Here is a 51,352-nt window from a genome sequence, read left to right on the forward strand (position 1 = left end):
GCGATGTTGGGGTTGCGCAAGGTGCCGGCGATGGTGCGCCGCAGCAGGTCCATCGGCTCGCCCGTCATTTCCATGCCGCAGCCGATCTCGTGCACGAAGGGCACGACGCCGTCCACGTTCGCATACGCGGCCAGGCGCTTGGGCGTGAACCAGTCCGCCACCTTGCGCGCCGCGGTCGCGCCGCAGTTGCCCACCACGAACACGCCGATGCAATTGCGCGTGGCGACCCGGCCATCGGCCCGCACGATGCCCTGGAAGAAGGCCGGCTCGTCCAGGGCCGGCAGCACGGTGGCGGCGCTGCTCTCGGCCGCTTCGCCGTCCTCCCCGCCCGCGCCGAGGTTGTGGCCGTGCAGCCAGCTTCCCGCGGGCGTGTCCACGGTCGCCACGCCGATCACCGCACCGCCCAGGCGAACGGCCTCGCCCGCGGCCAGCCGGCGCGCCGCGAGCTTGTGGCCGGCAGGCACGTCCTGCTGCACGCGCATGCCCTCGTCGGCCAGCACCGTGCCGGCGGCCAGCGGGTGTACGGCCACCACCGCGTTGTCCTGTGCCTGCAGGCGGATCGTCGTTCGGGCGGATGTGTTCATGGCGAAATCGTGAAAGCGCTTACAAAAATGGATCAAAAAAAGCGGCTGTCTATCTGACGCCGTGATGGAAAGTATATGAAAGCGCTTACATCAACGCAAGTCGACCGTGCAGACCCTGCTGGGGCGCCGGGTATCATCGGCAACCAAGCCGTCCCGGGCGCGTCGCCCTTTCTTGCCCTTTGCTGCCGTGGCCCGACCCAGTTCCGCTGATGCTTCCCTCCGACCCGCGGCCAGCGCCCGCATGTCCGACGTGGCCCGCGAGGCCGGCGTGTCGCTGGCGACGGTGTCGCGGGCGATCAATGAGCCGGAAAAGCTGTCGGCCGAGACGCTGGCGCTGGTGCGCGCCGCCGTCGAACGGCTGGGCTACGTGCCGAACCTGAACGCGGGCAGCCTGGCATCGAGCCGTTCGCGCATCGTGGCCGCGATCGTGCCGACGGTGTCCAACGCGGTGTTCTCCGAGACGGTGGATGCGCTGACCCAGACCCTGGCGCGCGGCGGCTACCAGCTGCTGCTGGGCCAGACGGCCTACCGGGGCGGCGACGAGGAAGGGCTGGTGGAGGCTTTCCTGGGTCGGCGCGTGGACGGGCTGGTGCTCACGGGCACGGCGCAATCGCCGTCGCTGCGAGCCAAGCTCAAGCGCGCGGGCATTCCCGTGGTGCAGACCTGGGACCTGCACGACAAGCCCATCGACATGCTGGTGGGCTTCTCGAACTTCGAGGTGGGTCGCGCGGCGGCCGGGCACCTGATCGAGCGCGGGCATCGCAGGCTGGGCTTCATCGGTGCCCAGGAAGAGCGGTCGCGCCAGCGGCTGGAGGGCTTCCGGGCTGGCGCCGCCGCGCACGGTCTGGCCGATGTCGAGGTGGAGCTGATCCTGCCCCCGGCGCACATGGACGACGCGGGCCCGCGCTTCGCGCAGATGGCTGCGCGCTGTCCCGAGCTCAGCGCCGTCTTCTGCAACAACGACATGCTGGCCGCGGCGGTCGTCTTCGAGTGCCACCAGCGCGGCTGGCGCATCCCGGGCCGCATGGCCGTGCTCGGCCTGGGCGACCTGCCGATTGCGCGCGCAGCCTTCCCGCGCCTGAGCACGGTGGAGGTGCGGCGCGGCCAGATCGGCGCCCGTGCCGGGCAGATGCTGCTGAGCCGGCTGGGCGGTGAGCAAGCCGGCCCGGACATCGTGGACCTGGGCTTCGAGGTGATTGCACGGGCAAGCACCTGAAGCCCGCGCCTGGCTTCAGAGCCAGGACTTGATCTGCGCGCCCATAGCGCCGGCCGAGATGCCGTAGCGCTCGTGCAGCGTGGGCAGCGCGCCGGCATCCAGGAACTCGTCGGGCAGCGCCACCTGGCGGAAGGGCACCGACACGCCCGAGCGCATCAGCAGGGCGGCCACCGCCTCGCCCAGGCCGCCGACCACCGAGTGGTTCTCGGCCACCACCACCAGCCGCCCCGAGCGCCGGGCCTCGGCCAGGATGGTTTCCGTGTCCAGCGGCTTGATGGTGGGCACGTGCAGCACGGCCACGTCCACGCTGTCGGTCTTGAGCTGGTCCGCCACTTCCAGCGAGCGCATGGTCATGAAGCCGCTGGAGATCACCAGCACGTCACGGCCGCCGCGCAGCAGCTTGGCCTTGCCCAGCTCGAAGGTGTAGTCGTACTCGTCGAGCACCAGCGGCACGTTGCCGCGCAGCAGCCGCATGTACACCGGGCCCTGGTGGGCGGCGATCTGCGGCACGGCCTGCTCGATGTCCAGCGCGTCGCACGGGTCGACGATGGTCAGCCCCGGGATGCCGCGCATGAGCGCCAGGTCCTCGGTGGCCTGGTGGCTGGGGCCGTAGCCGGTGGTCAGGCCCGGCAGCGCGCAGCACATCTTGACGTTGAGGTTCTCCTCGGCGATGACCTGGTGCACGAAGTCGTAGGCGCGGCGCGTGCCGAACACGGCATAGGTGGTGGCGAAGGGCACGAAGCCCTCCTTGGCCATGCCGCCGGCCGCGGCCATGAGCAGCTGCTCGGCCATGCCCATCTGGAAGAAGCGCTCGGGACAGGCCTGCGCAAAGAGGTGCAGGTCGGTGTACTTGGCCAGGTCGGCGGTCAGGCCGACGATGTCCTGGCGCTGCTGCGCCAGCTCGACCAGCGCCTTGCCGAAAGGCGCGGCCTTGACGCGCTGCCCTTCGCTCGCGATGGAGGCGATCATCGCCGAGGTGGTCAGGCGCGGCTTCTTGAGTTCGGGGCTGGTGGTGGTGTTGCTCATGATGGGTTGCTCCTTCAGATCAAGCTTGCGACTGGTCCAGGATGGCGATGGCCTGCTGCCACTCGGGCGGGTCGACGCGGATGAAGTGGTTCTTGTCGCGCGTCTCCAGGAAGGGCACGCCCTTGCCCATGAGCGTGTTGAACAGGATCACGCGCGGCTTGTCCTCCTGGAGGTTGCGCGCGGCATCGAAGGCGGCGAGCACGGCGGGGAGGTCGTTGCCGTCCACGCGCTGCACGTGCCAGCCAAACGAGGCCCACTTGTCGGCCAGCGGCTCGAAGCCCATGACCTTGGTGGAGGGGCCGTCGGCCTGCTGGTTGTTGATGTCCACCAGGCAGATCAGGTTCGACAGCCCGTGGTGCGCGGCGCCCATGGCGGCCTCCCACGTGGAGCCCTCGTCGAGCTCGCCGTCGGACATGGAGTTGTAGACGAAGGCGGGGTTGCCCTTGAGGCGCAGGCCCAGCGCCATGCCCACGGCGATGGGCAGGCCCTGGCCCAGCGAGCCGCCCGACATCTCCATGCCCGGCGTGTAGGTGGCCATGCCGGACATGGGCAGCCGGCTGTCGTCGCTGCCGTAGGTCTCCAGCTCGTCCTCGGGAATGATCCCGGCCTCGATCAGCGCGGCGTAGAAGGCGATGGCGTAGTGGCCGTGCGAGAGCAGGAAGCGGTCGCGGCCTTCCCACTTCGGGTCTTCGGGGCGGTAGCTCATGGCGTGGCCGTAGGCGACGGCCAGCACGTCGGCCCAGCCGAGGGCTTGGCCGATGTAGCCCTGGCCCTGGACCTCGCCCATGCGCAGGGCGAAGCGGCGGATGCGGTAGGCGCGTTGTTGGAGCGTTGATACGTCAGACATGAATGTCTCCTTTGAAACGGGGAGTAGCGGATTCAGGCCGTGTGAGCGGTCCGAGAGGCGCCCAGGCGCTGGCGCACGTAGCGCAAGGAGGCCTGAAGCGTGGTTTCGATGTCCGCCAGGGGCACGCGATAACGGGCGCGCCCGGGCTTGGCATCGGGCCTGCGGTGCAGGCGCATGGGAATGTCAATCGACACGGGTATGTCCGTGCCCGCGACGGCGCGCAGCAGCGCGCCCAAGCCGACCTCGCCTTGACCCAGGGACGTGAAGAACCAGCCATCGGCGCTGCCGCGCACGTCCTTGAGGTGCATGTGGACGCAGCAAGGCAGGGCCTGCAGGGCATCCTGGGCAGCGTCAATTTCTGGGCGGTGAGACACCGTGTTGCCTACGTCGTAGTTCAGGCCCACGCGCGTCGAACCAATGCGCGAGAGCATCTGCGGTGCGTCCGCCGCGACGTTGAGCAGGTCATCGGCGCCGTCGCCCGCGTTCTCCAGGCCGATCCACATGCCGAGCGCCTCGGCGTGATGCGCCAACTGCTCGACGTTGGCGTAGAACTGCTTCGCCCGCCGGCGCTTGGCCGTGAAGGTATTGATCACCCGCGCACCCAGGTGGTGTGCGAAGTCCATCCGGCGCTTGAACGCCTCGACGGCATCGGGGCGGCTCAGGTCCATGTGGGCCGACATTGCATGGCAGCGAATGCCGTGGCGATGAAGTGCCGCCTCGTACTCGGCTGCCTTGTCTTCATCGAACGCGTGTTCGTCGAAGCGCTCGGTGTAGCCCGCGACATAGGTCGGCTCGACGTGCGTGACCCCAAGTCGAGCCAGGCTTTCGAGCATCCGCTCCAGCGGATAGCCGTCGTAAAGAGCTGCCGAGACTGAAAGGGTGCGGTGTTTCATGGCAATCCTGTGGATCAACCAACCCACCTGGCAGGTGGGTCAGGTTTACAGCAATGCTCAGCGCGGTTCCTGACCTCGAAAATCAGAGGAAGCCAATCGAGATCCAGGGGACCACGGCCACGATGACGACGCCGATGAATAGCGCCACCATGTAGCCGAGGATCGGCTTCATGCCCTTGTCCGGATGGATGCGGCTGATGGCACAGGCTGCGTAGTAGCCCACCCCGAAAGGCGGTGCGAAGAGACCGATACCCATCGCCAGGGTCACCACCATCGCGTAGTGCACCTCGTGGATGCCGACCTGGCGTGCAATGGGGAACAGCAGCGGACCCAGCAGCACGATGGCAGGGATGCCCTCCAGCACGGAGCCAAGGATGATGAAGGCCACCACCGAAAGGGCCATGAAGGTCGGCGCGCCGCCGGGTAGGGCCTTCATCGCGTCCGCAAGCTCGCTCGAGAAGCCGGACTGCGTGAGCGCCCAGGCCATGCCGGTGGCAGCGCCGATAATGAAGAGGATCGCTCCAGACAGCGACGCCGTATCGACGAGCATCGGGTAGATCCGCTTCCAGTCGAACTGCCGGTACACGAAAAGTCCGGCGATCACGGCGTAGACGATGCCGATGGTGGACACCTCGGTCGCCGTGGCCACGCCTTCGACCACTGCGGCCCGGATGACGACGGGAAGCGCCAGCGCGGGGATGGCGATCAGGAATGACTTGGCGATCTCGCTGCGGGAAGCACGACGCACCCCCGACAGGTCCTCGCCCCGATAGCGCCACCACACCAGTGCACCCAGCGTCACCGCCAGCACCACGCCCGGCAGCATCCCGCCCGTAAACAGTGCCGCGATCGAGACGCCGGTGGCCGAGCCGATCGTGATCAGCACCAGCGACGGCGGAATGGTCTCGGTCTGGGCGCCCGTGGCCGACAGCAGCGCCACCAGGTCGCCTTCCTTGGCGCCGCGCTTCTTCATCTCCGGGAAAAGTGCCGGTGCCACTGCCGCCATGTCGGCCGCCTTCGATCCCGAGATGCCCGAGACCAGGTACATCGCCCCGATCAGCACGTAGGACAGGCCGCCGCGGACGTGCCCCAGCAGGTTGGCCAGGAAGTTGACCATGGCGCGCGCGATGCCTGTCATCTCGATGAGCAGGCCCAGCAGCACGAACAGCGGCACGGCCAGCAGGATGAGGTGGCTCATGCCCTCGTCCATCCGTCCAACGATCACGATGCTGGGCGTATTGGTGGTCAGCGCGATATAGCCGAGCGTGGCCAGGCCGAACGAGAAAGCGATCGGCAGCCCGAGCAGGACCATGGCACCCACTCCGAACACGAAGAAGATGAGCAGGTTCCAGTTGCCGAGCTCCTTGAGAGCGGGCCCGGCCAGCGCCATGGCGCAAATGACGGCCGCCACCAGGACCACGGCCAGCATCGCGTCTCGCAAGCGACCGACCCGGAAGATCTGAATAAAGCCGATCAGCAGCATCAGTCCGAGGCCCACCGGCAGCGCGGCGGCGCGCCAGGAGTTCACGATGCCCATGGCCGGCGTGACGACCCACACCTCGTCCACCGCGAACTCGTAGGCGGGATGAACGACGAAGGTCAGGAACGCGATGGCCGCGGCGATCGCCACGAGGTCCAGGAAGGCGCGCCGCCGCGGTTCGAGCTTGCCCACGATGGCCGTCATCCGCATGTGCTGGCCACGGTGGAATGCGACGATCGATCCCAGCATGGCCAGCCAAAGGAACAGGACTGAAGCCAGCTCGTCCGACCAGATAAGAGGCCGGTGAAAGACGTACCGGCTGGTCACGCCCATGAGCAGCACGATGACTTCGGCCAAGACCAGCAGTGCAGCGGGGATCTCTACCAGCGTGCCGATGATCTTGTTGAGGCTCTCGAGCCAGCCGATCGGCTTGCGTCCGAGCGCGTCGTTAGCGGAACCGGCGATGCCGGACGTATCACTTGGAATGTCCATAGCGTTCTTCCCCTGGAGTCTTGCTGCCGGCCTCACGGCCCCTTTGCAGCGCACCAATCGTTTAACCCAACGAGCAATTGCATCCGCCCCGCGCACGCGCAGGGCTGGTTGGCTGCTTCGTCAACCAAGCTTGCCGGAGACCTTTTCCAGCAGCTCCCAGGCCGTCTCGCCGTACTTGGCTTTCCAGTCGGCATAGAAGGTGGTGCGGGCCAGCTGCTCGCGGAAGCTGTCCTGCGAGACGTTGAGGAAGTTGATTCCCTTGGCCTTGAGGTCCGCAACCAGCTTGGTGCTGAGGCCGGCGATATCAGCGCGCTGGTCGTCGGCAGACCTGTCGAGCTCCCGGGAAATGATCTGCTGAATGTCCACTGGCAGCCGCTCGAAGATGCGCTTGTTGGCAAGCACCCAGTACCCGTCCCAGACGTGCCCGGTAAGGCTGCAGCTCTTTTGGACCTCGTAGAGCCGCGCTGTTGCAAAGATCGCCAGCGGGTTCTCCTGGCCTTCCACGACCTTGGTCTGCAGCGCGGTGTAGACCTCGTTGAAGTTGATCGGCGACGGGGCGGCGTCAAGCGACTTGAACAAAGAGGTCAGCGCCGGCGCGGCCGGCACGCGGACCTTGAAGCCTTTCAGGTCCGCCGCCGACTTAATCTCGCGCGTCGAGGAGCTGATGTGGCGAAAGCCGTTGTCCCAGATCTTTGAGACGGTGAGGATGGGCCGCCTCGCAATCTCGGCGCGAATGTGTTTGCCCAGGTCGCCGTCCATCGCCTTCCAGACGTCGGCGTAGTTCTTGAACGCGAAGCCCACGCTTGTGATGCCCGAGACCGGCACGAAGGTCGCCAAAATTAGCGACGACAGGTTGAAGAACTCCACCGAGCCGTTGCGCACCTGCGCCAGAAGGTCCGTGTCGGAGCCCAGTTGGTTGGCGGGGAAGTGCCTGATGTTGACGCGGCCCGACGTTGCCTCGCGGATGCGGGCGAAGGCTTCCTTGGCGCGCACGTTCACCGGATGGGCGGGGTCCTGTCCGGTGGCGTACTTGAGGTCGAATTCGGCCGCGTCGGCCGGCCGTGTGACGATCGAAAAAAGCGGGAGCGTGGCGGCGCGAGCGAGAACGGCGCGACGCGACAGGGCAGGGCGCGGATTCGTCATGATCTGCTTGTCTCATCAGATGTTTGAATTGCTTCAGGCAGTGCCGTTGAAGCCCGGTGCGCGCCGATGCTTGGCTGTCATCGGCGGCGCCTTCTCCGCATGAATGGCGTAAGCCTGACGCCTGCCGTCTGCGCGGCTGTTGTAGGTGTGCGGGGGAGGCAGGGCATCCAGCCTGGATGCCCTGAGAAGCGCGCTGGAATCAGTGAATCAGCATGCCGCCGTTGACGTCCAGCGTGATGCCGGTGCAGTACGCGGAGAGCTCGCTGCCAAGGAAGACACAGGCGCCGGCGATGTCGTTGGGATGGCCAAGGCGGCCCAGCGGGATGGTCTCTGCAATCTCGGCCTTGCGTTCCTCGTCGAGCTTGCCCTTGAGGATGTCGGTGCCGATCAGGCCCGGGGTGATGCAGTTGACGCGGATGCCCGCGCCGGCCAGCTCGCGCGCCATGGCGCGCGCCAGGCCCAGCACGCCGGCCTTGGCCGCCGAGTAGTGCGGCCCACCGAGGATGCCGCCACCGCGCTGCGCCGACACCGAGGAAATGCAGATGATGGAGCCGCCACCCTGGCGCTCCATGGCAGGGATCACGGCCTGGGAGGCCAGCAGCGTGCCGCGCAGGCTCACGTCGAGCACGCGGTCGTAGTCCTCGCCCGTGATGTCTACGGTCTTGCGCGGCTGGGTGACGCCGGCGTTGTTGACCAGGATGTCGATGCGGCCGAACTTTTCCAGGGCCTGCGCCACGGCCTGGTCCACCTGGGCCTTGTCGGTGACGCTGGCCACGACGCCCAGGTGGCCTTCACCGAGTTGCGCCGCGGCCTCGGCCGGCTTGGCGGCTTCCAGGTCCATGATCACAACGCGAGCGCCATGCTCGGCCATCAGGCGGGCGGTGGCGAAGCCCAGGCCGTTGAGGCCGGCGCCGCCGGTGACCAGGGCAACCTTGTTTGCAAGCAGCATGCGTGTCTCCAGAGGAAATCGGGTTTGCGATGGCCGCAATTGTGAAAACCTGCCTTGTTGAAGAAAAACGATATGTTTTCAAACAGGGTTGATGTTCCTTCATCCTTGGGTTTGCCCTAATACAAAACCATGCAAGCCCCGATTCATCTCGAATTGCCTGGTTGCTTTCCAAGGCGGCAGTGCGGTGCAGAACTTCGCCTTCGCAGCTGGCGTGTTGCATATCGCCACTGGGTCGTCGGGCACCAGACCAGCCAAGCTGGAGGGCCTCGACCGGGCAGGTCTGTAGCAACAGTCGACACGACTTACGGAAATGGGCGCAACTGCCCCTGCAGTCACTTTTCGATGAACTGGGCATCCCTCTGGCCAGCGACGCCCATATCCAGTGCCATCGCATCAGGCACCAGAGAATTGCCTGGATGCACTGCTGTCCCAGTTCACGGTACCCGTGGTGCAGTGGCCTGACTGATTTGCCGCCGCGGCGCCGCTTGTTCACCGGCCGGCGTCGCTGACGACTCGGATCGCACGTACATGGTCTCGGATACGGACGTCCAGGGCCCAGGCGTAGCGCTGAAGTGCAGGTCCATCGGGCAGCCACTTGCACAAGAGCAAGCTTTGTCCAGACGTTGAGCCCGGTTCTTGCCGGTGCTGGAGTACTGCCGCGCCTCTATCCCGCTTGCCATGCGCAGCGGCGCGCCATGTTCACAAGGCGACACGTTATGCAATCTGCTAATAGCACCCTTGAAAACGTTTCACTTGCATAACATCAGGGAAAACCCTAACCTGTGTTTCCATTGAACTTCCGAAGCTTCAACAGAAGGTCCCATGACTCCTGTCACTGCCGCCACCAACAGCCGAATCGTCCTGCGGGGTACCGTGACTGCGGCTGAGATGTCATCCAGGCTTCTGGACAGCTTGCGCGCACTGTTCGCGCAAGCCTCTTACACGTCGGCCAACGAGACTGTCGACGTGCGTGCCCTGGCACATTCGCTCTCTCACGAGGGCTTGGGCCTGTCGGGCGAGTTGCTGGATCCTGTCGGCCGATCCTTCCCGTCGCGATACCTGCCGGCTCTGTAGGACCAACGAACTGCAGTGCGCTGTCTTCTTGCTCTTTGCTGATGCAGGACCACTGCGGCGCCGTAACGGGACAACGGCTCCTGTCATGTTGGACATGGGCATAGGAGAACTGCGCTTGATGACGAGCGTGCGCAGCATCGGCATTGCGGTGACGGACCTGCCACCGCCCGATTCGCTCAACTCCTGAGACTTTCCCGAGATCATCGACAGCGCGTCAGTGCAATGATGCCTTGATGTGCAAGCGCCAGGCAGCAACCGGCGCTTGAATGCGTACCACGCAAGCGCTGGTCCACCCATATGGGCCGTCAGCCCCAGCTTGCCTGCACCTGGCCCCTGGCCCCAGCATGCAATTCCATCTGCCGCACTTGCCTGGCCACTACGGCTACAACCTCGGCAAGCCCCTGCGCCAGCACTACCGCCGCTCGTGCGGTGGTTAGACTCCTCGCGTGAAAGCATCCCTTGCCTCCTCAGCATCGCGGTTGTTGGAGGCGTCACCGCTGCGGCATGCCCAGTTCCGACTCTTCTATCTCGGCTCCATAGGCACGGCACTCGGCTACACGATGCACACGACCATTGCCTCCTGGGTAATGGCAACGCTGACGCCATCCCAGCTGATGGTGGCCCTGGTGCAGACGGCCAGTACCGCACCCGCCCTCTTGTTCGGGTTGATTGCCGGCGCGCTGGCCGACATCGTGGACCGGCGCCGGCTCATCCTGTCGACGCAATGCCTGTTGCTGGCGTCCACCGCCGTCCTGGGTGCAGCAACGCTTGCCGGCTTCGTCGGTCCAGCCTTGTTGCTTGCTCTGACCTTTCTGGTCGGAGTCGGCCTGAGCTTGTACCTCCCAGCCCAGGCAGCGACTGTCAACGACCTCGTGTCGAGGGAGGATCTGCCGCGCGCCGTGGCCTTGGCCGCGGTGGCCTTCAACGTCGCACGCGCGATCGGGCCCGCGCTCGCCGGGGGTATCGCCGCCTGGCTCGGCTCGGGCAGCGCCCTGGTCACCAGCGCGCTGTTCTTCATCCTGATGATCATCGCGGTCTATCGAATGAAGAAGCGCGAGCGCGCGCTGCCGGGGGTGCCGGAGACCGTGTTGTCAGGCGTCTTGAGCGGCCTGCGCTTCGCGCGACACTCGCCGGCCATGCGCTCGCTGGTGGCTCGCAACGTCAGCTTCAGCCTGTGCGCCGCCGCGTTTTGGGCATTGCTTCCCGTGATCGCGCGCGACCAGCTGCAACTCGGCGCCGGCGGCTTCGGGTTGCTATCGGCCGGTTTTGGCGCGGGCGCCATTGCTGGGGCACTGGCCATACCAGGGCAGTTGCAGCGCAGATCGCTGAATGTGGTCGTGACAGCGGGAACGATGCTGTGGATAGGCGCCATCGCCTTGTTGGCGGTGATCGATATCGTTGCCGTCGCGATCCTGGCGGCTTTCGCATGCGGCACGGCATGGGTTTGCGTACTGGCTGGCCTATCGGCTGGAACCCAGAGCAGCGCGCCGGCCTGGGTTCGAGCTCGGGCTGTATCGGTGAATCTTGTCGCAAACCAGGCGAGTCTTGCGCTGGGCAGCGCACTGTGGGGCACGGTGGCCTCGGCAGCCGGCACTCAAGCTGCGCTCGTGAGCTCTGCCATCACCATGCTCATGCTGCTTGCCATCAGCCGCCGCGCACGGGTCGCGATGGGCGAGGAGGCTGACGTCACTCCGGGAGCGCAGTTACCGGAGCTGGCCATTGCCGTCGAGCCGGGGCCGAAGGACGGCCCGATTCTGATCCAGCTCGAATACCGGGTCGATGTCGAGCATCGCGACGAGTTCCTCCGCGCCATTCATGCCGTCGAGCCTGTACGCCGTCGCAATGGGGCCATCAGTTGGCGCGTCTATCGCAACTTGGGGGAAGACGGAGTATTTGTCGAACGATTCATCCTTGCGTCGTGGGCCGAGTACGTCAGGTTGCGTGCGAGGGCTACCATGGCGGACCGCAACCTGATGCATGACGTCGAGAATCTTGCAAGCGTTCCCGTGCGCATCTCGAGGTTGATAGGCATCGACCGCGAAAGCGATGCACCTCGCAACGGAACCCGCCCTGGGTAGCTTTCGCTACTGCTTGTTTCGTGCCAGCGGTTCAGCTCGGTCAGTACGATGTCCCTTTGTGCGCTCAACCGAATTCGACGCAGACCAGAGCCTGATGCTGACTCAGTTCTGACAATGTAGTTTATGTCAAATTAATTGCTTGATCAACATATACAGCGCTATTGTCTAAGGCAAATGTCACTGCCGCACTTGACTTGCCATTGAACGCCCCGGCGCGGTGCATGGTATCTGCGCCGTGCTTTGTTCACCGTCAGCAGCGCTCGAAGATCGCCGCGATGCCCTGGCCGCCGCCGATGCACATCGTCACCAGGGCGTAGCGGCCCTGCACGCGCTGCAGCTCGTACAGCGCCTTGGTTGTGATGATGGCGCCCGTGCCGCCCACCGGGTGGCCCAGCGAGATGCCCGAGCCGTTGGGGTTGCACTTGGCCGGATCGAGGTCCAGCTCCTTGCTCACCGCGCAGGCCTGCGCGGCGAAGGCCTCGTTGGCCTCGATCACGTCCAGGTCGGAGAGCTTCAGGCCCGCGCGTGCCAGCACGGCCATGGTGGCCGAGACCGGGCCGATGCCTACGTCACGCCGGCGCATGGCCGCGATCGCCAGTTCAATGCCCAGGTGGCGGCGACGTTGGGCGGCGTGTCCAGCATCACGTCGCAAACCGGCGTGCGCGTGGGCATACGTCACAAGTTCTGAGCTTTCATGCGCGGGCACGCAGCCCCACCATAACGACACAAGCGGCCCAGACTGTGGCGCGACGATCTGGATGAGAAGCGCGCGGCAATCAAGATGAGAAGAACTGTCGCGGCGCAGGGATGATGCCGGCGTAGATTGACGCGGGCAAGGACTACGCGGCGGGCTGTTTGTCGCGCGGCGTCACGGTGCCGACGTTCCTCACTGTCGCGCTGGATGCAGGGCGCCCGGGCCCTTGCTGTTTGCGCTCCAAGGCCATGCGCCGCCGGTAGCTCTCGACGTTGAGCTCGAAGATCGTGGAGTGGTGGACCAGGCGGTCCACCGCGGCGAGCGTCATGGCGGGATCGGGGAAGACCTTGCCCCATTCCCCGAAGGGCTGGTTGGCCGTGATCAGCAGCGAGCGGCGCTCGTAGCGGGCGCTGATGAGCTCGAACAGCACGGACGTCTCGGCCTGATCCTTGGCGACATAGGCCAGATCGTCCAGGATGACCAGATCGAAGCGGTCGAGCCGGTTGATCGCCGCCTCCAGAGCCAGCTCGCGGCGCGCCACCTGCAGCCGCTGGACCAGGTCCGAGGTGCGGGTGAACAGCACACGCCAGCCCTTCTCCAGCAGTCCCAAGCCGATGGCCGAGGACAGGTGCGACTTGCCGCCGCCCGGCGAAGCAGCTACATAGTGCCCGCGCACAGCAACCGGAGTTGCTGAAGATCTTCTACCCGTACCACCCGCGCGTAGGCGAGGAGGTGGTGGTGCTGGGTCGGTGCCGGCAAGGCGATCTTGACTACGTTGTCGTTCGGCAACCCGACGACACACTGGCACATCTTCCAGAGTGGATGACGAGGCCTGAGGCTGCACAGGTGGCCATCGCGGCGGTGGCCGTGCCGTCGTTGGCAGCGCTATTGGCGCTGCGACGGGAGTTGGACGCGGTTCTATCGTCGCCGACGCGTTCTACTCCCAACGGAGGCGTCGATGAAGCCCGACCCGCAGCACCGCCAGGCCGATCTGTTCGACGGCGAGCCGCAATCTCTGGCGATCCTGCCAACCCATCAGGAAGAACTGATCAACCTGTTGAGCCAACTGCTCTGGCAGGTCAGCAGCGCACACGCCGTAGCCCCTCAGGAGAACAGCGATGAGCAAGATCGGACCTGAGCATCTGGCGCGTCGTGCCTACGTGTACGTCCGGCAATCGACCGTCGACCAACTTCGGAGCAACCATGAGAGCCGACGGCGTCAGTACGCTCTGGCTGACCGAGCCCGTACCCTGGGGTGGAGCGAGGTCGTCGTCATCGACGATGACCTCGGCGTGTCGGCTGCGGGGGTGGCACGTCCTGGCTTCGAGCGACTGCTGGCTGCCATATGCAGCGGTGATGTCGGTGCTGTCCTGTGCATCGAAGCCTCGCGCCTGGCGCGCAACGGCCGCGACTGGCATACGCTGCTGGAGTTCTGCGCCCTGGTGGGCAGCATCCTCGTTGACGAAGACGGCGTCTACGACCCGCGTAGCATCAACGATCGCCTGCTGCTGGGCATGAAGGGAACCATGTCCGAGATGGAGCTGTCGCTGCTGCGACAGCGCTCTGTCGAAGCGCTCAAGCTCAAGGCCTCGCGCGGCGACCTCCACACCATCGTGGCCATAGGGTTCGTTCGCAGCGACGACAACCGCATCGAACTGGATCCAGATCAGCGTGTGCGCAGTGCAATCGCGGCGGTGTTCCAACAGTTCGCGCAGGCTGGCAGCGTCCGCCAGACTCTGCTGTGGTTCCGCCAGGAACGCATTGAGCTTCCAGCGGCGTCCTATGCCGGCGGCCGTCGCATCGTGCAGTGGAGGCTGCCTGGATACAACACGCTGCTGCATATCCTGACCAATCCCGTCTATGCCGGAGCCTACGCCTTCGGTCGTACCGAGAGCCGATCGCGCATCGTCCAGGGACGCAAGCAAGTAGTGCGCGGCAACCGCCGCTTGCGCGATGACTGGCAGGTATTGATCGTGGAACACCACGAAGGCTACATTGACTGGGCCACCTACGAGCACAACCTGCACGTGATCGCCGACAACACCAACATGCGCGGCAGCATGGTCCGCGGTTCGCTGCGTCGCGGCGAAGCGCTGCTCGCCGGCTTGCTACGCTGCGGGCACTGCGCCCGCAAGCTGCACATCGGCTACAGCGGCACCGATGGCAACACGGCGCGGTACCACTGCAAGGGCGCAGCCATCAACCACGGTTCCTTGCAGCGCTGCATTGCGTTCGGCTCCTTGCGCGTGGACCAAGTGATATCCGCGCAGGTCCTCTCGATGCTGCGGCCTCTTGGCATTCAGGCAGCGCTGCAGGCTATCGATGAGCGTGCCCGCGAGGAGCAGACGAAGCGGCAGCAAGTCGAACTGGCCTTGGAACAGGCCCGCTTCGAGGCAGCTCGAGCACAGCGTCAATTCGATGCTGTGGATCCCGGCAACCGGCTGGTTGCCAACGAGCTCGAGCGTCGATGGAACGAGCGACTGTCGCAGGTTGCGAGCAAGCAATCGGAACTCGACGCCTGGGACGCTCGAGCTTCACCGAGCCTCACGCTGCAGCAAAGAGACGATCTGCTTCGCCTGGGTTCAGACCTGCCGTTGGCTTGGCACGATCCGGCGGCAAGCAATGAGATTCGCAAGCGCATAGTGCGATCAGTCATAAAGGAAATCGTTGCACGCGTCGACGACATTGAGATCCACCTCGTAGTCCACTGGCAAGGAGGGGACCACACGGAGCTGCGGGTTCCAAAGAACCGAGTTGGACAACATCGCTGGACCACGCCACCCGACGTACAGAAGCTGATCGAGCAGTTGGCTCGACAGCTCAGCGATGCCGGTATTGCATCCCTGCTCAACCGATTAGGCCATCGCTCTGGCAAAGGTCACACCTGGACCGAGATGCGCGTGCGCTCCTATCGCAACGACCACGGTATTGCCGTGTACCGCGAAGGAGAGCGTGAAGAACGCGGAGAAGTAACCCTGGAACAGGCAGCCAAGGTGCTCGGCGTGAGTGGAATGACCGTGTTGCGCATGATCGCCACTGGTGCCATCGCCGCAACGCAAGCCTGTCGCAGTGCGCCCTGGGTCATCGCACGCAGCGAGCTTGATCGTCCTGAACTGGCCTCCTACCTCGGGCAGACGCGTAAAGGTCCGCTAACAGGAGATCCAGACCAAATTCCTCTTGAACTTCAATAACGTGGTGAGGTGAGCATCATGTCGCGTACTCGGTCGGGCCCAGCAGGAGCAGGTTGGCGCCGTGGCGCAGCCAGCCGTCGCCGGCGCACAGCGCCGCGACCTGGGCCTTGGAGATCATCGGCACAGCGTCGAAGTCGAAGTTCTCCAGCGTCTTGCCCGGCAGCAGCTTGGCTTCGCCCAGGTGGCGCTCGATGCGCCGGCGGTCGCGCTCGGCGAGCTCGTGCTCGGCCAGGGCCGTGAGCAACCGCGCCGCAGGCCAGCCCTCCTTGTCCGAGCGCTCGGCGAAGGCCGGCCAGATCTGCTTGAGCGCGGGCAGCCGCAGCTCGTTGAGCAGCAGCGTCAGCCGCGTGGGGTCGAAGTCGTCGCTCATGCTTGCACCTCCTGGTGGCGGTGGACCAGGGCCTCGTAGTCGCTCAGCGAGGCCAGCTGCACGCAGACCTCCGGCAGCCCGGCCGGATCCGGGGCGAAGCGCGCACGCAGCTCGTTGAGGTCGGGTAGCCGGCGCTCATCCAGGTGCTGCAGCAGCAGTTGCCCGAGCTGCGCCTCGCAGGCGCGCTCATGCGCCAGGCTCAGCAGCTCCACCATGGTCTTGCAGGCCGCACGCGGGGGCAGCTGCTCGCACAGCCGATCGAACGTCAGCCGGTAGGCCTCGCGCGGGAACAACTGGTCGCGGTAGACCAGGTTGAGCAGTGCCATGGGCTTGCGGCGCAGGGCGTGGATGACGTGCCGGTAGTCCACGACATGGCCGTGCCGCCCCTTGCCGGCGGCGCGCCCCCGCACCAGCGTCATCAGCGCGGTGCCGCCCAGGAACACCTCCAGCCGGTCGTCGTAGAGCCGCACGCGCAGCCGGTGCCCGATGAGCCGCGACGGCACGGTGTAGAACACCTTGCGCAGCGTGAAGCCGCCGGACGAGGTCACGTACACCAGCGTCTCCTCGTAGTCGCAGGTGCGCGTGGCCGGCAGCGGCTGCAGCATGGCGCGCTCGGCCTCGATGCGCTTGCCGTTACGGGCGTTGTGGCGGCTGACGATCTCGTCGATGAAGCGCCGGTAGGCCACCAGGTCGGCGAAGTCGGCGCTGCCGCGCAACAGCAGCGCGTCACGGATGGCGCTCTTGAGGTGGCCGTGCGGGCTCTCGATGGCGCCGTTCTCGTGCGCGACGCCGCGGTTGTTGCGTGTGGGCTCCATCCCGTAGTGGGCGCACAGCGCGTCGTAGCGCGACGTCAGGTCCTCGCGCGCCTGGGAGTCCAGGTTGCGGAAGGCTGCCGAGAGGCTGTCGCTGCGGTGCTCGCGCGGCACGCCGCCCAGGGCCCACAGCGCGTTCTGAAGGCCTTCGGCCAGCGCGACGAAGCTCTCGCCGCCGAGGATGACGTGCGCGTGCTCGAAGCCCGAGCAGGCCAGCCGGAAGTGGTAGAGCCGGTGGTCCAGCGGCACGCCGGCGACCGAGACGCCCAGGCTGTGCATCTCGGTGAAGTCCGACAGCCCCAGGCGGCCGGGCTCGTGCACTTGGCGGAAGACGACGTCGCGATCCTCGCCGTGCTGAGCGCGCCAGGTGCGGATGCGCCGCTCCAGCGTGCGCCGCACGCTGCGCGTGAGCTCGGGGTGGCGGCGCATCATCTCCTCGAGCACCGCCACCGGCCGCACGCCGGGCGCGGCCTTGAGCAGCGGCACCACCTCGCTGTCGAAGATCTCGGCCAGCGGGTCTGGTCGGCGCCTCTCCCGAGGTGCCTGCTTCTGGGACGGCAGCCGCGGATCCTTCTCGATGCGGTAGGCCGTGGCCAAGCTGATCCCCGCACGCGCGGCCGCCGTGGACCGCCCTTCAGTCAGTCTGAGCTTCATGTAAAGCCTCATCTGGTGGTCGTGGATGTGACGTCCGGGCACGGGCAGGCTCTCGGGAAGACGAGATTCCTGCCTCATACCGGACCCACCGCGACCACCGGCGAGGCCTACGGGAGGCGAACGCCGGCGCGCGCGGGGCCTGGCGGGTTCCGGGCTACGCCCTTCACCCGCCAGGCCCCGCGATCCTTCTCATCCAGATTGACGCGCTGCTATCACCTTGATTGACGCGCAGCACCAGACCGCCTCTTCTTGCAGATCAAGGTACGAGGGGCAGTGTACCCAAGCATGTTCAGCCATTCTTGAAGCGGCACAGCAGCTTTGCAGCCGGGCGCATGTCGCGGCCTTGCCGCGTTAGTAAGCTCGCTAAACCAAGACGCCGAGGGCTGAAGACGGCAGATGGTCATGTCTGAGCGCATCAATTCAGGCCACGGAACAGCGCTGCGATGAAGCCACGGCAGTCAAGGCACCGGTACCGCAATAACCATTCCCACGTAGAGACAAATGGAGTCGACTCTTTCACCGTTTCGCCGCGGCCGCGTACTTATCACAGCCAAGTCCGTGGCCGGCTCGCCTCGAGCGCTGAAATTGATTGAGCAAGCCGGACATGAGGTGATAGTCAAGAATCCGCCGCTGCCCTTCGACGAGCAGTGGCTGATCGACCAGGCTCGTGAAGTCGATGCGCTGGTCGTCGCCATGGAGCCAGTAACCGGTCGCCTGCTCGATGGCGCGTCCAGGCTGAAGATCATCGCTCGACCCGGCGTGGGCTATGACACGGTGGACCTGGAAGCGGCGAGTCGCCGCGGTGTGCTGGTCACGGTGGCAGCGGGTACCAACGATCAAAGCGTGGCGGACTTCACTTTCGGCCTGCTACTGCAGGCCACGCGCGCAATCGCCATCGCTGCGGATAGCGTGCGCCAGGGCCGCTGGGATCGGGTCACCGGCACCGAGGCTTGGGGCAAGACACTGGTCATCGTCGGGCTGGGCCGAATTGGCAAGGCAGTTGCCAAGCGGGCGCGCGGGTTCGATATGCGCGTGCTGGCCGTCAGCCGGAACACGGATGATGCCTTTGCGCGCGAGCAGGGCATCACCTTCGTATCGCTGGAAGAGGCGCTGCGCGAAGCGGATTTCGTGTCCCTGCACGCACCGCTCACGTCCGACACGCAGGACCTGATCAATGCCCGCACCCTGGCTTGGTTCAAGCCGGGGGCCTACCTCATCAATACCTCTCGCGGCGGGCTTGTCGACGAACAGGCGCTGGCCGAGGCCGTACGAAGCGGACGCCTCGCCGGAGCGGCCGTTGACGTCCTGAAAATTCAAGGCGCCGAAAGCCCAAGTCCGCTGATCAACGTGCCTGGCATCGTGGTGACACCTCACATGGCGACCTTCACCCGCGAGTCCATGGACCGCGTGGCGTTGTCGGTGGCGCGCAGCGTGATCGCCGTACTGCAAGGCCAGCGACCCGAGCACATCGTCAACCCCGCTGCGCTGGAAGCAGCCGGCCTCTGACCCGAGCAAGCCAGCCCTTTTGAACTGAACCCATGGCCATTCCATCCGACACCATCAAGGCAGTGACTGCCGCGCTCTATGAGCGCTCACTCAAGCGCGTGCCAGAGGACACCAAGGCGGCACTGCTCAGTCTCGACCTCGCCGAGCGCAACGAAACCGCCAAGCACACGCTGCGCATCATGCTCAAGAGCGCGGAGGCCGCTGAGCGCAACGAGCACTTCGTCTGTTCGGACGCCGGCATCCCCGTCTATTTCGTCCGGGTCGGCGTGCAGGCGCAGTTCCAGGGCAGCGTGCGGCAAGCCATCACCCAGGGCTTCGACGAACTGGTGGCCACCATCAACCCACCCTTGCTGCCGCACGTGACCAACCCGCTGACGCTGGAGCGCGGCTACAAGGGCAAGAGCATGCCCATCGTGAGCTTCGACCTGGTCGATGACTGCGACTTCGTCGAGATCACCTGCAGTCCCAAGGCGTTGGGATCCGGACGCTGGGCAGCGCTGGAGATTTTCAGCTTTCCCGACCTGCACACCATCGAGAAGTTCGTGATGGAAACCGTGATCAAGGCAGGATCGCAGCCCTGTCCGCCGGTGGTCATTGGCGTAGGCATTGGGGGCACTTTCGATTACGCGGCCAAGATGGCCAAGGAAGCCACGTTGCGGCCCATCGGCAGCAGGCATGAAGAAGCCATGGTCGCAGCCATGGAGCAGCGGCTCACGCGGGCCGTGAATGCCACGGGCTTCGGCCCCATGGGCACAGGCGGCGACGCCACGGCCCTGGCCGTGCACGTGAACTACGCCGCCGGGCACGGCTTCACGCCGGTGGCTGTGGCCTTCAACTGCTGGATTAACCGCCGTACCCGGGCGCGTCTCTTCAACGACGGCCGTGTCGAATGGATGGAGTGAGAGCATGAGCATCACGACCCATCGCATGAGCTTTCCGCTGTCAGCGGACGATGCCCGCATGCTGCGCGCGGGCGACCAAGTGATCATTGATGGCGAAATCGTCATCACGGCCGGCATGCCCACGCACGAGCGAATGTTACGCTGCCTGGACAGCGCCGAGCCACTGCCCATGGATTTACAGGGCGCCTCGTTGTTCCACCTCGGCAGTTTCAGCCGTGAGGTGGAGGGCCGCTTCGAGCTCCTGTATCTCAATCCCACTACCAGCACGCGCTTCAATCCATTCATGCCGCGGCTCATCCGCGGCATGCAGTGGCATGCCGTTGGCGGCAAGGGCGGGCTTGACGAACACTGCGCCGCGGCGATGCAGGAAGTGGGCAGCGTCTACCTGTCGTTCCTGGGTGGAGGCTGCACGTTGCTGTCGCAAGCCGTCAAGGAAGTCGTTGAGGTGGGTTGGAGCGACATGCTTGTGCACTATCGCCTTGTGCGGCTCAAGGTCGAAGGCCTGGGACCGGTCACCGTGGGCATCGATGCGCATGGACGCAGCCTCTATACCGAAGAGCAGCAGGACGCCAAGGCCCGTCTGCCGGAGTTGTTGGCAAAGCTGGACGCCGAGCGCCATCAGGGATGAGAGCGCAACACGGATCTTCAGGTGCCCGCTCTGCCTTTGTGCGCCATTTCCATTTTGGCAAGCACCCGATGCCGCCGCTGCATGCGCGGTGACGGCTCGACGCCGGCGCTGCCAGAGGGCATTCGACACCTTCTCTGAAGCCGAGCCCGGGCCAGCTCCTGACATGCGCCCAATTGCAAAACAGTCTTGCCGGTTGGTCACATAGGCATGACGGCAGTCGGCCCCTAGAGTCGTACCGATGCTGGGCGCTGCTGCATGAACCAGCGGTTCTCACGCTTCATCAATGGAATCAGCCATGAATACCTCCCGCCGCACTCTCCTCGCCGCACTGGCCCTGGGCTGTGCCCCAGTTGCTTTCGCACAGCAGGCCTGGCCCTCCAAACCGCTGCGTATCGTCGTGCCCTTCACCGCTGGGGGCCCTGCCGATGGCTTGGCCCGCCAACTTGGCGCTCACATGAGTACCGAACTTGGGCAACAGGTGCTCGTGGACAACAAGGCCGGCGCTGGGGGGACCTTGGGTGCTGCCGAAGTCGCGCGCTCGAGCCCTGACGGCTACACCCTGCTGTTCTCCGGCACGGGAGCGCTTGTCATCTTTCCGGCATTGAGTCCCAAGATGCCCTACAACGCGGACCGTGATCTGATCCCCGTGGGCCAGGCGATCAGTACGCCCATGGTCATCGTGGTGGGCCGCAACAGCCCGTTCAAGGACCTGGGCGCCTTGCTGAAACACGCCAAGGCGAATCCGGGCAAGGTGAACTTTGCCTCGGCTGGCGCGGGCACGACGACGCAGATGGGCGCTGAGCTGCTCAGGCAGGAGGCTGGCGTCGAGTTGACCCACGTCCCTTACCGAGGCGCAGCGCCTGCCTTGAACGATGTGATCGCTGGCACCGCCGACATGATGGTGGCCGACGTGTCGGCCGTGGTCGCGTTCGTGAAAGGCGGCCAGCTACGGCCGCTGGCCGTGACCTCGCCCGCCCGCTCCACCGTCCTGCCCGATGTGCCGACAACCGCCGAGGCAGGGTTGCGCAACGTGGTAGCCAGCACTTGGTATGGATTCCTCGTGCCGGCGCGCACGCCGCCCGAGGTCGTTTCCCGCTTGAACGCGGCCTTGAACAAGGCCGTGCAGCATCCGGACTCGGTGGCGTTTCTCAAGGCGCAGGGCGTGTTGCCTGCTGTCGGGTCGCCGGAAGCCTTCGGCCAGTTGATGAAGGCAGAATCTGCCAAGTGGGGCACGCTGGCCAAGACCGTGGGCGCCAAGCTCGATTGAGACAGGACCGTGAGCAGGATCAAGGCACTGGTTGCGGCCGGACTGCTGGCACTGTCCAGCCTTGCGCACGCGGCCTTTCCCGACAAGCCCCTGCGGCTGATCGTTCCGTTTCCCGCGGGAGGAGCCGCCGATGCCATGGCGCGAGGCATGGCACAACGGCTCGGCGCTGAGCTTGGCCAGCAGGTCATCGTGGACAACCGCGGGGGGGCCGGCGGCGCCACCGCGGCCGAAGCAGCCGCCCGATCGCCGGCAGACGGCTACACGCTGTTCTTCGGCACCATGGGAACTCACGCCATCAACCCCGCGCTGTATCCCAAGCTGCGCTACGACCCTGTGAAGGACTTCGCGCCCATCAGCCTGACCCACGTCACGCCCCGAGTGCTTGTCGTCTCCCCGTTGCTGAACGTCCGCAGCGTCGCCGATCTTGTTGCGCTGGCACGCAGCAAGCCCCGCAGCCTCACCTACGGATCGGCGGGAAATGGCAGCTCAAGCCACCTCGCGGGCGCACTGTTCGAGTCGCTGGCCGGCGTGCAGATGGTTCACGTGCCCTACAAGGGAAGCTCCCCACTGCTGGTGGATGTGCTGGCAGGCCGCATCGACATGACTTTCGATTCCTACGCGGTTTACGAAGAGCACATCAAGACCGGCAAGGTGGTGCCGTTAGGCGTCACGTCCAAATCGCGCCTGGCCGTGCTGCCGAAGGTGCCGACCATCGCCGAGGCGGGTCTCTCCGGCTACGACGTGTCGAACTGGCTGGGTCTTTTCGCACCCGCTAACACGCCACAGGACGTGCTGTCCACAGTGCATGCAGCGCTGGGCCGGGCCATGGCGGACGGCAACTTGAAAGCTCAACTCGCGACCCAGGGCATTGAGCCTGCATTCGGCACCCCCGCGGCGCTGGCTTCGCTGATTCGTACCGAGATTCCGAAGTGGGCACAAATCGTCAGGAAGTCAGGCGCCACGGTGGACTGACCATGGGCCACAGCCGACCGCCGTCTCGACCGGAGATATGAATGATTGAACTGCTGCATCGTGACGATGCCCAGATCGAGGTTCTCGTCGACGGCGAGCCAGGACCGGCCATCGTCCTGTTGCCGTCCTCGATGCGTGACTCCCTGGACTTCGACGTTTTGGCTCAGCAAATCGCCGCACTGGGTTTCAGGGTGCTGCGGCCCCAGCCACGCGGCATGGGCCGCAGCCGTGGCCCCATGGACTGGTTGGATCTGAGCGTGCTTGCCGCGGACGTCGCCCACACGATCGAGCAGCTGGGTGGAGGCCGGGCGGTGATCGTCGGCCATGCCTTCGGACACTTCATCGCCCGCGTGACCGACTTGGAACACCCTGAGCTTGTTCGTGGCGTGGTCGTGATGGCCGGTGCGGCGCGCACCTTTCCGCCGGGCGTGGCGGAGTCGCTGGAGATTGCATTCGACGGGTCACGTCCTGAATCCGAGCGACTGCATCACCTGCGTCTTGGGTTCTTCGCACCGGGCAATGATCCGTCGCCGTGGCTTGAGGGATGGCATCCCGAGCTGCGCGAGGCCTACCGCCGCGCTGGCATCAGGCCGCCCAAGGACGCCTGGTGGCCCGTGACCCATGCACCGATCCTGGATCTGCAGGGGGACGCCGACCCGTGGCGCCCGCCATCGACGCGCGAGGAGCTGAAGCAGGTGCTCGGGGACAAGGTCACTGTGCGTGTCGTGTCGCACGCCAGCCACGCGATGGTGCCGGAACAGCCCATGGCCGTGGCCGACATCATCGTTGACTGGGCCAGGTCGCTGGCCCCTTGACGGTTAGCGGCCTTTGAAGACCGGGGTGCGCTTTTCGCGGAATGCGGCCTGTGCCTCCTTGGCGTCTTCGGTCTTGCCGATCAGGGCCGTCATGTCCTGCTCGTAGCGATAGCCGTCGCGCAGGCTCATGTCCTCGATGGTGTTGAGGGTGTGCTTGCCCATCCGCGTGGACACCGGGCTCTTGGAAGCGATGGTGGCTGCCAGTTCCATGGCCGCAGGCATCAGCTCATCGGGTGCCGTGCACGCTTCCACGATGCCCAGGCGGTAGAGTTCCTCGCCGGGCACACGGTAGCCCGTGAGCATCATGCGGCGCAGCCTGGAATGTCCGAACAGCCGCATGGCGTGACGGCAACCTCCAAGCAGACCCACATCCACTTCAGGCAGTCCCAGCGAAGCTTTCTCTGAGGCGATCAGCACGTCCGCCGATGCCACCATGGCCAAGCCCGAGCCGAGCGCCGCGCCGTTGATGGCAGCGATCACGGGCTTGGCGCACTCGCGGATGGCATGGAAGCACTCGCGCGTGCGCCGCGAGTGCGCAGGCATGTCGCCCGGCCCCTTGATGTTCTCGGCACGTCCCTTGAGGTCGGCGCCGGCACAGAAGACTTTGCCGGCCCCCGTGAGCACCACGACACGAACCTCGTCCAGCTCCGAGATGCGATCCAGCGCGAGGGTGAGCTCATCGTTGAGCACGCGCGTGAGCGCATTCACCGGCGGGCTGTCCATCGTCAGGACCGCAATGTGATGCTCGATGGTGACACGCAGTTGGGTAAGGTCGTCCATGAGAGTTTCCAGGTTTCAGTGTTGGGGTTCGCTGGTCCATCCGATGCCGCAGCCCGGGCCGCCAGGCACGGAGATGTGGCCTTCGGTGACGGGCAGCTCGGTGAACGGGTCGTCAAGCAGGTGCTGGTGCTCGGACAGCTCGCACGCATAGGGCATGGCCTTAAGCACGCTGGCCGCCTGCACGTTCATGGCTTGCAGCAGCGCAGGGCCGAACGTGGCACCGACTCGACAGACGACGTTACCGGCCTCGCAGAGGTGCATGGCCTGTACGAAGCGGCGCAGGCCCCCCAGCTTAGTCGGCTTGAGGTTGATCACGTCAACGACACGATCGGCCACCAGCCGGAAGACGTCGTGCACGGTCTGCGCGCTCTCGTCCGCTTCGATGGCCACGGGCAGGCTTTGGGTCAGCAACGCAAGTCCGGCCCAGTCAGCGGCAGGCACCGGCTGCTCGACCAGGCAGATGTCATGCCGCTCCATCCGAGCAAAGGCACGCATGAAGGACTTGGCTGCGTAGGACTGATTCGGATCCAGCGTCAGCTGGACTCCGTGGCCCACGGCCTCACGCACCGCGGCCACGCGCTGCACATCGAGCGCAGTGTCGCCTGAGAGCTTGAGCTTGAGCTGACCGAAGCCTTCCTCGACGCGGCAGACGGCCTGGCGGGCCATGTCCGCCGGGCTCTTGATCGCGAGGATGCGCGCCTGCGGGATGGCATCGCGCAGCTTGCCTCCGAGCAGCACGTGGACCGGCACGCCCAGGCGCCGGGCCATCAGGTCGTGCAAGGCCATGTCGATGCCGGCCTTCACACTCGGCTGGAAAGCCAAGGCTGCATCGATCTGCTCGACCAAGGCCGACAGCTCGTCCGCTCGGCGCTGCAACAGCAGCGGTGACAGCAGCGCCAGCGCCGCTGCGGCACCGTCGCCGTGTGTCGTGATGGCGGGTATGGCATGGACGTAACCCGATCCCCGCACGCCGTCCTCATCCGTCAAGATCAACACGTGACCCTCGAGACGGGGCACGGTGGCCCGGGCGAACTTCCAGCTCGGGTCGCGCAGCCTCTGAACGCAAGGCTGAATGGCCACATCGACAATTTTCATGCGCGGCTCAATCGAGAGTGATCCTGGCGCGGGTCACCACCGCGTGCCACTTGTCATATTCCGCCGCCATGAGCTTCGCGTACTCCTGCGGTGACGAACCCACTGCAACGGCGCCCTGCTTGGCGAATTGTTCCTTGATCTCGTCCGACTGCAACGCGGTCGCAACGGCTTCGCGCATCTTCTTCAGCACGTCGGGCGCCACGCCCTTCGGGGCGATGAACCCATAGTTGGTGTCCATCTGCACGCCGGGCAGCCCGGCCTCTCTGGTCGTTGGCACATCCGGCAACTGCGTCGCACGCGAGGCACCAGCGACAGCCAGTGCCTTGAGCTTGCCGGCCTTGACGTGCTGCAGGACCGGGGTGACGTCGACCATGGCCACTTGAACCTCTCCTCCCAACAGCGCCGTGACGGCCGGCGCCGCGCCCTTGTAGGGCACATGGGTGATATCGACGCCAGCTTCCAGCTTCAACAGCTCGGCGCCAATGTGAGGCGTCGTTCCGTTTCCAGCCGATCCATAGTTGAGCTTGCCGGGAGCAGCCTTGGCCTTGCCAATCAGATCGGACAGGCTTGAAATGCCGGAACCCGAGCCGACCACGATGACCGACGGCACCCGTGCTGCCAGCGTGACGTATTCGTAATCGGTTTGCGCATACGGCATCTTCATCAGGGTGGGCATGCCTGCCAGAGGACCGGGCCCGGTGAAGGCAAAGGTATAGCCGTCAGGAGCGGCCTTGACCATGGCTGCCACGCCGATCGTGCCGCCGGCACCAGCGCGGTTGTCGACGATCACGGGCTGGCCGAGTTGAGTGCCAATCTTCTTGGCCAGCATCCGCGCGATGGCGTCGCTGGGGCCACCAGCGGCATAGGGCACGATGAGAAGCATCGGCTTGGCCGGCCAGGCCTGGGCTTGGGCCAGCGGACTCGTGCCGGCAAGGGCCAGTGCAGCCAGGCCGCACATCGACGACAGGAATCTTCTGCGCATGATGTCTCCGTGTTTGTGGGTCGGTTCGAGTGTGGTCGGCCCGGCTGCCTCCAGGTAGGCAGGCAGCTGGCAATTCAGCTATGCACGGCGCGAAATCCTGCGGCCTCAAACGCGCTCTAGCACGACGGCAATGCCTTGCCCCACACCAATGCACATGGTGCACAGCGCGTAGCGCCCGCCCGTTCGCTGCAGTTGGTTCACGGCCGTGATGACGAGCCGTGCACCGCTGGCGCCCAGCGGGTGCCCTAGCGCGATGGCGCCGCCCCATGCGTTGACGCGCGGGTCGTCGTCGCGCAGGCCCAGCCGGCGCAGCACTGCCAGGCCCTGCGCCGCGAAGGCCTCGTTGAGCTCGATCACGTCCATCTGCTCCAGGCTCAGGCCGGTGAGCTGCAACACCTTTTGCGTGGCCGGCGCCGGGCCGATGCCCATGATGCGTGGCGCGACACCTGCGGTGGCCATGCCCACCAAGCGTGCCCGCGGCGTCAGGCCCTGGCGTGCCGCGGCAGCCTCGCTGGCCAGGATCAGCGCGCAGGCGCCATCGTTGACGCCAGAAGCATTGCCGGCGGTGACCGAGCCTTCAGGCCGCACTACACCCTTGAGCCGGGCCAGCGCCTCCAGTGAAGTCGGGCGCGGATGCTCGTCCTTCGCGACAATCAGCGCCTCGCCCTTCTTCTGGGGAATGCTCACCGGCGTGATCTCGGTGTTGAAGAAGCCGGACTGCTGCGCCGCCACGGCCCTGAGCTGGCTGGCCAGCGCCATGCGGTCCTGGTCTTCACGGGAAATGCCGAAGTCGGCAGCGACGTTCTCTGCCGTCTCGGGCATCGAGTCCACGCCGTAGGCAGTCTTCATGGCCGGATTGACGAAGCGCCAGCCGATCGTGGTGTCCTCTACCGAGCTCTGGCGGCTGAAGGCCGACGTGGCCTTGGGCATCACGAAGGGTGCACGGCTCATGCTCTCGACACCACCGGCGAGCATCAACTCGGCATCGCCGCACCTGATGGCACGCGCCGCGGTGCCGACGGCGTCCATGCCGGAGCCGCAGAGGCGGTTGACGGTACTGCCGGGCAGACTCTCCGGCAAGCCGGCCAACAGCAGCGACATCCGCGCGACGTTGCGGTTGTCCTCGCCAGCCTGGTTGGCACAGCCATAGATCACGTCGCTGAAGGCTTCCCAATCGACGCCCTGATGGCGCACGGCCAGCGCCCTGAGCGGCACGGCGCCGAGGTCGTCCGCGCGAACGCTGGAAAGCGCGCCGCCGTAGCGACCGAACGGCGTTCGAACGCCGTCGCAGATGAAAGCATGGTGGGACATGGCGAGTCTCATGGAGGCCAGGGAAAACCGGCAAATCTATAGAGGGGCAGACAGCGCACCTAGCGCATGCGCGACACAACTGCTATGCAGTGGCTGGCAAGGGCCATGTGCGCGCTGGAGATGCCGCGTGGCCGCAACGCGCCGTGACCCAAAGCACATAGCAGCTATGTGCCGGCGGTGGCTTCCTGCCTTGAAGCGCCATCCCTAGATTCGCCGCCCACGGCGGCCCGGATCTGGTTGGCCGCCACAACCCAAGACGGAGACACCCATCATGTCCAAGAAGGCCTTTCTCGTTCTCGCTCTCGCCGCGCCGGTGGCCAGTGCGTTTGCCCAAAGCCAAGTGAGCATCTACGGCATCGTGGACCTGTCGGTCAACGTGGAGCGCGCGGGGTCTGGCACTGGCAGCACCAAAACGCTGCAATCAGGCACCGGCTATGGAAGCCGGATCGGTTTCAAGGGGCAGGAGGATCTGGGTGGGGGCCTGGCGGCCAACTTCGTGCTGGAATCAGGCATCGCTGCCGACACCGGTGCCCTGCAGCAGGGCGGCCTGCTGTTCGGCCGTCAGGCTTTCGTCGGGCTCTCGACATCGCGCTGGAGCCTCACGGCTGGGCGCCAGTACTCGCCGCTGTGGCAGAGCGTGACGCTGTCCGATGCCTTCGGGCAGACTTATTGGGGCAACGCGCAGGCGACCACCCTTGGGTCGGCCAGCCCTGCGTCCGTGGCAGGCGATGGGGGTCATGGAGCCCTTTCCCGGATCAACAACTCGATCAGTGCCAGTGCTACCCAGGGAGCGTGGACCGAGCGCCTGATGCTGGCCGCAGGGGATGAGAACACCAGTGGCTCCGGCCGTCTTGCCAATGCAAGCCTGACCTACAGTGCGGGACCGCTGGCTGTGACCGCTTCGCTGGCGCGATTGCGCCAGTACGCCAAGGACATCCCCGCTGGGGCAGCCCCGGACTGGCAAACCGCCTATGAAGTGGGCGGACAGTACGACTTCGGCTTCGTCAAGGTCTTCGGCGCCTACTACGCGTTCGACCCGTCGGAGAGCAACGTCGCGCTCAAGGCCACGACGGCCACCAGGACGCGGGCGTTCTGGATCGGCGGGCAGATCCCGGTCGGCTCGGGGCGCGTGATCACGCAGCTGACCTCGACGCGCTTTGATCGGCCGGCAGGCGTGGCGCAGGGTCGCGGAACCACCTGGGGCGTGACCTACGAGCATGCGCTGTCCAAGCGCAGCTTCCTCTACACCTCCTACGGGCAGGTGACCAACAACGCGACCAGCTCGCTGAGCCTCTACGGCGGCACGACCAGCGTCGCTCCGAAGTCGGCCGGCGACGATCCCAAGGCGCTCTCGGTGGGCATGCGCCACGCTTTCTAAGCCACGGCCGCCGGCAGCGGTGCGGCAAGGTATCTCGTTGGCAGCCTGTGCGATCTCCGATGCATGCTCAGCTGCCGCTGCATTTCTGCTTTGCCGCTTCCTGCATAGGCAACCCGACTGCCGCTGTCTAAAGTGACCACAGGCACACACAGACAAGGACGACCCTCCATGAACCCCTCCTGCGGACCGCTTTCCCACGTCAAGGTGCTCGACCTCAGCCGCATCCTGGCTGCACCCTGGGCGGCCCAGATCCTCGCAGACCTTGGCGCCGATGTGATCAAGGTCGAGCGTCCGGGCGCTGGCGACGACACGCGCGCCTGGGGCCCTCCCTTCCTCAAAGACGCCCAGGGGCAGGATACGAAGGAAGCCGGCTATTACTTGGCCGTCAACCGTGGCAAGCGCTCGATCACGCTGAGCCTGGACAAGCCGGAAGCGCAGCAGATCGTCAAGCAGCTGGCCATGGAAGCGGACATCGTGCTGGAGAACTACAAGGCGGGCACGCTGGCGCGCTACGGCCTGGACGAGGCCTCGCTGCGCAAAGTCAACCCGCGCTTGATCTACTGCTCCGTCACGGGCTTTGGCCAGACCGGGCCGCGGCGTGACCAGCCCGCCTACGATTTCCTCATCCAGGCCATGGGTGGCCTGATGAGCGTAACGGGTGAAAAGGACGGCCGGCCCGGCGGCGGCCCGCAGAAGGTGGGCATCCCCATCGTGGACCTGATGACGGGCATGTACACCGCGGTGTCGGTGCTGGCGGCCCTGGCACGGCGCAACGAGACCGGCAAGGGCGACTACATCGACATCGGCATGTTGGACGTGCAGGTCGCCACGCTGGCCAACCAGGCGATGAATTACCTGGTCTCGGGCAAGGTACCCAAGCGAAACGGCAATGCGCATCCGAACATCCAGCCTCAGGACGTCTACGGCTGCTCGGACGGCGACGTGATCCTCGTCGTTGGCAACGACGGCCAGTTCGCCAAGCTGTGCGAGGTGCTCGGCCAGGGCGACTGGCCCAGAGATGAGCGCTTCGCGACCAACGCGCAGCGCGTACGCAACATCGCCGAGCTCTCGCCAATGCTGCGCGACGCTTTTGCCGAGTGGGAGCGCGAGAAGCTGATTGCGGCGCTCGATGCCGCAGGCGTTCCCTGTGGGGCGATCAACAGCGTGGCCGAGGTGTTCAAGGACCCGCAGGTCAAGGCGCGCGGCATGCTCCAGCATGTTCCGCATCCGGCCGGCGTCGACGTGCCCCAGGTCACCAGTCCGATGCGCTTTGCCGACGCGCCGCTGCAGACCCGCTCGGCGCCGCCGCTGCTGGGACAGCACAGCAACGAGATCCTGGCCGAGCTGGGATATGGCAGCGCTGATATTGCGGCGCTGCGTGAAGCGGGGGTGTTGTGATGATGAAGCTGCACTGGTCGCCGAAGTCACCCTACGTTCGCAAGGTTATGGTGTGCGCCCATGAACTTGGCCTGGCGGAACGGTTGGAGCTGGTGCGCTCGGTGGCGGCGATGCTCAAGCCCAACGAACGGCTGATGCAGGACAACCCCTTGTCCAAGATTCCGACGCTGGTGCTCGACAACGGCTTTGCGCTGTTCGACTCGGCGGTGATCTGCGAATACCTCAACGACCTTGGCAGTGGCACGCTGTTCCCGCAGCAGGGCACTGACAAGTGGCAGGCCCTGAGGTGGCACGCCTTCGCTGACGGGCTGCTCGATGCGTTGATCCTCTGGCGCAACGAGCGCGAGCGTGCCGTACCGCTGCAGCCCTTGCTCGATGCCTTCGAGCTCAAGACCGAAGCCTGCCTGCGGCAGCTCGACGACGAGGCGCAGGCCCTGACCGAGACGGCCTTCTCGATTGGTCACGTCGGCATCGGGTGCGCTCTGGGCTATCTAGACTACCGCTTCGAGGCATTCGGCTGGCGCAGCCGCGCCCCGCGCCTGGCCGAGTGGCATGCCGAGCTTTGCAAGCGCCCTTCCTTTCAATCGACGGAGCCCGTCGATGGATAAGCAGCCCCATAGGCTCCGCGCAGGCTCGGGCGGGCGTTGCTCAAGGAGTCGGCGTCCTGGGTCATGGAGCCGGGAGCAGTGGCAGGGACGAGCGACATGAGCGACTTCGTCTACGTCGACGGACGCGGCTTGGACACCGACGCTGCATACCGACTCATCATCGGCTGCGTCACGCCGCGTCCCGTGGCCTGGATCACCACGGTGGATGCGCAAGGCCGCGTCAACGCCGCGCCCTTCAGTTCCTACAACTACGTCTCGACCAGCCCACCCATGGTGGCGGTGAACATCGCCACGCGGGCCGGTGCCGTCAAGGACACGGCACGCAATATCCAGGCAAGCGGCGAATTCGTGGTCAACGTGGCCACTGAAGCCTGCATGGATCTGATGCACCGCTGCGGCGAGGATTACGCACCCGATGTCAGCGAGGCCGATGCGCTGGGAATCGAACTGCTGCCGAGTCGTCAGGTTGCGCCACCGCGCATTGCCGTCACGCCCGTGCAAATGGAATGCAGGTTGGACCAGGCCGTCGTTCTGGGCCGCGGCGTCAATACCCTCTACATCGGCGAAGTTGTCGCCTTTCACCTGTCGCCGCAGGTCTATGACGGACAACGGATCGACAGCGTGAAGCTGCGTCCGATCGCACGGCTGGGCGGACCTTATTACGCCGGCCTCGGCGAAATCTTCCACCGACCCATGTTGCAGCGCCCGCCGGGCGGTGAGGGATGGGCCGGCTCGACCTTCAGTCCGTCCATCGACAAGAAGGATCTTGCGTGAAACAGTTTGTCCGTTCCACCCGCCGCAGTCTCCTGTTGTCGTTGGGGACGTTTGCCACCACCTGCGCGTTTGGCCAGGGTGCCGCCGGCGTGTGGCCCGAGCGTGTCGTGCGGATCATCAATCCGTATGCGGCGGGCGGGCCCTCCGACACCATCGTTCGGCTGCTTGCCGAAGGACTGAGCAATGAGCTTGGACAGCGGTTCATCGTCGAGAACAAGGCCGGCGGCGGCACGGTGATCGGTGCCGGCCTGGTCGCCAAGTCGGCGCCCGACGGCTACACGTTCCTGATGGCCACGGTGGCCCCGCTCGTCGTCCAGCCGGCCATCAATGCTGCCTTGCCTTACGACGCCCACCGCGATTTCGAGCTCGTCGCCATGTTTGCGACCGTTCCCAATCTGATTACGGTCCATCCTTCGGTGCCGATTCGCAATGTCAAGGAACTCATCAGCCATGCTCGAAAACACCCGGGCGCGCTGAACTATGCATCGGCCGGGGCCGGTACCGGGCCGCACCTGGGTGGAGAACTGTTCAGCCGCATGGCCAACGTCGAGCTCACGCACGTGCCCTATGCGGGCGCAGCGCCCGCCGTGCTCGGCGTGCTGGGTGGCCAGGTGCAGGTTTCGTTCGTCAACATCACGCCGCAGCTCCCCCATGTGAAGAGCGGCAAGCTCAGGCCGATCGCCATTGGCAGCCGCACGCGGTCCAGCTTGTTGCCCGAGGTTCCGACCGTCGCGGAGTCCGGGCTTGCGGGATACGTGTCGGAGTCGTGGAATGGCATCGCAGCCCCTGCCGGAACGCCTAAGCTCATCGTCGACAAGCTCCACCGCGCCATCGTGAAGGTCATGTCTTCACCGAAAGCGCAGGAGACGCTCGCCACGCTGGGTGCCGAGTCCACCGTGATGGGACCGGAAGCGTTCGCCGCCTATGTCAAGACGGACGAGAAGCAACTGGTCCCGATCATTCGCTCGCTGGGCCTCACTCCGAACAACTGATCGGCAACCGCCTCCCGCTGTGGCGAGCGCAATGCAACACCATTGAGGTGCTTTCAAGCCCGATCGCCGGAAGCGATGCCGAGAGTCCGCGCCGCCCGGGCTTGAAACGTCCATTCCGATTGGAAGCGGTCGTGCAGCCCCTGCGTTGCGACACCACCGTGCATCCGTTCCCGAAGCGTTGCATAGCGCAGCCGATTCGCCAGTGCCACCTGGCCAGCTTGCACAACAAGCTTTGCAGACCCCTATTGCAAGACATGGAGACCATCGATGGATGAGCGTTCTTCCCTTCCCCTGCCGCTGACCAAGGCGGTGGTCGTCATCGGCGCCGGCACCATGGGCTGCGGCATCGCCGAAGTAGCGGCCGTGGCTGGCCACCGCGTCTACCTGCGCGACAACAACCCTGCGGCGCTCGAGAAGGGCTTGGCGCTGGTCCAGCGCAGCCTGGACAAGCGCGTGCAGCGCGGGCGCCTGGATGCGGCTGTGCGCGACGCCGTCTTCGAACGCATTGTCCCGGCCGCCGCCGACACGGCGCTTCATGGTGTGGGACTGGTGATCGAGGTGATCGTCGAGGATCTAGAAGCGAAGGTCGCGGTGCTGAGCCGCATCGAGGCGCAGCTGGAGCCCGAGGCCATCATCGCCACGAACACGTCGTCGCTGTCCGTCACCGCGCTGGCAGGCCGGCTGGCACGGCCCGAGCGCGTGGTGGGCATGCATTTCTTCAACCCGGCCACCGTGCTGCCACTGGTGGAGGTCATCGCTGGCCATTCGACGGCACCCGAAGTGACGCGGTGCATCACCGACACCGCCCGTGCCTGGGGCAAGGTGCCCGTAGCGTGCAGCTCCACGCCGGGCTTCATCGTCAACCGCGTGGCCCGTCCCTTTTACGGCGAGGCGTTGCGGGTGCTGCAGGAACAGGGAGCCTCGCCGGTCAGCCTGGACGCGGTGCTGCGTGAGAGCGGCGGCTTCAAGATGGGTCCGTGCGAGCTGATGGACCTGATTGGCCACGACGTGAACTTCGCCGTCACGCGCTCGGTGTACCAGGGCTTTTTCGACGACCCGCGCTACAAGCCCTCGCTGGTGCAAAAGGCGTTGGTGGACGCCGGCTGGCTGGGCCGAAAGAGCGGCCGCGGCTTCTTCGACTACCGTGAGGGCGCAGCGCCGCCTGTCCCTGAGGAAGCCGGTGACCAAGGGGTTGGACCTGCCCAGGTCCGCGTTGAAGGACACCTGGGCCCCGCCGCTGCGCTGGAGGACATGTTGCGCAGCCAGGAAGCCATCGAGGTGCAGCACACGGCCGGCGCCGGGTTGCTGCGCGTGGATGGCCTTGCACTGGCCCTCAGCGACGGTCGCACGGCCACCGAGCGCTCGGCTGTGGCTGGCGAGCCGGTGGTGCTGTTCGACCTCGCACTGGACTGGAGCCAGTGCACGCGCGTGGCGCTGGCCGCGCCGCTGCAGGCAAGCGCCGAACACTTGGCCAAGGCCATCGGATTGTTCACGCTGCTGGGCAAGAAGGTGACCGTATTGGCCGATGTGCCCGGCCTGGCCGTCATGCGAACGGTGGCGATGCTGGTCAACGAAGCGGCGGATGCGGTGTACCAGGGCGTGGCCTCGGCCGAGGATGTCGATGCCGCCATGAAGATGGGCGTGAACTACCCGATCGGCCCGATGGCGTGGGGACGCCGCATCGGCCTGTTGCATGTCCTGACGGTGATGCAGCACCTGGCGCGCGCCTACGGCGATGGCCGATACCGCCCCTCGATCTGGCTGCAGCGCACAGTGCATGCCTCGGCGACTGTGGAGGGAATTTCTCATGACTGACGTGGTACGCACCGAAATCCGGGGGCCGGTCGGCATTGTCACCATTGACCGGCCGGAGCGCCGCAATGCGCTGAACCTGGCCGTCAAGCAGGCCATCGTGCAGCAGTTGCACGCGCTGGTGGCCAACGACGCGGTGGCCGCTATCGTGCTCACTGGCGCTGGCGGCTACTTCGTCGCAGGCACTGACATCGCCGAGATGGCGGGCATGCGTCCCATGGACCACGTGCGCCTGGCCACCGACGAGGTCTTCCACGTGGTGCGAAGCAGCGGCAAGCCGGTGATCGCGGCGGTCGAAGGCTACGCGCTGGGTGGGGGCTGCGAGCTCGCGCTGGCCTGTGACGTGATCGTGGCGGCCGAGGATGCGTGCTTCGGCCAGCCGGAGATCAAGGTCGGCATCATGCCCGGCGCCGGCGGCACACAGCGCCTGCTGCGCAGCGCCGGCCGCTACAAGACGGCACTGTGGGCACTCACCGGCGACATGATCCCGGCCAAGGATGCGTACGCCGCCAACATGGTGAGCCAGTTGGTGCCCAAAGGGCAGGCGCTGGCTCGCGCGCAGCAAATCGGCGAGCAGATCGCAGCCATGCCGCCACTGGCTGTGCAGGGCATTCGCGAGGTGCTGCGCCAGGGCGCAGACGTGCCGCTGGAGACGGCACTGGCACTGGAGCGGCGGGTGTTCGAGCGGCTGTTCGACAGCGAGGACCAAAAGGAAGGCATGCAGGCCTTCCTCGAGAAACGCAAGCCGTCCTACCGTGGCCGCTGAACCCACGGCGAAAGCGAGCCACGGCCCCAGGGTCGGCACAAGCCGGCCACCCCTGGAGGTGACGCTGCTCGACGACTACCAGGGCGTGGCCTTGGAGATGGCGGATTGGTCGTCACTGCCACCCGGCACGAGGATTCAGGTGCTGCGCGAGCCTGCGGTCAATGAGGACGACTTGGTGCGGTGCCTTGCCGGCACCGACGTGCTGGTGGTCATGCGCGAGCGCACACCACTGCCGGCGAGCGTCCTGGAGCGGCTGCCTCGCTTGCGCCTCATCACCAATCTCGGGGCGCGCAATGCCGCCATCGACCTGCAAGCCTGTGCCCGGATGGGCATCACCACCTGCAACGCCGCGGGCGACCCACAGGCACGACGAACGACCGCCGAGACGGCCTGGGCCTTGATCCTGGGCTGGCACAAGCGGCTGTTCGCATCGCAATTGGCGCTGCGTGCCGGAGTCTGGCAGCCCGCGCTGTCCAGTCGGGTACAGGGCAAGGTGCTCGGATTGGTCGGCCTGGGCCAAATCGGCCGGCAGATGGCCCGGTTGGGCGCAGCCTTCGGGATGGAGATACTTGCCTGGAGTCCTCACCTTGCACCCGAGCGCGCAGCCGAGGTGGGCGCGTGTGCCGTGGACAAGGCGGAGTTGTTTGAAGCGGCTGACGTGGTGTCGCTGCACCTGGTGCTCGCGCCGAGCACGAAGGGCATTGTCGGCGCAGCCGATCTGCGGCGTATGAAAGGCGATGCGCTGCTCGTCAACACCGCCCGGGCTGGACTGGTGCAGGAGACCGCGCTGCGCCAGGTGCTGGAGCAGCGCCGCATCGGCGGGGCAGCGCTCGATGCCTATTGGCAAGAGCCGTTGCCTGCCGGCCATTGGCTGCTTGCATTGGACAACGTTCTGTTGAGTCCGCACCTGGGATATGCCAGCACGGAGAATCTGGGTGCCTACTACAGGAACGCCTCGCAGCACATCCACGAATGGCTCTCGGGCATGGCGATTCCATCCATGCAGCCAGACGGCCAGTAGGCCAGGACCCGGCCTGCTCACGAATCCAAGGAAACCATCATGACTGCTCTTTTGCGACGCCGTGTCCTGGCTGTGGGCCTCGCCCTGCCCATCCTGACGTTGCCAGGCGTTCTCCACGCTCAAGGCGAATCCTGGCCCACCAAGCCAATCCGCCTGGTCGTTCCGTTTGCTGCAGGCGGTGGTGCTGACCTGGTGGCGCGCGCCATCTCAGGCCCGCTCGCCAAACGGCTCGGTCAACCCATCATCGTCGACAACCGGGCCGGCGGGGGCGGCACCACTGGCGCGGATGCCGTCGCCAAGGCCCCGGCCGACGGCTACACGCTGCTGTACACGACCCCGGGACCCCAGATCACCAACCCTTACCTGATGGCGAAGCTGCCCTACGATCCGGTTGCTGACCTGATACCGGTAGCCCGCGTCGCCGTCGTGCCCAACGTGCTGGTAGTGAACAAGGACCTGCCGGTCAAGAGCGTGAAGGACCTGATCCAGTACGCACATGCCCATCCGGGAAAGCTGAACTTCGCCAGCGCCGGCATAGGTTCGTCCAGCCATCTGGCCGGCGAGCTGTTCAAGGCGCGCGCCGGGATCGACATCGTGCATGTTCCCTATCGCGGCACCGGCCCCGCCTTGCAGGACCTGCTGGCCGGCAACGTCTCCATGGCCATCGACAGCATCGCGGTGTACCGTGCGCTGATCGAATCGGGTGCGCTCAGGGCCCTGGGCGTGGCAACGCCGGAGCGCTCGCCAGTCCTGCCCAACGTACCGGCCATTGCCGAGGAACTGGCGGGTTTTGATGGTGCTCCTGTCAACTACATCAGCGTTCGCAGCGGGACACCTCGTGCAGTCATCGAGCGTCTTAATCGGGAAGTCAACGCCGTGCTTGACAGTGCCGAGGTGCGCAGCTCGCTGCAGGCCGGCGGCGTGGTGCCCAAGGGCAGTACGCCTCAGGAAATGGCTGCGCAGGTCAAGAGCGAGGCGATCAAATGGAAGCAAGTGATCCAGCTGTCCGGTGCTCGGGTCGAGTAGATGGCCCGTCACGGCGTTTTGCTCCATCGCCGGTACAAGTTGCGTCCTCGATCATGTTGCGGCCCGGTGCCTCGCCGTGTCGAGCCTGTGAGCACTGCAGGCGAACGCCTGGCTAAAGCAATTTCAGCCTGACCGGCCGTAGCCGCAGTGCCGGAAGTAGTTGCGGCACTGAGCCGGGCTGAAGGCGTCCAGCAGTTCGCTGATGGCAGTCCACAACGCTTCCACGGTGCGCGCTGAAGCCCGGCGCAACAGTTCCTTGAGCTTGGAGAAGACCTGCTCGATGGGATTGAGGTCCGGGCTGTAGGGCGGTAGGTACAACAGCGTGGCGCCTCGCGCCTCAATGGCTTGGCGTACACCCGCGACCTTGTGCGCGCTCAGGTTGTCCATCACCACGATGTCGCCCTTCTTGAGCACGGGGCCCAGGAACTGCTCGACCCAGGCAAGGAATACCTCGCCGTTGATGGCCCCGTTGATCACCAGCGGTGCCGTCAAGCCCTTGCGGCGCAGTGCGCACAAGAACGTCGTGGTATGCCAATGCCCATGTGGCGCGTGTCCGATGCAGCGCTGGCCGCGCGGCGCTCTGCCCCGCGTGGGTGTCATGTTGGTGCTGGCCCAGGTCTCGTCGACGAAGAACAGCCGTCCCACAGGCAACTCTGCTTGGTGCTGCATCCAGGCTTGACGCTCTGCCGCTACGTCCGGACGCTGCTGCTCGCTGGCGCGCAGCGACTTTTTTTGAGTGTCAGCTTCAACCGGCGCAGCGTGCTCCACATCGCGGTGATGCTGGTTTGCACGCCGTGCTGCTCGCGCGCCCATTCCACGAGATCCCTGAGTCTTTGGTCGTTGTTGGCGGCCACCTCTGCGGCCAACTCGTCCTCCACTGCAGCCAGGTGCGGCGCTACGTGATTGCGCTGCTCGCCCGGCGTGTCCTGGCCGAGCCGGCGCTGGCGCGATCGAGCTCGCGAGACGTAAGACTCGCTCACCTCGAATCGCTCAGCCACCTCGGTATTGGAGCCCTCGGCCCTGAGCACCCGATCGCGCAAATCCTGTGAGTACGCCTGTCCTGAACGCCACGCCATGAGACACCTCCGTACTGCTGCGGTCTCATTGGCACATCATCACCCCGGCTCAAAGCCACCACTGACAGCGTTGTGCAGGTCAGGGAGGATTTGCTTTAGCGCCAGGCTATTCCACGATGCAGCGGGGACGGGCCTCATTGTTTCCCTGGGACACGTCATGACGGCGTCTGCATACCAGCTTTGAGCACCGTCTGCCTGGCTCAGAGCCATCTCGGCTTCTAGATTCCCTATGCGCCGCGCCGAGCGCGCGTGCCAAAACCACTAGGAGACGAACGATGAAGACAGCGTCATTCCGGTACGCGAGCGGCTCAGTGCCCTCGGTTATTTTGTGTGCGCTGGCCGCGGGCTGCGGTGGCGACGGCCCTGATCCAGTGCAGCCTCCAACACCCAGTGTTCAAGCACCTACGGCCGTGGAGTTGGCTGCTGCTTGCCCTGGCCTGGGCAACGCTGCCGTCACCGCTGCGCTGCCTGTAGCCAAGACGACCGTCAGCGCCGCCACGCTAGTCGCAGCGACCTCGACGCTGCCTGAGCACTGCCAGATCGACGGCGAAATCAACCGCCGCACCGGGATCGACGGCCAGAGCTACGCTATCCGCTTTCGCTTGCGCATGCCCACGGCGACCTGGAACGGCCGATTCTTCATGGGCGGCGGTGGAGGCACGAATGGGACACTCGTCGACCCTACCACCCGGCTGGCTCAAGGCTACGCCACCGTCGGTACCGATGGCGGTCATGACAATGCCATCAACAACGTCGCCAACGCTGGCGGCACGTCGTCCTTCGGTGTTGATCCGCAAGCGCGCGTGGACTTTGCCTATAACGCCTATGACCAAGTGACCCAGGTTGGCAAGGCGCTGGTTGACCGCTTCTATAAGCAAGCGCCCAAGTACTCCTACTTTGCCGGCTGTTCCGAAGGCGGGCGCGAAGGAATGCTGATGACGCAACGCTTTCCCCAGCACTACGACGGCGTGGTGGCCGGGGACCCGGTGTTGCACATCCCGCTGGGCCCGATGGCTGGGCTGTACACGACGCAGCTGTTCGCCGGTCTTGCGGTCCGCAGCGGCCTGAAACTGGCCAACGGCGAACCGGCCATCGGTAAGACCTACTCGGACGCCGATCTGCTGCTCATGCGCAATACTGTGCTCGCGGCTTGCGACTCGCTGGATGGACTGGCCGACGGCATCGTCGACAACCAGAGTGCATGCACCCCGGAGGTAGTCAACGCCAAGCTGGCCGAAGTGCAATGCGCAGGTGCCAAGGCCGACAGCTGCCTCAGCGCCGATCAGATCGAAACCATGAAGAAGGCCTACGCCGGTCCGGTCAATTCGCAGGGCACGCCGCTCTATTCAGACTGGCAATGGGACGCCGGCATGGGTGGCCTCAGCGGCACGACCTATAACCCCTCATGGCGGTCCTGGTGGCTTGGCTCCTACGCATCGGCAACCAACAATGCGACCAAGCTCAACTTCGCTACCGCCGAAGCCGTGATCTACACGACGCCACCCATGCTGCCCATTTCCACGGCTGACTCGCTGAGCTATTCGCTGGGCTACAACTTCGATACCGAGCCGATCAAGCTGTACACGTCGACCTCGACCTACACACAGTCCACAGCCAGCATGACCTTCACCGATGCGCTGGACCTGTCGGCTTTCAAGGGGCGTGGTGGCAAGTTGATGATGTACCAGGGTGCGAGCGACTCGTCCGTGTCGATCAACGACACCCTGCGCTGGTACAACGCCATGAACGTCCGAATGGGCTCCAAGGCCCAGGACTTCGCGCGCATGTTTGTCGTGCCGGGCATGGCACACTGCAGCGGCGGTCCGGCCACGGACAGCTTTGACATGCTGCCTCAACTGGTCAACTGGGTTGAGAATGGCATTGCGCCTGACTCCGTCACCGCGTTGGCCAGCAACCCTGGCTACTTCAATGTGGCGTCTAGGGCCAGGCCGTTGTGCCCTTATCCCAAGCAGGCTCGTTACAAGGGCAACGGCGACATCAACGACGCAGCCAACTTCACCTGCCAGTAGCCGCTGTCATCTGACGGTAAGTTCGGCGCAAGGGCCACGGCCTTTGCATCGTCCTTGCTTGCCGTCAGGGACCTGCAGGAGCAGCGTGCCTGGTGCTCCGTCGAGTTTCCTGTCGCAGCTCTCAACCGTACAGTTTGACCGGGTTGGCATCGAGAATCAGGGACTCGAGGGTCGGGCTGTCGGTCCAGCGCCTGAATTCCGCCAGCAGCTGGGCGGCATCGGGTGTGGGCTCCACGCGCAAGTGAGGCCAGTCGCTGCCCCACAGTAGCGCATGCGGATTGGCACCGAGCAGCGCGCGATGGAAAGGCAAGCCTTGGTCGAAGTCTCGCGCCTTGAGCAGGTTGCGGTACGCGCAGAGTTTCACGAACGTGACGCCGTCTTCCACCAACGACAGCAGGCAGCGGAATCCCGGGGCGTCGATGCCTGCATCGACGTCGAAGCCGCCCATGTGGTCGATCACCACTTTCACCGGCAGCCGGCGCAAGCTCTCGGCGATTTCCGGCAGGGCCTGCGTGTCGGTCCAGAGCTCGGCGTGGAGGCCTGCGTCGGCCAGTCTGGGGGCAAGCTCCAGCAGGTCCGTAAAGCCGGCACTGCCGGCGAAGTTGGCGCCCGCGCCGCTGCGATGGCTGAATCGCGCGGCCCGGATGCCCCTGTCGCGCAAACCGTGCAGCGCAGGAAAGGTAGACGCTCGCGCCACGATGACGCCCCGCAACTGCCGATGCGCCGCCAGCGCGTCGAACAGCAACGAGTGATCTTCGCCATAGGCGCTGGGATGCACCAGGACGCCGTTCGACAGGCCCAGTCGTGACAGCAGCGCCAGATACTGCGAAGCAAGAGCAGGCGGCGGCGTGTAGCTCCTGTCCGCGGCGAGCGGAAACTGATCGTAGGGGCCGAACAGGTGCGCGTGGCAGTCCCATCCGCCGCTCATGCCATGTCCTTTTGCGGCAGGTCGAAAGCCGCGGCTTCGCCTTCGGGCAGAGGGATCTCGTGTGCGTTGAGTGTCATGGCCACCATCGTGTAGTAGCCCACCAGTGCCGTAAGCTCGACGACGGTGCGTTCGCCGAAGTGCTGCAGCGTGGCGGCATAGGTGGTATCGGACACCGAGTTGAACTGGTTCAGCTCGCGCGCATACCGCACCACCAGGCTTTCCGATTCACTCAGGCGCTGCGGGATGCGCTGCGCCAGCAGTTCGTCGATGATGGTCGGTTCGATACCGACCTTGAGTGCCTCGGCGCGGTGTGCGTACCACTCGAAGGGTGACTGGCAGGCGCGCCCTGTCACGAGAATGGCCAGTTCCGACAGGCGCGGTGGCAGTGAAGTATTGTAACGCAGGAATTCGCCCAGGGCCTGCCATCGATCGGCCAGCTCCGGGCTGTACAGCGCCGCGCGCAGCGGCCCCACGATCTTGCCGCGCCGGCCGGAGACGACCTTGTCGTAGACGCGGCGCTGCTCGGCGTCCATGGTGTCGGGTGTGGGGAACGTGATGCGTGGCATGGGTTGCTCCTGAGTTTGCGCAGCAGGTTAGCGGGCGCCACCGCACGCAGCCAGATCACCCGGCGCATTGCAGCTATGTACGCGGCATCACAACGCAGGACCGGAATGCCACATTCCCTTTTGCGCCATGTCGGCGACGATGTCGATGATGCGCGAGGCCACGGCCGAGACGGCGCGCGGTGGGCCTTTGGACTTGGCCGTGGCCATGGCGACGATGCGCTGCATCGGCGGGCTGGTGATCTTCGACGCCTGCAGGCGTCCTTCTGCCATTTCGGTCCACACCGCGTGCAACGGCAACACCGTGTACAGCCGCTCCTGCGCAACCAGCAACTTTTGCAGCGGCAGCGAGTCGGCCTCGATGACCGGGGTCAGGCTGATGCGCTCCTGGCGGGCGAAGGCATCCAACGCCGTGCGCAACCCGTTGGGTGCGCTGGGCAGCACGAACGGCAAGCCATCGAGTTCGCTGAAGGACAGTTCCGGCCGCAGGGTCAGCCGATCGCCTTTGGTCCCGATCAGGAAGCTGTCAACCGTGGCCAGCGCCTGCTCATGCTCCGACAAGGTGCTGCTGTAGCGGTACAGAATGGCGATGTCGACGCGGGCATCGGACAGCCATTCCTCCACCTGGCCACTCGATCCCTCGAGGATCTTGAGCTTGACTGCCGGGTGGCGCTCGCGCAGGTCGCTGAACAGCCTCCCGACCAAAGGATGGGCAATCGAGGGCAGCGAGCCGACGGTGACGCGGCCAGTCGGCTCGCGCACCTCGCCTCGGATCTCAGTTTCGAGTTGCTCGGCGCCTTCGAGCAGAGCCTTGACCTGTGGAAACAGCCGCTCACCGATCTCGGACAGCTCAACTCCGCGGCCGGTCCGGTTGAACAGCCGCGAACCACACTCCCGTTCGAGCGCGTTGAGCTGCCGGCTCAGCAGCGACTGATTGCTGTCCAGGAACAGCGCTGCGCGCGTCAGGCTGCCAAGCTCGCCGATGGCGACAAATGCGCGCCACTTGTTCAGGTCGGCGGTGATGTCCAACTTGAAGTCGGTGGCTTTTGGCGTTTGCATGGGAGGACAGGCGTACAGCGACGCAACAATGACTTATTTGTATTTTGCGCTTGATTCCAATGTGTCTTCGTTGGTGAATGAATGGCCGGGTTTGCCATCACGGAGACTGGGCCATGCCTTGAACATCCAGCGGTAGTGAAGTGTTGCAGCGGGTGAGCCGGCCCCCTGAATCACCGGACACGGTCTATCCCTTATCTTTGAGACGGGAGAAAGACTGTGAGTACGCATAGGCATACGGACACCGTTGAGGTGGTCACTTCGGTTCAGCGCCGTCGGCGGTGGAGCGCGACGGAGAAGGCGGCACTGGTGCGGCGCACCTACGAGCCTGGGATGTCGGTGTCGCTGGTGGCGCGCCAGGAAGGCATCTCGGCCGGGCTGCTGTTCAACTGGCGCCGGCTGGAGCGCCAAGGCGCGCTGACCGCGGTGTCGTCGGGCGAGGAAGTGGTGCCGGCATCGGAGCTCGCTGCGGCGCGCGCTGAGATTGCCAAGCTGCAACGCGTGCTGGGCAAGAAGACGCTGGAGAACGAGATCCTGAAGGAGGCTGTGGAGTTCGCCACGGCAAAAAAGTGGATTGCGCGCTCGCCTCTATCGCCCAAGGACGACCAGTGAAGGCCGTCTGTGAGGCGCTGGGGCTGGCGCGCTCGCACATCCATAACCTGAAGCACCGACCGGCATCCTGGAGCGATGGCCGCAAGGCCCGCGTGCTGGACGACAGCGAGCTGGTGGCTGAGGTCCGCCAGCAGCTGGTCGAGCTGCCCAGCTACGGCTACCGGCGCGCGTGCGCGCTGGTGAACCGCCAGCGCGTGGCCACGGGCCGAGCCCGCGTCAACGCCAAGCGCGTGTACCGGGTCATGGCCGCCCACAAGCTGCTGTTGCCGCGTGCGCCGCGTCGGCGGCACTCCAGCCGGCCGCACAGCGGCCAGGTGGGTGTGGAGGCCAGCGACATGCGCTGGTGCTCAGACGGCTTCGAGATCCGCTGCGACTCTGGCCAGGTCGTCACGGCGACGTTCGCAAAGGACTGCTGCGACCGCGAAGTCATGGCTTGGCGCGCATGGGTGGGCAAAGGGCTGCCTGGCGAGCCGGTGCGCGACATGCTCATCGAGGCCGTGGAGAAGCGCTTCGGCACCGTGGATGCCATCCCGGCGCAGCACGCGCTGGAGTTCCTGTCGGACAACGGCGGGGCCTACATCGCGCACGACACGCGGCAGATCGCCCGCGCGCTGGGCCTGACGCCGATCCGTACGCCGGTGTGCAGTCCCCAAAGCAAGGCGTAGGCTTCATGATGCACCTTGTTCATCGTCTTGAGCGGGGATGAGGTAGGCGGGGCGGCTGCCGTATCGACCGCCGACACCGGCTACAAGTTTGACGGCTCCCGGCGGCTCGTACAGGCAACGGCGGTTGGTACCGTACATGTGACGCTTGAGCAGCCCCTTGCGCCCAAGGTCATGGACCGTGGTAACAGACACGCCCAGCTGGCGTGCGACTTCCTCGCCAGTAAGCAAGCCGCGGTTGCTCAGCCGTTCGCGGTGTGACCTCAAGCCATAGGCTCGTCGTAGCGCAGTGACCTTCATCGCCGTGAAGAGGTCTCCACGCCAGTTGCGGTGTCCGAGCTCATTGAGCTTGCCAGCCACCTCGCGTTCGGTGAAGGCATCGAGCAACTCGTCGATGAGCTCGACAACCTGTGGGCCAGTCTTGCGTACCTCGGCCATGGGCAGCGCCCTGCGCACATGCAAGCTCTGTGTCCGGCCACCGCGCCATCGGATATTCACTGCAACCTGCTCATCGGCGGTCAGGGTGTATGCGCGCGGCCATCCCCCGGCTGGCAGCCAGCATGGAGTGCATGACTTCCGTGTCCACCTATTTTCTTGGTGGACGCGTAGCCACTATCTCGCTTCGTCCTGCGACGAACCCGCGTCTTGAGCGTCGTCCAGGTCGCGTTGCTGCTCGTGTGGGCATGACGCGCCGACGGCGTTCATGTCGCCGCTGCAGGTGGCGTAGAGCTGCTCCATTACTTGCGGGTAGGTGTCGTACAGCGCCGGCCAGTCCTGTCCTGGAGTCAACACCTCTGGATCCAACCGCCCCTCCATCACCGCTAATCGCACTCTGGGGTGCGCATTGCCAACCTTCGCCAACCAGCCGGCGCAAGGAATCTCTGCACCGTCCTTGGACTGGTGGCATGCGAACCAGGTTGCATCCATGCCAGGCCCCATGCCTCTTTCGTTGGGGCAAGTCGCCCGCAGCTTCTCCGCCAACGGCATGCTGAAGTTGGGGATCTCATCGGCGCTGGAGCCTTTGCGCCACGGGCACGATGGACAGGGAGAGGAGAGAGCTTTCACGGCCGTGAGTACTTTGAGGCTAGCCCGGTACCTGGTGCTGCCCAAGCAGCTACCAGCGCATCGGCGAAGATGCCATTGTCACGCGGCCGGTGCCGCTCTCAAGACCGAACAGATCAAGTCAGCTTCGCGGCTGCCACCGATGGGGAAGCAGTTCCGCAACGCGGCTGGCAGGCTGCGTGGGCAGGCGGTCCAGCACGTCCTTGATGTACGCGTAGGGGTCGTGCCCGTTGATGCGTGCCGAGTGCACCAGGGTCATGATGGCCGCGGCGCGCTGGCCCGCACGCAGGCTACCGGCGAACAACCAATTCGCCCTCCCAAGCGCTATCGGACGAATCTGGTTTTCGACCCAGTTCGAGTCTATGGGCAGGTCGCCGTCGTCGATGTACTTGGTCAGGGCCGTCCAGCGCTTGAGCGTGTAATTGATGGCCTTGGCGGTTGCCGATCCGTCGGTCACCACTTGCCGTTGTTGCGTCAGCCACTGGTGCATAGCGTCGGCCACCGGCCGTGAGGACTTCTGCCGCACGGCCTGGCGCTCGTGGGGCTTGAGGTCCTGGATCCTGCGCTCGACGTCGTAGAGCTCCTTGTAGAACTTCAGGGCCTGCTCGCCCACGGCGCTCTTGTGATGGATCCACAGCTGGTGGTAGCGACGCCTTGAGTGGGCGTTGCAGGCGACTTCGGTGACGCCAAGCTTGTGGCAAGCACCGTAGCCGTTGAAGCCGTCGGTGACCAGGCGGCCCTTCCATCCGTTGCCTTCGTCATCCAGCCCCAGGAAGCGTCGCGCGTGCTTGCCGCCACGGCTCTCGGCGAAGTCGTAGACGACGGCCTTGACGGGGTTGAAGCTCGTGGTGGCGTAGCTCCAGATGTATGCCCGGTGCGTTTTCTTGAGCCCGGGCTTGAGCATCGCCACCGGCGTCTCGTCGGCATGCAGCACGTCGTGCTTGAGCAGCTCCGCCGCCAGCGCGTCCACCAGCGGCTGCAGCTGCACGCCGCACTCGCCAACCCACGTCGCCAGCGTCGAGCGCGAGATGGCCATGCCTGCGCGCTGGAAGATGTACTCCTGGCGGTACAGCGGAAGATGGTCGAGGAACTTGGCCACCAGCACCTGGGCAAGCAAGCTGGTGGTAGGGATGCCCTTGTCGATGATGTGCGGCGCCACCGGCACCTGCACCAGCGTCTCGCAACGCGAGCACACCCACTTGCCGCGGATGTGGCGCTCCACGCTGAAGACGCCGGGCTGGTAGTCCAGCTTCTCGGCCACGTCCTGGCCGATGCGCTTCATCGCGCAGCCGCAGCGGCAGGTAGTGCTTTCGGGTTCGTGGTGGATCTCACGCCGCGGCAGGTGCGGCGGCAGCGGCTGACGCTTGGGCTTTTTCTTGTCCTGCGCCGGCTCCTTGGCGCCGAGGTCGACGTTCTCGATCTCCTTGGCCACCGCGGCCACGTCGGTGTCGATGGTCTCCTCGATGAGGCTTCTCTGCTCGGCGTTGAAGGCCTCCGACTGGGCAGCGAACTTCAGCCGCTTGAGCACGGCCATCTCATGCGTAAGCTTTTCGATGGTGGCTTGCTTGAGCACCGCCTCCCGACGGTGCTGCTCGATGAGCTCCTCCTTGTGCGCTATCTCAGCCATGAGCGCACGCATGGCCTGGCGCAGTTGCTCAGGGTCCAGCGTGTCGAGGCGGTCGTCGGCGATCACGGGTGTGATCGTGCCAGCTTCCGGGCCGTCCGCGCATCAGCACATCCAGCAATTGAGCCGCGCTACAGCACCGTGATGACACCGGCCTCGCCAATGCGCTGCCACGGCAGCCCCAGCACCAGCGCATCGAACTGCGGCTGGCTCAGCGCCAGGGACGCGCTGCCATCCCTGGGCCAGACGAACTTGCCAGCGTTGAGCCGCCGCGCCGCCAGCCACACGCCGATGCCGTCGTGTACCAGAACCTTCAGCCTGTCGGCGCGTTTGTTCGCGAACATGTAGGCGTGGTGCGGCCGGGCCGCGCCGAAGACGTTGACCACGCGCGCCAACGCTGCCTCGGCGCCCATGCGCATGTCCAGAGGCTGCACGGCCAGCCACACCGCGTCCACGCGGATCACCGCAGCAGCTCGCGCAGCCATGTGGCGCAATCAGCAGCGGCGGCCATCGGCCACGTCACCTTTACCGCGGTCGTGCCGCGGTGCAGTTCGATGCAGATGTCCGGCGTCGGCTGCGCTGGGGCATCGACCGTCACCGGCAGCGGCGGCGGCAACTGCAGCGGCATGAACGCCGGCGGCTCTGCGCGCGCAGGGGCCTGGGCCTCATCGCCTGCTCCCTGTGCCAGGCGGCGCCACCGATGCACGAGGTTGGCGTTGAGACCGTACTTCAAGGCCACGCCTGCCACTGATGCATCGGGCTGGTCGCATTCGGCCAGCACCTGAGCCTTCAAGGCCGAGCCGTGCCGGCGTCGCAAGATAGGTTTCGTCTCTTCCATGGTGTCCACCAAAGTTGATCTTGGTGGCGAATTCGGGGCGGCAGGCGCACAGTTCGTACTTTGTCCGCGCGGCGCGGCGGTGATGGTGGCGCCCAGGTGCGCGGCAAGCTCCAGGAGGCAGGTGATGTCCATGCTTGCCCGGCGCAGAAGCGCCGTTCCCAAGGAGACGGCCCGAGTGGCGCGGTCGATCTACCCCGAAGGCAACGCGGTCATGCACATGCTTGACGTGCTGCAGCTGGCCATGGCTGACGAAGACTTCGCGGATCTGTTCCCTATCCGCGGTCAGCCAGCGGAGTCGCCTGCGCGCCTCGCCCTTGTGACACTGCTGCAGTTCATGGAGGGGCTTACTGACCGCCAAGCGGCAGACGCAGTCCGCACCCGCATTGACTGGAAGTACCTGCTGTGCCTGGAGTTGACGGACCCAGGGTTCGACCACACCGTGCTCAGCGAATTCCGTGCACGGCTGCTTGCCCACGACGCGGAGCATCGGGTGTTTGAGGCGGTGCTGGCAATGGCACGGGATCGCGGGCTGTTGCATGGCGGCGGGCGACAGCGCAGCGACTCGACCCACGTGCTGGCCAACGTGCAGACCCTGACGCGATTCGATCTCGTGATCGAGACGGTGCGGCATGCGCTAGACGTCCTTGCCCGGACTGCTCCAGACTGGCTATGCCAGCACATCACGCCGGCATGGGTGGACCGCTATGCGCTGCCCACCGGCGAGCTGCGGGTGCCCAAGAGCGAGGCCAAGCGCCTCGCATGGGCCGCTCAGATTGGCGAAGACGGCATGGCCGTGCTCATCGCCTTGAATTCTCCGCAGGCCCCTGCTGACTTGCGGCATCTACCGGCCTTGGAGGCTCTGCGCCAAGTATGGGTGCAGAACTTCATGGTCGTGCGCACGGCAGAAGGAGAGCGCGTTGCCTGGCGCTCCAGAGACAACATTCCTCGGGCCGGCGTCTTCATATGCTCGCCTCACGATACGCAGGCGCGCCGCTGCAGCAAGGGCAAGACCGTGTGGACCGGCTACAAGGTCCACCTAACCGAGACCTGTGACAGCGCCGCTCCGAACCTGATCACGAACGTCGAGACCACTGCTGCCACCGTGTACGACGCCAATGTGACCCCTGCCATCCATGCAGCCTTGCGCAGGCGCGGTGTATTGCCGAGCGTCCACGTTGCCGATGCGGCGTACGTGAATTCGGCGTTGTTCCAGCAGTCCCGAGAGCACTACAAAGTTGAGCTCATTGGACCGACCCGCAGCGGTAACGAGCGGCAGGCCAAGGAACGAGATGGGTTCGCAGTCAGCGACTTCCAGATCGACTACGACAATCACCGTGCCGTTTGCCCAGCCGGCAAGCAAAGCATCTACTGGAAGCCAACAGCCAACTCCTTCGGCAAGCCCATCATCAAGCTTCGCTGGTCGCGTCATGATTGCGGCCAGTGTGCTATGCATGAGCGCTGTACCCATTCGGTGCCACCGCAACGACAAGTCACGATACGGCCTCAAGGCCAGCGTGAACTTCTACATGAGCGACGCGAGCAGGAACAACTCGCTTCCTATGCCAGCGAGTATGCGTGGCGCGCCGGAATCGAAGGCACGATCTCGGAGGCAGTGCGCGGCCATTCAGTCCGTCGCACCCGCTACATCGGCCAAGCCAAAACACATCTGGCCCATCTCATGACAGCTGCGGCGATCAACATCGGCCGCCTGTTGCGCTGGGTTGCAGGTGAGCCCAAAGCCAGCGTTCTCCCGACCTCGTTCCAACGCCTGTTCATTGCCTTTGCCTGATGCCGAATCGGAGGAATTCGCCACCAGGATCAAGTTAGGTGGACACCATCGTTCAGGCTTGGCTACGAAGGTTCAAGGTGGGTATGGCCGCGCGCATACGTCAGGGTGACGTCCTCGATGAGCAGCCCCAACATCCGCTTGCGCTCCACGGCGGTCGTGCGAGAGTCCTTCCAGATGCGGGGGAAGTCCCGTGCCAGATCGACAATGCGCTGACGCGAAGACCCCTGCAGTAGAGACTGATCGGCCACCTGCTGGCGGTCATGCTCCTGCTGCAACGTGTCAAGCTGCCGCAGCCGCGTGTTCCAGTCGGCTTCCAGTGCATCAGCCACCAGACGGTTGTCTGGATCGACCTTGAGGTAGCGGCGGCGTGCGAGCTCGGCTTCGTAGCGGGCGCGCTGCAGTTGCGCCTGGCGCAGCGCAGCGGCTTCCTCCACACGCTGCACGATCTCCTGCTGCACCGCCAGCGCGACCTCGATGGCCGTCGGCGTCACTGTCTGAAGCAGCAGTACGCTGATGGCCTGGTCAACGTCAATGCCCCGGATCCACTGGCAGGGCCTGCTCTCGGCATGGCGTACCACCCCCTCGCTGCACACGTAATACGGACGCATTGCTCCTTGCAGAGGCTCGTAATGGACGGCCATGCGTGCACCGCAGCGCCCGCACACGACCCGGCCTTGCAACAAGCCGCTCCCCTGGCGTGGCAGCCGTCCGCGCAGGCCGGTGGAGTAGGAGCACCGGTTGTTCCGCAGGGTGGCCTGGTTGCGCTCGAACTCCTCCCAGGAGATGTAGCCAGGATGCGCTTCCTGGATCAGTACCTGCCACTCTGACTGTGGCACGCCCGATTGCCTCGGCTTGAACTGGGCGTTGTACCTGGTGCGGGTCCTGCCATAGGCGAAGGCTCCTGCGTAGCGCGGGTTGTGCAGGAGCTGCAGAACGCGCGAGTGATTGATCATTCCCCACAGCAGGTCGCCCTTGCCAATGCCGCGGCGCAAGCGTTGCGGGAACAACAACTTCTCGCCTCGCATGCGCCGCACCACGGCGCATGCTGATCCAGTCTCTCGGAAGGTATCGAACACCAGCCGTATCGTGTCCTGGATCTGGCGATCCGGGTCGAGCACCACCCGGCCAGCACCGTCGTACACCAGTCCTATGGGTAACGCCATCTCCAACTCGCCGCGCTGTGCCTTGTTGATGATTGACCTTGCCCCCGAAAAACGTAGTTCTTGCCTGATGGTCAAATCAGAGTAGGAGCTATTGCATGAAAGAGAAGCAGACCCGCGCCAGGTACACGCTGGAGTTCAAGCTGGAGGCGGTCAGGCTGGTCAATGACGGGCAGTCGGTAGGCGTGACGGCGAAGGTCCTGGGCGTACCCAAGGCGACGCTGAGCAACTGGGTGCGCGAGGCGGCCAAGGGAACGCTGCAAGGCGCTGGCGACAAGGTTGTGACGCCCGAGCAGATGGAAATCGCACGGCTTCGCGCTGAGCTCGCGCGCGTGAAGATGGAGCGCGACGTCCTGGAAAAAGCGACGGCGTACTTCGCGAAAGCGCGGGGGTGAAGTACGCCTGGATCGAGCGTT

General features: G+C 65.4%; 43 protein-coding genes and 6 pseudogenes (1 of these 49 running past the window's edge). 24 read left to right on the forward strand and 25 right to left on the reverse strand.

Annotated elements, in window-relative coordinates; translation table 11 throughout:
- Window positions 1–584: the 5' portion of a UxaA family hydrolase gene (locus tag H537_RS0123795; protein ID WP_028999842.1), read on the reverse strand. 940 nt of this gene lie to the left of the window's left edge; the window shows 584 of its 1,524 coding nt (coding positions 1–584); it begins with the start codon at window positions 582–584; the stop codon falls past the left edge of the window.
- A 241-nt stretch (window positions 585–825) separates the two neighbouring features.
- Between H537_RS0123795 and H537_RS0123800 the strand changes: the two genes are divergently transcribed.
- Window positions 826–1,800: a LacI family DNA-binding transcriptional regulator gene (locus tag H537_RS0123800; protein ID WP_051243169.1), complete on the forward strand. Its 975-nt coding sequence runs from the start codon at window positions 826–828 to the stop codon at window positions 1,798–1,800.
- 15 nt (window positions 1,801–1,815) lie between these two features.
- Here H537_RS0123800 and H537_RS0123805 read toward each other — a convergent pair whose 3' ends face one another.
- The 6 genes from H537_RS0123805 to H537_RS0123830 form a co-directional block, all read right to left on the reverse strand.
- On the reverse strand, window positions 1,816–2,826 hold the full coding sequence (locus H537_RS0123805; RefSeq protein ID WP_028999844.1) for a transketolase family protein: 1,011 nt from the start codon (window positions 2,824–2,826) through the stop codon (window positions 1,816–1,818).
- A 19-nt stretch (window positions 2,827–2,845) separates the two neighbouring features.
- Entirely contained in the window at window positions 2,846–3,673 is an 828-nt protein-coding gene (locus H537_RS0123810; protein WP_028999845.1) for a transketolase, read from the reverse strand.
- Between the two features lie 32 nt (window positions 3,674–3,705).
- On the reverse strand, window positions 3,706–4,566 hold the full coding sequence (locus H537_RS0123815) for a sugar phosphate isomerase/epimerase family protein (protein WP_028999846.1): 861 nt from the start codon (window positions 4,564–4,566) through the stop codon (window positions 3,706–3,708).
- 82 nt (window positions 4,567–4,648) lie between these two features.
- Window positions 4,649–6,538: a TRAP transporter large permease gene (locus H537_RS0123820; RefSeq protein WP_028999847.1), complete on the reverse strand. Its 1,890-nt coding sequence runs from the start codon at window positions 6,536–6,538 to the stop codon at window positions 4,649–4,651.
- Between the two features lie 120 nt (window positions 6,539–6,658).
- A complete protein-coding gene (locus H537_RS0123825; protein ID WP_028999848.1) occupies window positions 6,659–7,681 on the reverse strand; it encodes a TRAP transporter substrate-binding protein in 1,023 nt (340 codons plus the stop codon).
- 199 nt (window positions 7,682–7,880) lie between these two features.
- Window positions 7,881–8,630, reverse strand: a complete 750-nt coding sequence (locus H537_RS0123830; protein ID WP_028999849.1) for an SDR family NAD(P)-dependent oxidoreductase — start codon at window positions 8,628–8,630, stop codon at window positions 7,881–7,883.
- 1,520 nt (window positions 8,631–10,150) lie between these two features.
- Between H537_RS0123830 and H537_RS45160 the strand changes: the two genes are divergently transcribed.
- Window positions 10,151–11,782 (forward strand): MFS transporter, encoded by a 1,632-nt coding sequence (locus H537_RS45160; RefSeq protein ID WP_084150904.1) that lies wholly within the window; start codon window positions 10,151–10,153, stop codon window positions 11,780–11,782.
- 250 nt (window positions 11,783–12,032) lie between these two features.
- Here the strand turns inward: H537_RS45160 and H537_RS45165 are convergent.
- Both H537_RS45165 and H537_RS45170 read right to left on the reverse strand, forming a co-directional pair.
- Window positions 12,033–12,434 (reverse strand): annotated as a pseudogene (locus H537_RS45165) (acetyl-CoA C-acyltransferase); the annotation flags it as partial.
- A 187-nt stretch (window positions 12,435–12,621) separates the two neighbouring features.
- A pseudogene (locus tag H537_RS45170) lies at window positions 12,622–13,122 on the reverse strand (ATP-binding protein); the annotation flags it as partial.
- A gap of 92 nt (window positions 13,123–13,214) precedes the next feature.
- On the opposite strand from H537_RS45170, the pseudogene H537_RS57140 reads away from it, so the two are divergent.
- The 3 genes and pseudogenes from H537_RS57140 to H537_RS0123870 all read left to right on the forward strand — a co-directional run.
- Window positions 13,215–13,328: pseudogene (locus tag H537_RS57140) on the forward strand (hypothetical protein); the annotation flags it as partial.
- A 106-nt stretch (window positions 13,329–13,434) separates the two neighbouring features.
- Complete coding sequence (locus H537_RS0123865) at window positions 13,435–13,614, forward strand: hypothetical protein (RefSeq protein WP_028999852.1); 180 nt, start codon at window positions 13,435–13,437, stop codon at window positions 13,612–13,614.
- Window positions 13,595–15,667, forward strand: coding sequence for a recombinase family protein (locus tag H537_RS0123870; RefSeq protein ID WP_028999853.1), 2,073 nt, complete (start codon window positions 13,595–13,597; stop codon window positions 15,665–15,667). The genes H537_RS0123865 and H537_RS0123870 overlap by 20 nt, the downstream gene beginning before the upstream one ends.
- Window positions 15,668–15,698: 31 nt before the next feature.
- On the opposite strand, the pseudogene H537_RS45175 reads toward H537_RS0123870, so the two are convergent.
- Together H537_RS45175 and istA are read right to left on the reverse strand one after the other, a co-directional pair.
- Window positions 15,699–16,037 (reverse strand): annotated as a pseudogene (locus H537_RS45175) (ATP-binding protein); the annotation flags it as partial.
- Window positions 16,034–17,545 (reverse strand): IS21 family transposase, encoded by a 1,512-nt coding sequence (istA, locus tag H537_RS0123880; RefSeq protein ID WP_028999854.1) that lies wholly within the window; start codon window positions 17,543–17,545, stop codon window positions 16,034–16,036. The gene istA and the pseudogene H537_RS45175, both read right to left, overlap by 4 nt.
- A 459-nt stretch (window positions 17,546–18,004) precedes the next feature.
- Here istA and H537_RS0123885 point away from each other — a divergent pair, with 459 nt between their 5' ends.
- The 6 genes from H537_RS0123885 to H537_RS0123910 all read left to right on the forward strand — a co-directional run bounded on the left by H537_RS0123885 (window position 18,005) and on the right by H537_RS0123910 (window position 23,593).
- A complete protein-coding gene (locus H537_RS0123885) occupies window positions 18,005–19,009 on the forward strand; it encodes a phosphoglycerate dehydrogenase (protein WP_043459707.1) in 1,005 nt (334 codons plus the stop codon).
- A gap of 32 nt (window positions 19,010–19,041) precedes the next feature.
- Complete coding sequence (locus H537_RS0123890; RefSeq protein WP_028999856.1) at window positions 19,042–19,911, forward strand: fumarate hydratase; 870 nt, start codon at window positions 19,042–19,044, stop codon at window positions 19,909–19,911.
- Between the two features lie 4 nt (window positions 19,912–19,915).
- Window positions 19,916–20,539 carry a fumarate hydratase C-terminal domain-containing protein gene (locus tag H537_RS0123895; RefSeq protein WP_028999857.1) on the forward strand — a complete coding sequence of 208 codons (624 nt, stop codon included), beginning with the start codon at window positions 19,916–19,918 and terminating at the stop codon, window positions 20,537–20,539.
- 295 nt (window positions 20,540–20,834) lie between these two features.
- On the forward strand, window positions 20,835–21,806 hold the full coding sequence (locus H537_RS0123900) for a Bug family tripartite tricarboxylate transporter substrate binding protein (RefSeq protein ID WP_064736032.1): 972 nt from the start codon (window positions 20,835–20,837) through the stop codon (window positions 21,804–21,806).
- Window positions 21,807–21,815: 9 nt separating this feature from the next.
- Window positions 21,816–22,778, forward strand: a complete 963-nt coding sequence (locus H537_RS0123905; RefSeq protein WP_028999859.1) for a tripartite tricarboxylate transporter substrate binding protein — start codon at window positions 21,816–21,818, stop codon at window positions 22,776–22,778.
- 41 nt (window positions 22,779–22,819) lie between these two features.
- Window positions 22,820–23,593, forward strand: coding sequence for an alpha/beta fold hydrolase (locus H537_RS0123910; protein ID WP_028999860.1), 774 nt, complete (start codon window positions 22,820–22,822; stop codon window positions 23,591–23,593).
- A 3-nt stretch (window positions 23,594–23,596) separates the two neighbouring features.
- On the opposite strand, the gene H537_RS0123915 is transcribed toward H537_RS0123910, so the two are convergent.
- The 4 genes from H537_RS0123915 to pcaF form a co-directional block, all read right to left on the reverse strand.
- Complete coding sequence (locus tag H537_RS0123915; RefSeq protein ID WP_028999861.1) at window positions 23,597–24,373, reverse strand: enoyl-CoA hydratase/isomerase family protein; 777 nt, start codon at window positions 24,371–24,373, stop codon at window positions 23,597–23,599.
- Between the two features lie 15 nt (window positions 24,374–24,388).
- Window positions 24,389–25,468, reverse strand: coding sequence for a mandelate racemase/muconate lactonizing enzyme family protein (locus H537_RS45180; protein ID WP_043459711.1), 1,080 nt, complete (start codon window positions 25,466–25,468; stop codon window positions 24,389–24,391).
- 7 nt (window positions 25,469–25,475) lie between these two features.
- Window positions 25,476–26,450 carry a Bug family tripartite tricarboxylate transporter substrate binding protein gene (locus tag H537_RS0123925; RefSeq protein ID WP_028999862.1) on the reverse strand — a complete coding sequence of 325 codons (975 nt, stop codon included), beginning with the start codon at window positions 26,448–26,450 and terminating at the stop codon, window positions 25,476–25,478.
- Window positions 26,451–26,555: 105 nt separating this feature from the next.
- Entirely contained in the window at window positions 26,556–27,761 is a 1,206-nt protein-coding gene (gene pcaF, locus H537_RS0123930) for a 3-oxoadipyl-CoA thiolase (RefSeq protein WP_028999863.1), read from the reverse strand.
- A 271-nt stretch (window positions 27,762–28,032) separates the two neighbouring features.
- Between pcaF and H537_RS0123935 the strand changes: the two genes are divergently transcribed.
- The 9 genes from H537_RS0123935 (at window position 28,033) to H537_RS0123975 (ending at window position 37,536) form a co-directional block, all read left to right on the forward strand.
- Window positions 28,033–29,139 carry a porin gene (locus H537_RS0123935; RefSeq protein WP_028999864.1) on the forward strand — a complete coding sequence of 369 codons (1,107 nt, stop codon included), beginning with the start codon at window positions 28,033–28,035 and terminating at the stop codon, window positions 29,137–29,139.
- 168 nt (window positions 29,140–29,307) lie between these two features.
- Complete coding sequence (locus H537_RS0123940; protein WP_028999865.1) at window positions 29,308–30,537, forward strand: CaiB/BaiF CoA transferase family protein; 1,230 nt, start codon at window positions 29,308–29,310, stop codon at window positions 30,535–30,537.
- Window positions 30,538–30,539: 2 nt separating this feature from the next.
- The gene (locus H537_RS0123945; RefSeq protein WP_028999866.1) at window positions 30,540–31,145 is read left to right on the forward strand and encodes a glutathione S-transferase family protein; all 606 of its coding nucleotides are present in this window, start codon (window positions 30,540–30,542) and stop codon (window positions 31,143–31,145) included.
- 96 nt (window positions 31,146–31,241) lie between these two features.
- Window positions 31,242–31,919 (forward strand): flavin reductase family protein, encoded by a 678-nt coding sequence (locus tag H537_RS45185; RefSeq protein ID WP_051243173.1) that lies wholly within the window; start codon window positions 31,242–31,244, stop codon window positions 31,917–31,919.
- Window positions 31,916–32,911 (forward strand): Bug family tripartite tricarboxylate transporter substrate binding protein, encoded by a 996-nt coding sequence (locus H537_RS0123955; RefSeq protein ID WP_028999867.1) that lies wholly within the window; start codon window positions 31,916–31,918, stop codon window positions 32,909–32,911. The genes H537_RS45185 and H537_RS0123955 overlap by 4 nt, the downstream gene beginning before the upstream one ends.
- A gap of 267 nt (window positions 32,912–33,178) precedes the next feature.
- Entirely contained in the window at window positions 33,179–34,726 is a 1,548-nt protein-coding gene (locus tag H537_RS0123960) for a 3-hydroxyacyl-CoA dehydrogenase (protein WP_051243175.1), read from the forward strand.
- Complete coding sequence (locus H537_RS0123965) at window positions 34,719–35,489, forward strand: enoyl-CoA hydratase-related protein (protein WP_043459715.1); 771 nt, start codon at window positions 34,719–34,721, stop codon at window positions 35,487–35,489. The genes H537_RS0123960 and H537_RS0123965 overlap by 8 nt, the downstream gene beginning before the upstream one ends.
- A 58-nt stretch (window positions 35,490–35,547) precedes the next feature.
- Window positions 35,548–36,510 (forward strand): D-2-hydroxyacid dehydrogenase family protein, encoded by a 963-nt coding sequence (locus tag H537_RS0123970; RefSeq protein ID WP_211235061.1) that lies wholly within the window; start codon window positions 35,548–35,550, stop codon window positions 36,508–36,510.
- A gap of 39 nt (window positions 36,511–36,549) precedes the next feature.
- On the forward strand, window positions 36,550–37,536 hold the full coding sequence (locus H537_RS0123975; protein WP_028999871.1) for a Bug family tripartite tricarboxylate transporter substrate binding protein: 987 nt from the start codon (window positions 36,550–36,552) through the stop codon (window positions 37,534–37,536).
- Window positions 37,537–37,659: 123 nt separating this feature from the next.
- Here H537_RS0123975 and H537_RS56865 read toward each other — a convergent pair.
- A protein-coding gene (locus tag H537_RS56865) for an IS630 family transposase (RefSeq protein ID WP_156901902.1) occupies window positions 37,660–38,612 on the reverse strand; the annotation gives its coding sequence in 2 pieces (ribosomal slippage) (window positions 37,660–38,268 and window positions 38,271–38,612; 951 coding nt in all).
- 410 nt (window positions 38,613–39,022) lie between these two features.
- Here H537_RS56865 and H537_RS45190 point away from each other — a divergent pair.
- Entirely contained in the window at window positions 39,023–40,642 is a 1,620-nt protein-coding gene (locus tag H537_RS45190; protein ID WP_051243177.1) for a tannase/feruloyl esterase family alpha/beta hydrolase, read from the forward strand.
- Window positions 40,643–40,763: 121 nt separating this feature from the next.
- On the opposite strand, the gene H537_RS45195 is transcribed toward H537_RS45190, so the two are convergent.
- The 3 genes from H537_RS45195 to H537_RS45205 form a co-directional block, all read right to left on the reverse strand.
- Entirely contained in the window at window positions 40,764–41,570 is an 807-nt protein-coding gene (locus H537_RS45195) for an amidohydrolase family protein (protein WP_051243178.1), read from the reverse strand.
- The gene (locus tag H537_RS45200; RefSeq protein ID WP_043459717.1) at window positions 41,567–42,136 is read right to left on the reverse strand and encodes a carboxymuconolactone decarboxylase family protein; all 570 of its coding nucleotides are present in this window, start codon (window positions 42,134–42,136) and stop codon (window positions 41,567–41,569) included. The genes H537_RS45195 and H537_RS45200 overlap by 4 nt, the downstream gene beginning before the upstream one ends.
- Before the next feature lie 87 nt (window positions 42,137–42,223).
- Window positions 42,224–43,192, reverse strand: coding sequence for a LysR family transcriptional regulator (locus tag H537_RS45205; protein WP_051243179.1), 969 nt, complete (start codon window positions 43,190–43,192; stop codon window positions 42,224–42,226).
- Window positions 43,193–43,408: 216 nt separating this feature from the next.
- On the opposite strand from H537_RS45205, the pseudogene H537_RS51470 reads away from it, so the two are divergent.
- Window positions 43,409–44,457, forward strand: a pseudogene (locus tag H537_RS51470) (IS3 family transposase); the annotation flags it as partial.
- A gap of 12 nt (window positions 44,458–44,469) precedes the next feature.
- Here the strand turns inward: H537_RS51470 and H537_RS53335 are convergent.
- The 5 genes from H537_RS53335 to tnpA form a co-directional block, all read right to left on the reverse strand.
- Window positions 44,470–44,901 carry a helix-turn-helix domain-containing protein gene (locus tag H537_RS53335; RefSeq protein ID WP_156901903.1) on the reverse strand — a complete coding sequence of 144 codons (432 nt, stop codon included), beginning with the start codon at window positions 44,899–44,901 and terminating at the stop codon, window positions 44,470–44,472.
- A 174-nt stretch (window positions 44,902–45,075) separates the two neighbouring features.
- Entirely contained in the window at window positions 45,076–45,528 is a 453-nt protein-coding gene (locus tag H537_RS56330) for a DUF6283 family protein (protein ID WP_259375242.1), read from the reverse strand.
- Between the two features lie 118 nt (window positions 45,529–45,646).
- Window positions 45,647–47,164 carry an IS66 family transposase gene (tnpC, locus tag H537_RS0124030; RefSeq protein WP_051243191.1) on the reverse strand — a complete coding sequence of 506 codons (1,518 nt, stop codon included), beginning with the start codon at window positions 47,162–47,164 and terminating at the stop codon, window positions 45,647–45,649.
- Between the two features lie 116 nt (window positions 47,165–47,280).
- Window positions 47,281–47,634, reverse strand: coding sequence for an IS66 family insertion sequence element accessory protein TnpB (tnpB, locus tag H537_RS0124035; protein WP_084150909.1), 354 nt, complete (start codon window positions 47,632–47,634; stop codon window positions 47,281–47,283).
- Window positions 47,610–48,119, reverse strand: a complete 510-nt coding sequence (gene tnpA, locus H537_RS0124040; RefSeq protein WP_238446775.1) for an IS66-like element accessory protein TnpA — start codon at window positions 48,117–48,119, stop codon at window positions 47,610–47,612. The genes tnpB and tnpA overlap by 25 nt, the downstream gene beginning before the upstream one ends.
- Here tnpA and H537_RS0124045 point away from each other — a divergent pair.
- On the forward strand, window positions 48,112–49,776 hold the full coding sequence (locus H537_RS0124045) for an IS1182 family transposase (RefSeq protein WP_028999880.1): 1,665 nt from the start codon (window positions 48,112–48,114) through the stop codon (window positions 49,774–49,776). The genes tnpA and H537_RS0124045 overlap by 8 nt on opposite strands.
- Window positions 49,777–49,838: 62 nt before the next feature.
- Here H537_RS0124045 and H537_RS45215 read toward each other — a convergent pair whose 3' ends face one another.
- Entirely contained in the window at window positions 49,839–50,939 is a 1,101-nt protein-coding gene (locus H537_RS45215) for a recombinase family protein (protein WP_084150913.1), read from the reverse strand.
- 95 nt (window positions 50,940–51,034) lie between these two features.
- Between H537_RS45215 and H537_RS0124055 the strand changes: the two are divergent.
- Window positions 51,035–51,352: pseudogene (locus tag H537_RS0124055) on the forward strand (transposase); the annotation flags it as partial.

The organism is Azohydromonas australica DSM 1124, assembly GCF_000430725.1.
GTDB classification, from domain to species: domain Bacteria; phylum Pseudomonadota; class Gammaproteobacteria; order Burkholderiales; family Burkholderiaceae_C; genus Azohydromonas; species Azohydromonas australica.

Coding starts and splice junctions, on each gene's coding strand:
- H537_RS0123910 (WP_028999860.1), top strand. CDS start 22,820: ATGATTGAACTGCTGCATCGTGACGATGCCCAGATCGAGGTTCTCGTC.
- H537_RS45215 (WP_084150913.1), bottom strand. CDS start 50,939: ATGGCGTTACCCATAGGACTGGTGTACGACGGTGCTGGCCGGGTGGTG.
- H537_RS0123865 (WP_028999852.1), top strand. CDS start 13,435: ATGAAGCCCGACCCGCAGCACCGCCAGGCCGATCTGTTCGACGGCGAG.
- H537_RS0123800 (WP_051243169.1), top strand. CDS start 826: ATGTCCGACGTGGCCCGCGAGGCCGGCGTGTCGCTGGCGACGGTGTCG.
- H537_RS0124045 (WP_028999880.1), top strand. CDS start 48,112: ATGTCCATGCTTGCCCGGCGCAGAAGCGCCGTTCCCAAGGAGACGGCC.
- H537_RS0123945 (WP_028999866.1), top strand. CDS start 30,540: ATGAAGCTGCACTGGTCGCCGAAGTCACCCTACGTTCGCAAGGTTATG.
- H537_RS0123975 (WP_028999871.1), top strand. CDS start 36,550: ATGACTGCTCTTTTGCGACGCCGTGTCCTGGCTGTGGGCCTCGCCCTG.
- H537_RS0123915 (WP_028999861.1), bottom strand. CDS start 24,373: ATGGACGACCTTACCCAACTGCGTGTCACCATCGAGCATCACATTGCG.
- H537_RS53335 (WP_156901903.1), bottom strand. CDS start 44,901: ATGGCCGAGGTACGCAAGACTGGCCCACAGGTTGTCGAGCTCATCGAC.
- H537_RS45180 (WP_043459711.1), bottom strand. CDS start 25,468: ATGAAAATTGTCGATGTGGCCATTCAGCCTTGCGTTCAGAGGCTGCGC.
- H537_RS0123805 (WP_028999844.1), bottom strand. CDS start 2,826: ATGAGCAACACCACCACCAGCCCCGAACTCAAGAAGCCGCGCCTGACC.
- H537_RS0123890 (WP_028999856.1), top strand. CDS start 19,042: ATGGCCATTCCATCCGACACCATCAAGGCAGTGACTGCCGCGCTCTAT.
- H537_RS45205 (WP_051243179.1), bottom strand. CDS start 43,192: ATGCAAACGCCAAAAGCCACCGACTTCAAGTTGGACATCACCGCCGAC.
- H537_RS0123900 (WP_064736032.1), top strand. CDS start 20,835: ATGAATACCTCCCGCCGCACTCTCCTCGCCGCACTGGCCCTGGGCTGT.
- H537_RS0123825 (WP_028999848.1), bottom strand. CDS start 7,681: ATGACGAATCCGCGCCCTGCCCTGTCGCGTCGCGCCGTTCTCGCTCGC.
- H537_RS0123895 (WP_028999857.1), top strand. CDS start 19,916: ATGAGCATCACGACCCATCGCATGAGCTTTCCGCTGTCAGCGGACGAT.
- H537_RS0123965 (WP_043459715.1), top strand. CDS start 34,719: ATGACTGACGTGGTACGCACCGAAATCCGGGGGCCGGTCGGCATTGTC.
- pcaF (WP_028999863.1), bottom strand. CDS start 27,761: ATGTCCCACCATGCTTTCATCTGCGACGGCGTTCGAACGCCGTTCGGT.
- tnpB (WP_084150909.1), bottom strand. CDS start 47,634: ATGGCTGCGCGAGCTGCTGCGGTGATCCGCGTGGACGCGGTGTGGCTG.
- H537_RS45200 (WP_043459717.1), bottom strand. CDS start 42,136: ATGCCACGCATCACGTTCCCCACACCCGACACCATGGACGCCGAGCAG.
- H537_RS0123830 (WP_028999849.1), bottom strand. CDS start 8,630: ATGCTGCTTGCAAACAAGGTTGCCCTGGTCACCGGCGGCGCCGGCCTC.
- H537_RS0123960 (WP_051243175.1), top strand. CDS start 33,179: ATGGATGAGCGTTCTTCCCTTCCCCTGCCGCTGACCAAGGCGGTGGTC.
- H537_RS0123940 (WP_028999865.1), top strand. CDS start 29,308: ATGAACCCCTCCTGCGGACCGCTTTCCCACGTCAAGGTGCTCGACCTC.
- tnpC (WP_051243191.1), bottom strand. CDS start 47,164: ATGCGTGCGCTCATGGCTGAGATAGCGCACAAGGAGGAGCTCATCGAG.
- H537_RS0123815 (WP_028999846.1), bottom strand. CDS start 4,566: ATGAAACACCGCACCCTTTCAGTCTCGGCAGCTCTTTACGACGGCTAT.
- H537_RS0123935 (WP_028999864.1), top strand. CDS start 28,033: ATGTCCAAGAAGGCCTTTCTCGTTCTCGCTCTCGCCGCGCCGGTGGCC.
- tnpA (WP_238446775.1), bottom strand. CDS start 48,119: ATGGACATCACCTGCCTCCTGGAGCTTGCCGCGCACCTGGGCGCCACC.
- H537_RS0123925 (WP_028999862.1), bottom strand. CDS start 26,450: ATGCGCAGAAGATTCCTGTCGTCGATGTGCGGCCTGGCTGCACTGGCC.
- H537_RS45185 (WP_051243173.1), top strand. CDS start 31,242: ATGAGCGACTTCGTCTACGTCGACGGACGCGGCTTGGACACCGACGCT.
- H537_RS0123810 (WP_028999845.1), bottom strand. CDS start 3,673: ATGTCTGACGTATCAACGCTCCAACAACGCGCCTACCGCATCCGCCGC.
- H537_RS0123885 (WP_043459707.1), top strand. CDS start 18,005: ATGGAGTCGACTCTTTCACCGTTTCGCCGCGGCCGCGTACTTATCACA.
- H537_RS45195 (WP_051243178.1), bottom strand. CDS start 41,570: ATGAGCGGCGGATGGGACTGCCACGCGCACCTGTTCGGCCCCTACGAT.
- H537_RS0123870 (WP_028999853.1), top strand. CDS start 13,595: ATGAGCAAGATCGGACCTGAGCATCTGGCGCGTCGTGCCTACGTGTAC.
- H537_RS0123820 (WP_028999847.1), bottom strand. CDS start 6,538: ATGGACATTCCAAGTGATACGTCCGGCATCGCCGGTTCCGCTAACGAC.